General features: G+C 38.4%; 45 protein-coding genes, 3 pseudogenes and 1 riboswitch (2 of these 49 running past the window's edge). Of the genes and pseudogenes, 15 read left to right on the top strand and 33 right to left on the bottom strand.

The genetic code is table 11. From position 1 onward, the window contains the following. Positions 1-205, top strand: a pseudogene (locus GO593_RS13825) (ATP-dependent nuclease) (it extends 1,666 nt beyond the left edge of the window). A 7-nt stretch (positions 206-212) separates the two neighbouring features. Here GO593_RS13825 and GO593_RS13820 read toward each other — a convergent pair. After that, positions 213-569, bottom strand: a complete 357-nt coding sequence (locus GO593_RS13820) for a winged helix-turn-helix transcriptional regulator (RefSeq protein ID WP_001140302.1) — start codon at positions 567-569, stop codon at positions 213-215. A gap of 93 nt (positions 570-662) precedes the next feature. Between GO593_RS13820 and GO593_RS13815 the strand changes: the two genes are divergently transcribed. Then, entirely contained in the window at positions 663-1,199 is a 537-nt protein-coding gene (locus GO593_RS13815) for an NAD(P)H-dependent oxidoreductase (protein ID WP_001196273.1), read from the top strand. A 39-nt stretch (positions 1,200-1,238) separates the two neighbouring features. Here the strand turns inward: GO593_RS13815 and uca are convergent, their stop codons facing one another. The 4 genes from uca to GO593_RS13795 form a co-directional block, all read right to left on the bottom strand. Then, on the bottom strand, positions 1,239-4,844 hold the full coding sequence (gene uca, locus GO593_RS13810) for an urea carboxylase (RefSeq protein WP_000475262.1): 3,606 nt from the start codon (positions 4,842-4,844) through the stop codon (positions 1,239-1,241). Positions 4,845-4,846: 2 nt separating this feature from the next. Further along, positions 4,847-5,500 (bottom strand): urea amidolyase associated protein UAAP2, encoded by a 654-nt coding sequence (locus GO593_RS13805; protein ID WP_000217385.1) that lies wholly within the window; start codon positions 5,498-5,500, stop codon positions 4,847-4,849. Between the two features lie 15 nt (positions 5,501-5,515). After that, complete coding sequence (locus tag GO593_RS13800; protein ID WP_001090544.1) at positions 5,516-6,256, bottom strand: urea amidolyase associated protein UAAP1; 741 nt, start codon at positions 6,254-6,256, stop codon at positions 5,516-5,518. Between the two features lie 28 nt (positions 6,257-6,284). Beyond that, a riboswitch (guanidine-I (ykkC/yxkD leader) is annotated at positions 6,285-6,380 on the bottom strand. A gap of 192 nt (positions 6,381-6,572) precedes the next feature. Further along, positions 6,573-7,736, bottom strand: coding sequence for a zinc-dependent alcohol dehydrogenase (locus tag GO593_RS13795; RefSeq protein ID WP_001202401.1), 1,164 nt, complete (start codon positions 7,734-7,736; stop codon positions 6,573-6,575). Positions 7,737-7,988: 252 nt separating this feature from the next. Between GO593_RS13795 and GO593_RS13790 the strand changes: the two genes are divergently transcribed. Then, the gene (locus tag GO593_RS13790; RefSeq protein ID WP_000921218.1) at positions 7,989-8,420 is read left to right on the top strand and encodes an SRPBCC family protein; all 432 of its coding nucleotides are present in this window, start codon (positions 7,989-7,991) and stop codon (positions 8,418-8,420) included. A gap of 56 nt (positions 8,421-8,476) precedes the next feature. Here GO593_RS13790 and GO593_RS13785 read toward each other — a convergent pair whose 3' ends face one another. The 13 genes from GO593_RS13785 to GO593_RS13725 form a co-directional block, all read right to left on the bottom strand. Continuing rightward, positions 8,477-9,037 (bottom strand): TetR/AcrR family transcriptional regulator, encoded by a 561-nt coding sequence (locus GO593_RS13785; RefSeq protein ID WP_001133099.1) that lies wholly within the window; start codon positions 9,035-9,037, stop codon positions 8,477-8,479. A gap of 869 nt (positions 9,038-9,906) precedes the next feature. Further along, positions 9,907-11,250 (bottom strand): hypothetical protein, encoded by a 1,344-nt coding sequence (locus GO593_RS13780; RefSeq protein ID WP_000966620.1) that lies wholly within the window; start codon positions 11,248-11,250, stop codon positions 9,907-9,909. A gap of 77 nt (positions 11,251-11,327) precedes the next feature. Continuing rightward, the gene (locus GO593_RS13775) at positions 11,328-11,852 is read right to left on the bottom strand and encodes an SMI1/KNR4 family protein (RefSeq protein WP_000771520.1); all 525 of its coding nucleotides are present in this window, start codon (positions 11,850-11,852) and stop codon (positions 11,328-11,330) included. Next, complete coding sequence (locus tag GO593_RS13770; protein WP_001039033.1) at positions 11,853-17,549, bottom strand: two-partner secretion domain-containing protein; 5,697 nt, start codon at positions 17,547-17,549, stop codon at positions 11,853-11,855. A 46-nt stretch (positions 17,550-17,595) separates the two neighbouring features. Beyond that, positions 17,596-19,335 carry a ShlB/FhaC/HecB family hemolysin secretion/activation protein gene (locus tag GO593_RS13765; RefSeq protein WP_001179932.1) on the bottom strand — a complete coding sequence of 580 codons (1,740 nt, stop codon included), beginning with the start codon at positions 19,333-19,335 and terminating at the stop codon, positions 17,596-17,598. A gap of 347 nt (positions 19,336-19,682) precedes the next feature. Then, positions 19,683-20,903: a chloride channel protein gene (locus tag GO593_RS13760; protein ID WP_000698629.1), complete on the bottom strand. Its 1,221-nt coding sequence runs from the start codon at positions 20,901-20,903 to the stop codon at positions 19,683-19,685. A gap of 302 nt (positions 20,904-21,205) precedes the next feature. After that, complete coding sequence (locus GO593_RS13755; protein ID WP_001090999.1) at positions 21,206-22,924, bottom strand: acetyl/propionyl/methylcrotonyl-CoA carboxylase subunit alpha; 1,719 nt, start codon at positions 22,922-22,924, stop codon at positions 21,206-21,208. Continuing rightward, positions 22,924-24,513: a 5-oxoprolinase subunit B/C family protein gene (locus GO593_RS13750; protein ID WP_001211809.1), complete on the bottom strand. Its 1,590-nt coding sequence runs from the start codon at positions 24,511-24,513 to the stop codon at positions 22,924-22,926. The genes GO593_RS13755 and GO593_RS13750 overlap by 1 nt, the downstream gene beginning before the upstream one ends. A 32-nt stretch (positions 24,514-24,545) precedes the next feature. Continuing rightward, a complete protein-coding gene (locus tag GO593_RS13745) occupies positions 24,546-25,352 on the bottom strand; it encodes a putative hydro-lyase (protein WP_000276209.1) in 807 nt (268 codons plus the stop codon). 11 nt (positions 25,353-25,363) lie between these two features. After that, positions 25,364-26,128 carry a LamB/YcsF family protein gene (locus GO593_RS13740; RefSeq protein ID WP_000496072.1) on the bottom strand — a complete coding sequence of 255 codons (765 nt, stop codon included), beginning with the start codon at positions 26,126-26,128 and terminating at the stop codon, positions 25,364-25,366. A gap of 34 nt (positions 26,129-26,162) precedes the next feature. Next, positions 26,163-27,416, bottom strand: coding sequence for an NRAMP family divalent metal transporter (locus tag GO593_RS13735; RefSeq protein ID WP_001984095.1), 1,254 nt, complete (start codon positions 27,414-27,416; stop codon positions 26,163-26,165). 345 nt (positions 27,417-27,761) lie between these two features. Continuing rightward, positions 27,762-28,673, bottom strand: coding sequence for a LysR family transcriptional regulator MumR (gene mumR, locus GO593_RS13730; RefSeq protein ID WP_001049897.1), 912 nt, complete (start codon positions 28,671-28,673; stop codon positions 27,762-27,764). Between the two features lie 283 nt (positions 28,674-28,956). Next, positions 28,957-29,274 (bottom strand): hypothetical protein, encoded by a 318-nt coding sequence (locus tag GO593_RS13725; protein ID WP_001038426.1) that lies wholly within the window; start codon positions 29,272-29,274, stop codon positions 28,957-28,959. Between the two features lie 354 nt (positions 29,275-29,628). Here GO593_RS13725 and GO593_RS13720 point away from each other — a divergent pair, with 354 nt between their 5' ends. The 3 genes from GO593_RS13720 (at position 29,629) to GO593_RS13710 (ending at position 32,272) form a co-directional block, all read left to right on the top strand. Beyond that, positions 29,629-30,876, top strand: coding sequence for a serine hydrolase (locus GO593_RS13720; RefSeq protein WP_001984096.1), 1,248 nt, complete (start codon positions 29,629-29,631; stop codon positions 30,874-30,876). Positions 30,877-31,034: 158 nt separating this feature from the next. Continuing rightward, positions 31,035-31,712 carry an HAD family hydrolase gene (locus GO593_RS13715; RefSeq protein ID WP_000756788.1) on the top strand — a complete coding sequence of 226 codons (678 nt, stop codon included), beginning with the start codon at positions 31,035-31,037 and terminating at the stop codon, positions 31,710-31,712. A 131-nt stretch (positions 31,713-31,843) separates the two neighbouring features. Next, positions 31,844-32,272, top strand: coding sequence for a GNAT family N-acetyltransferase (locus GO593_RS13710; RefSeq protein WP_000406272.1), 429 nt, complete (start codon positions 31,844-31,846; stop codon positions 32,270-32,272). Positions 32,273-32,366: 94 nt separating this feature from the next. Here the strand turns inward: GO593_RS13710 and GO593_RS13705 are convergent. The 3 genes and pseudogenes from GO593_RS13705 to GO593_RS13695 form a co-directional block, all read right to left on the bottom strand. After that, positions 32,367-32,826, bottom strand: a pseudogene (locus GO593_RS13705) (hypothetical protein). Positions 32,827-33,078: 252 nt separating this feature from the next. Further along, positions 33,079-33,273: a hypothetical protein gene (locus tag GO593_RS13700; RefSeq protein WP_001984101.1), complete on the bottom strand. Its 195-nt coding sequence runs from the start codon at positions 33,271-33,273 to the stop codon at positions 33,079-33,081. Positions 33,274-33,430: 157 nt separating this feature from the next. Next, complete coding sequence (locus GO593_RS13695; protein WP_000398514.1) at positions 33,431-34,381, bottom strand: 3-hydroxyacyl-CoA dehydrogenase NAD-binding domain-containing protein; 951 nt, start codon at positions 34,379-34,381, stop codon at positions 33,431-33,433. Positions 34,382-34,632: 251 nt separating this feature from the next. Between GO593_RS13695 and GO593_RS13690 the strand changes: the two genes are divergently transcribed. The 3 genes from GO593_RS13690 (at position 34,633) to GO593_RS13680 (ending at position 37,344) form a co-directional block, all read left to right on the top strand. Then, positions 34,633-35,331 (top strand): DUF1826 domain-containing protein, encoded by a 699-nt coding sequence (locus tag GO593_RS13690; RefSeq protein WP_005144154.1) that lies wholly within the window; start codon positions 34,633-34,635, stop codon positions 35,329-35,331. 209 nt (positions 35,332-35,540) lie between these two features. Continuing rightward, positions 35,541-36,569: a MerR family transcriptional regulator gene (locus tag GO593_RS13685; protein ID WP_000925259.1), complete on the top strand. Its 1,029-nt coding sequence runs from the start codon at positions 35,541-35,543 to the stop codon at positions 36,567-36,569. A 337-nt stretch (positions 36,570-36,906) separates the two neighbouring features. Then, a complete protein-coding gene (locus GO593_RS13680) occupies positions 36,907-37,344 on the top strand; it encodes a DUF2147 domain-containing protein (RefSeq protein WP_000760388.1) in 438 nt (145 codons plus the stop codon). Positions 37,345-37,438: 94 nt separating this feature from the next. On the opposite strand, the gene GO593_RS13675 is transcribed toward GO593_RS13680, so the two are convergent. The 5 genes from GO593_RS13675 to GO593_RS13655 all read right to left on the bottom strand — a co-directional run bounded on the left by GO593_RS13675 (position 37,439) and on the right by GO593_RS13655 (position 44,023). Continuing rightward, a complete protein-coding gene (locus tag GO593_RS13675; protein ID WP_000659368.1) occupies positions 37,439-38,752 on the bottom strand; it encodes an MFS transporter in 1,314 nt (437 codons plus the stop codon). Positions 38,753-39,021: 269 nt separating this feature from the next. Continuing rightward, positions 39,022-39,576 (bottom strand): TetR/AcrR family transcriptional regulator, encoded by a 555-nt coding sequence (locus GO593_RS13670; RefSeq protein WP_002135219.1) that lies wholly within the window; start codon positions 39,574-39,576, stop codon positions 39,022-39,024. A gap of 667 nt (positions 39,577-40,243) precedes the next feature. After that, positions 40,244-41,176, bottom strand: coding sequence for an LpxL/LpxP family acyltransferase (locus tag GO593_RS13665; RefSeq protein ID WP_000165396.1), 933 nt, complete (start codon positions 41,174-41,176; stop codon positions 40,244-40,246). Positions 41,177-41,306: 130 nt separating this feature from the next. After that, complete coding sequence (locus tag GO593_RS13660) at positions 41,307-42,656, bottom strand: EAL domain-containing protein (RefSeq protein ID WP_074162200.1); 1,350 nt, start codon at positions 42,654-42,656, stop codon at positions 41,307-41,309. A 506-nt stretch (positions 42,657-43,162) separates the two neighbouring features. Continuing rightward, positions 43,163-44,023: an EamA family transporter gene (locus tag GO593_RS13655; RefSeq protein ID WP_001984113.1), complete on the bottom strand. Its 861-nt coding sequence runs from the start codon at positions 44,021-44,023 to the stop codon at positions 43,163-43,165. A 119-nt stretch (positions 44,024-44,142) separates the two neighbouring features. Here GO593_RS13655 and GO593_RS13650 point away from each other — a divergent pair, with 119 nt between their 5' ends. The 6 genes from GO593_RS13650 to GO593_RS13625 all read left to right on the top strand — a co-directional run bounded on the left by GO593_RS13650 (position 44,143) and on the right by GO593_RS13625 (position 50,453). After that, positions 44,143-44,610: an Lrp/AsnC family transcriptional regulator gene (locus tag GO593_RS13650; protein ID WP_001290077.1), complete on the top strand. Its 468-nt coding sequence runs from the start codon at positions 44,143-44,145 to the stop codon at positions 44,608-44,610. 274 nt (positions 44,611-44,884) lie between these two features. After that, complete coding sequence (gene mutS / locus GO593_RS13645; RefSeq protein ID WP_001083265.1) at positions 44,885-47,530, top strand: DNA mismatch repair protein MutS; 2,646 nt, start codon at positions 44,885-44,887, stop codon at positions 47,528-47,530. A 64-nt stretch (positions 47,531-47,594) separates the two neighbouring features. Continuing rightward, on the top strand, positions 47,595-48,125 hold the full coding sequence (locus GO593_RS13640; RefSeq protein WP_086241995.1) for a GNAT family N-acetyltransferase: 531 nt from the start codon (positions 47,595-47,597) through the stop codon (positions 48,123-48,125). Positions 48,126-48,469: 344 nt separating this feature from the next. Next, entirely contained in the window at positions 48,470-48,793 is a 324-nt protein-coding gene (fdxA, locus tag GO593_RS13635) for a ferredoxin FdxA (protein WP_000144889.1), read from the top strand. Positions 48,794-48,922: 129 nt separating this feature from the next. Then, positions 48,923-49,645 carry a D-Ala-D-Ala carboxypeptidase family metallohydrolase gene (locus GO593_RS13630; protein WP_001984116.1) on the top strand — a complete coding sequence of 241 codons (723 nt, stop codon included), beginning with the start codon at positions 48,923-48,925 and terminating at the stop codon, positions 49,643-49,645. Positions 49,646-49,784: 139 nt separating this feature from the next. Next, positions 49,785-50,453 (top strand): O-methyltransferase, encoded by a 669-nt coding sequence (locus GO593_RS13625; protein WP_001186837.1) that lies wholly within the window; start codon positions 49,785-49,787, stop codon positions 50,451-50,453. Positions 50,454-50,569: 116 nt separating this feature from the next. On the opposite strand, the gene GO593_RS13620 is transcribed toward GO593_RS13625, so the two are convergent. From GO593_RS13620 to GO593_RS13590, 7 genes and pseudogenes are all read right to left on the bottom strand, one after another. Then, a complete protein-coding gene (locus GO593_RS13620) occupies positions 50,570-51,412 on the bottom strand; it encodes a universal stress protein (protein WP_001082436.1) in 843 nt (280 codons plus the stop codon). A gap of 155 nt (positions 51,413-51,567) precedes the next feature. Next, on the bottom strand, positions 51,568-52,179 hold the full coding sequence (locus tag GO593_RS13615) for a chloramphenicol acetyltransferase CAT (protein ID WP_000132357.1): 612 nt from the start codon (positions 52,177-52,179) through the stop codon (positions 51,568-51,570). Further along, the gene (locus GO593_RS13610; protein WP_001116933.1) at positions 52,172-52,771 is read right to left on the bottom strand and encodes an IMPACT family protein; all 600 of its coding nucleotides are present in this window, start codon (positions 52,769-52,771) and stop codon (positions 52,172-52,174) included. The genes GO593_RS13615 and GO593_RS13610 overlap by 8 nt, the downstream gene beginning before the upstream one ends. 92 nt (positions 52,772-52,863) lie before the next feature. Continuing rightward, positions 52,864-54,054: an HlyD family type I secretion periplasmic adaptor subunit gene (locus GO593_RS13605; RefSeq protein ID WP_000003555.1), complete on the bottom strand. Its 1,191-nt coding sequence runs from the start codon at positions 54,052-54,054 to the stop codon at positions 52,864-52,866. Further along, positions 54,051-56,192 (bottom strand): type I secretion system permease/ATPase, encoded by a 2,142-nt coding sequence (locus GO593_RS13600; RefSeq protein WP_000988402.1) that lies wholly within the window; start codon positions 56,190-56,192, stop codon positions 54,051-54,053. Before GO593_RS13600 ends, GO593_RS13605 begins: the two co-directional genes overlap by 4 nt. Beyond that, a pseudogene (locus GO593_RS13595) lies at positions 56,189-57,202 on the bottom strand (TolC family protein); the annotation flags it as partial. The pseudogene GO593_RS13595 and the gene GO593_RS13600, both read right to left, overlap by 4 nt. Positions 57,203-57,459: 257 nt before the next feature. Next, positions 57,460-57,671 carry the 3' end of an AAA family ATPase gene (locus tag GO593_RS13590; RefSeq protein ID WP_000955310.1) on the bottom strand. Its footprint extends 2,002 nt past the window's final position, so the window shows 212 of its 2,214 coding nt (coding positions 2,003-2,214); the start codon falls outside the window, past its right edge; the stop codon is at positions 57,460-57,462.

Below are 57,671 nucleotides of genomic sequence, written 5' to 3'. Positions count from 1 at the left end.
TTGATTCAAAAATAAAGAAACCGTCTTCTACTACAAAAAAACTGCATTTGCAGATGGTAATGGTGTGGGGACTATAAAATATAAGTTAGATTTTTGCCGCGAAATAATTAAAGATTTTGATGAAAACCCTGACTGGCAGCTTACCCCTAAGGCAAAGGCACTTTGTGAAAGAATTTTTAAGCATATAGAAAAATGTAATCAATAAGCTAACCCTATGGTGACTGATTAATCATCGTATGTGCCCATACCGATAAAGACTCTAAAACAGGCTTAAAAGATTGGCCTAATTCGGTCATTTCATAAACCACTTTAATCGGTGCTTTTTCACCATAAACGGTTCGAGAGATTAAGCCACTTTGCTCTAATTGTTTAAGTTGAAGGCTTAAGGTCATTTCTGTGATGGTTGGCATTAATTGATTGATTTCATTAAAGCGTTTTGGCCCATCTTTTAGATAATACAAAATCACGCATTTCCATTTTCCACCCACCAAATCCATAGCCATACTGATATGACATGGATAGGTTTTTCCATTCATGCTGATTTCACATTTATTTTCAGTTTTTGCCATTTTTAAACGCTACCTATCAATTTTGATAGTTATTGTACGCCCATACTATAAAAATTATAGTGACTATTATTTTTATAGTTAAAAGGTATGATTATGGCTTTACTCATTTTGGCTCATCCCTACTACGCTCAATCAATTGCAAATAAAACGATTGTGAGTGAACTCGTAAAAACCTATCCGGACCTTGAAGTGCGAGATATTTTCCAGCTTTATCCGGACTATAAAATTGACGTAAGTGCTGAACAAAAAGCGTTGTTACGCCACGACACGATTATTCTGCAATATCCAATGTTCTGGTTTAATATGCCCGCAATTTTGAAGCTATGGTTTGATGAAGTTTTTACTTATCAGTTTGCTTATGGCTCTCAAGGCGACAAATTAAAAGATAAGAAAGTCATTATTAGTATGACAGTCGGGCAAAAAGAAGCCGATATGGTGAACGACCGAGAAAACTTAGCGGATAGTTTTTTAAAAGCGGTTCAATATTCAATTCAATATACACAAATGCAATTAAGCGCTACTTACTTGCTTTATCACGTATCGCCTTTATCGGGTAACCCAGAGTCGAAAATTAAATTAGAAGCTGTTGAACATGGCCATAAAGTATTAAAACATTTGACCGAAGCATAATAAAAAAAGAGAGCATCAATATCGATGCTCTCTTTTGGTTTAAGCGACTGGTGCCAAAGTAAATAGCACTTGTCCTGTTTTTACGGTTTGCCCTTTTTCAATGGTAATGGTTTCTACTTTCATGCGTTCCGGCGCAATAATCGGAATTTCAATTTTCATTGCTTCAATTACTGCAAGGGTTGCACCTTCTTCAACAATATCTCCTGATGCACATTCAATTTTCCAGATTGAACCCGGCATGTGTGATTCGACTGCACAGCCTCCTTCAGGAATAACCACGGTTTCACCTTCATCAACAGCATCTAGGCTTTCAGAAATATATTCTTGCAAACCTGCTTCGTGCCAACGGCGGCGCTCAGCCTCAAAGTTAGCTTGTTGCATGTCTTTAAAGGCTTGAATGCTGTCTTGATGTGTTTTTAAAAACTCGTTGTATTCTTTTAAGTTAAGCACACCATCTTCAATACGAAGTTGTAGACGCCCCGCCTTAAAGTCTTCACGCATTTGCAGAAGTTCAGTCTCAGAAACTTCATAAAACTTAACTTGGTCAAAAAAGCGCAGTAACCATGGTTTGCCTTCTTCGAAGTTGGCATTTTTACGGTAAGGGCTCCACATTTGGGTCGTGCGACCGACAAACTGGTAGCCACCCGGCCCTTCCATACCGTACACACACATATACGCCCCGCCAATGCCGACCGCATTTTCAGGTGTCCAAGTTCGCGCAGGGTTATATTTTGTGGTCACTAAACGTTGGCGTGGATCGAGTGGCGTTGCAACGGGTGCACCTAAATACACATCGCCTAAACCCATCACCAAATAGTTTGCGCTATAAACCACATCTTTAACTGCTTGCTTAGAAGCTAAGCCATTAATACGACGAATAAACTCGACGTTATCTGGGCACCACGGTGCATCTGGACGAACAATTTGTGTATAGCGCTCGGTGGCAAGTTGAGTCTGCGAATCTTCCCAAGCCAAAGGCAAATAGACAGTCCGTGAAGGCACCTGCATATTTTGAATGTCGGGTAATTCGGCTTCTGCTTGTTGAAGTTTCTGTAAAAGCTCAAGTTGATCAAGCTGGATTGAATCAAAATGAATTTGCAGTGAACGAATGCCCGGTGTTAAGTCGATAATACCCTGAATGTTTTGATCTTTGACCCATTGCATGAGTGCATGAATACGGAAGCGTAAATTTAGGTCAAGTACTAACTCGCCATATTCCACCAACAAATAGCTATTTCCTGCTGGTCGATAGGTCACGCTTGGTAAGTCAGCTTTACCGTCTAAAGTGGCTAAAACTGCATCTTTTAAAGTGTCGGGTTCTGATTGAATGGTTGGGTTGAAATCGATTTGTGTTGTATCAGTCGAGGTTAAACTTTGATGATATTTTTGATCGAGTGCTTTTGCTTGCGCATAACTCACGGGTACAAATTTGACCTTGTCGCCTGCTTTTAGCTGCCCGATTTTCCAAAGTTCGGAATGAATGACTACCGCAGGGCAAACAAAGCCACCTAAGCTCGGACCATCTGGACCCAGAATAATTGGCATATCGCCCGTAAAATCAATTGCGCCAATGGCATAAGCATTGTCGTGAATATTGGAAGGATGTAAGCCTGCCTCACCACCGTCTTCACGTGCCCACTCTGGTTTTGGGCCAATTAAACGAATGCCTGTGCGGCTTGAGTTATAGTGAATTTCAAACTCATTGGCAAAGAAGGTATCAATATCTTGTTTAGTGAAAAAATCTGGTGCGCCATGTGGCCCATACATGACGGCAATTTCCCAGTTTTGGGTAAAGCTAGGAATTTGCGCTTGAGCTAAAGCTGTAGTCGATTGAGCGGAATATTCAGTAATTGGCAACATATCGCCAATTAATAAATTACGGCCTGCATGTCCACCAAACTGCCCTAAAGTGAAAGTCGCCTGTGACCCTAAATACTCAGGAACATCGAAACCACCTTTCACGCCTATATAGCTACGGCAACCTGAACGGATAATCCCACATTTTAAAACTTGACCTTTTTTTACATTGATGGTTTGCCACATCGGCACCAGTTGGCCATCAAGTTTTGAAGGCATATCACCGCCCGTAATCACAATTTGGCTGTCGCAGTGAAACTTTAAAGTTGGCCCTTGCAAGGTACATTCAAGCCCTGCCGTATTTGGCTCATTGGCTAGAAGCTGGTTTGCCACAGTTAAACTGAGTGGATCGATGGCACCTGATGGCGGCACCCCAACATCCCAATAACCTAGTCGACCTGTTACATCCTGAATGGCGGTTTGAATGCCAGCCTGCAACACCTCAATTTTTTGAGTTTTCCATTCAAAGGTATTTAAAAATCGAGTGGTTTGAGTACCTAAAGCAAACACATCACAAGCAATAATGTTTTGTAAATATTCTAAATTGGTTTCGATGCCAGCCACCTGCGTGTTGGCAAGACTAGCACTCATTGCCTGTATGGCTTGGTCCCGTGTTGCAGCAGTCACAATGATTTTGGCAATCATTGGGTCATAAAAAGACGATACCGTTGAACCTGTTTCAACCCATGTTTCGACTCGGGCTTGCGGGTCAAATTTAACGTGTGTAAGCAGGCCTGCACTCGGCTGGAACTGTTTAATTGGGTCTTCGGCATAAAGACGAACTTGAATGGAATATCCTGTTGGCTCTAATTTTTCTGTTGGTGCTAACCAGTCACCGCTTGCCAAAGTAACCATCCATTCAACTAAGTCGACACTAAACACTTGCTCAGTCACGCCGTGCTCGACTTGCAAACGCGTGTTGACCTCTAAGAAATAAAATTCTTGGGTTTCGGTGTCCATGACAAACTCAACCGTGCCTGCCGAGCGGTAGTTCACCGACTGCATGAGTTGAATCGCAACTTTTTGAAGGTAGTCACGTTGCTGTTCATTTAAGTGTGGCGCGGGTGTTTCTTCAATGACTTTCTGATTACGGCGTTGTACCGAACAATCACGCTCACCTAACGCTAAAACTTGCCCTTTCCCATCACCAAAAATTTGTACTTCGATATGGCGTGCGTGTTGTACAAATTTTTCTAAATACAAACCTGCATCTTTAAAATTGACCTGAGCTAAATAAGACACGGTTTGATAAGCATCTTTTAACTCGGTTTCATTCCAGACCAGACGCATGCCAATACCCCCACCGCCCGCGGTACTTTTCAGCATGACTGGATAGCCAATACGGGCCGCCTCGGTTAAGGCCTCGGCTTCATCGGCAAGTAGTGAGCTGCCCGGAAGTAGAGGTACATTACTTTTAATAGCAAGTTCACGTGCAGTATGTTTTAAACCAAAGTCGAGCATTTGGCTTGAAGTTGGCCCAATAAACGCAATGCCTTGGCTTTCGCACAAATCACAAAACTCAGCATTTTCAGACAAAAAACCATAACCGGGATGAATGGCTTCTGCTCCCGACTGTTTTGCTACTTCAAGGATTTTTTCAATATTTAAATAACTTTGATGTGCAGGTGCAGGGCCAATCAGAAAAGCTTCATCGGCCAAAGTCACGTGTAACGAGTCACGGTCAGCTTCGGAGTAAACTGCAACCGAAGCGATCCCGAGTTTTTTAAGGGTACGAATTACACGACAGGCAATTGCACCGCGGTTGGCAATCAGAACTTTTTTAAACATGCTTACACCCCTTCCGCTTCACGGACAACCAATTGAATTTTGGTTGGGTTATATGCATTACATGGGTTATTGAGCTGCGGACAATTTGAAATTAAAACAATCAAATCCATTTCCGCCCGAACTTCGACGTATTTCCCCGGTCCTGAAATTCCATCATCAAATTTAAGCTGGCCGTCTGGTGTAACAGGCACATTCATAAAGAAGTTAATGTTTGGGCCGATGTGACGGACATTTAAGCCATGCTTTTTTGCAATCGGGTGTTTTGCCAAGGCATACATAAAGTTGTTACGGCAACTATGCATTGGGTAGGTTTCATGTGCATAGCGAACTGTATTACTTTCACATGAGCAAGCACCGCCAATGGTGTCATGGCGCCCACAGTTATCATCATGAATAACGGCAATTGGACGGCCCAAGTTACTGTAGAGTTTGGTGCCCTTTTCTAAATAGATTTGTTGGTTGATAGCCAAGGTATCCATTGCGCTATAACGCTCAGTCGGGTTTTCTGCACTCATAAATAAAGTATCGACTGCTTGGTTTCCCTCAAGGTCAATAATTCGAAAATATTGGCCTTTTTTAACCTCACACATCCAGGCTTCGCCAGCAGGACAAACTTCATTTAAAACTGCTTTTTCAAATGATTGTAAAACTGTCATGATGCTTCTCCTGATTTAAATATTGCTAAGTGCGTAGTAGCGGGCTGTGTTTTGAAACGCGCGCTGATTTTGCGAACATGCATCACGACAAATATCGCTGTCTGTTAGTGAATTGGCTTTAAATAAACTGAGTTGAATATCGGCAGGTTGATAGCTTGGGCTAGTGTCTAAACCATGCGGCGCAGCAGATAAAAATACTAAGCAGTCCATTTCAAAGCGCAGTTCAATGCTTTGATTGGTGTTATCAGAACTGACATAAGACAAAGCACCGTTTTCATCTGGTGCAACTTTAGAAAATAGGTTAACCGTGGCACTCAGGTCTTGGCTGGCAAGTCCGTATTTACACATTTCAATCAATAAGCTGTCTAAGCCGTTTTGGTACATATCATTGCGGGCATCTTGAAATGTACGAGTACCGAATTGCTTTTCAATTTGTTCTGGTCGGCTTGGGCCACAAAGTGCATCATTCCAACCATGATCATCACGAACAATGGAAGCCATGACACGGCCAAGGTCTGAGTACAATACATTGGAAGCTTTTAAATAGGCGGTGTGTTGCCCTTTTAAACTGTCGGGCATGTTAAAACGTTCAAGCACATCGGCAGCATTTACACAAAACAACGAAACATTTGCCTGAGCGCCAAGCGAAGTAAATCTAAGAATAGTTCCCTTTTGAATACGACCCGACCAGTGATGTCCTCCGGGTAAAAGTTCGGTCCAAATCGCCTGATTGTTATGATAACTTGCAGTGTTCATAGCTACTCCTGTCGGATAGTTTTAGACTTCCTCCCGGGCTTTTATCCCTCCGTGTAGTTCGCTAGGAACCGTGAACTCTCGGTCCAGACATACTGTAAGTATCGGAACCCTAGATCACTTTTGATTGTTTAAGACTATGCAAAGGACATGCCAGCTTAGTATTACGTTTTTGATTAAAAGTAATACTCTATTTGAGCAAATTGGGTGCGCTTTAGAATGGAAAATAAAAAAGCTGCACTAAAAATTGTGCATCTTGAAAATAAAAAAAGCCCCTTTTATTAAGAGGCTCTAGAGTGAAATTATAAGGCTGAGATTTTTAAGGAAGCAGAATCACCTTACGGCAGTCCTCTTCTCTTTCATTAAAAATGCGATAACCTTCTGCGGCATCTTCTAATTTCATTCGGTGGGTAATAATCGTTTCAGGTGTTAATTCACCACGCTCAATCAATTCTAAGAGTTGCGGTAAATATTGATGCACATGAGTTTGGCCCATTTTAAAAGTTAAGCCTTTATCAAAAGCATCACCAAATAAGAAACCATGAATTGGACCTGCATATACGCCCGGTACACTCACCACACCACCACGGCGAACCGCGGCTATACATTGACGAAGCGCTGCGCCACTTGAACCTTCAAGTTTTAAATTGGTCAGGACTGTTTCAATAACACTGCCCTTTGCCTCAAAACCAATCGCATCAATCACCGCGTCGACCCCACGGTAATTGTCCGTATTTTGAATAATAAATTCGGCTGCATCGACTTCATCAAAATTAACCGGAATAGCGTCATAGGTTGCCGCCGCATAGTTCAATCGATATTCATTGTGATCGACCATAAATATTTTTTCAGCCCCAAGCATCTTGGCACAAGCAGCACTTAATAGCCCGACCGGACCAGCACCATAAATTGCAACGGTTGAGCCACGTTTCACTTGGGCATTGGTCACGGCTTGCCAAGCCGTAGGCAAAATATCGGTCAAGAAAAGTACTTTTTCATCTGACAGTGAGCCGGGTACTTTAAAAGGTCCTTTATTGGCTTTTGGCACACGCACATATTCTGCTTGCCCGCCCGGTACACCGCCGTAAAGATGACTATAGCCAAATAAAGCTGCACCCGGTGGAATCTGCTTTTTATTGATAATCGCGCCGCGCCCTGTATTGGTGGTCTCACATGCAGCGGTTAAGTCGAGTTGGCAAAAGAAACATTCACCACAGGCAATCACAAATGGTACAATCACACGGTCGCCCTTTTTTACTTGAGTGACGGCTGGACCGACCTCTTCAACAATGCCCATGAACTCATGCCCAAAGATATCGCCATGTTCAGTCTTTGGGATTTTGCCTCGATATAAATGTAAGTCGGACCCACATATCGCTGTGGCAGTCACACGTAAAATAATGTCATCTGGTTCTTGTATAATCGGGTCTGCAACCGTTTCTACTCGAACGTCTTCTGCACCGTGGTAAGTAAGAGCGCGCATTTGTTATTCCTCTATTTCCTATAATTGTCATTTGATTATGAGGAGGCTTTCTTTACGGTTTGCAACGATTGTTATTTTTCACGTAAGGCATATTGCTCAAATGCAAATGAGTTAAGGCTCCACTTCTAACAAAAAACGTGCAATATAGAGATGAAATCACGCCGACAAACTAGAATTCCACCCTAGTGAAAAGCATGCTAATATCCAAATTCTGACAATTACTCATGTCAAATTTACTTTAGAGGGAACAAGATGTTAAAAACTCAAAAAATCAACATCATACAAGAATTTGATGCACCCGTAGACAAGGTCTTTGCAGCCTTAAGTGAACACGAAAACCTAAGTAAACTTTTTGCCCCTGCTAAAGTCACTCGCATTAGTAATGGAAAGGATGCACGTAATGGGGTTGGCTCTGCACGCAAGATGTCTATTCCGTTTACACCTTCATTTGTTGAAACAAATTTAGTCTACAAAGAAAATGAACTGATCGAGTACGCAATTACAAGCGGCATTAGCCCAATTAAGGCACACCGTGGTGTGATGCAATTTACTGACTTGGGAAATAACCGAACTCGTTTAAATTACACCATTAGCTTTAAAGGTCGCGTTCCTTTTATTGGCCCAATTATTAAAGCGGCTTTACAAAATGGCGTGAGCCGTGGCCTTAAAAAACTTAAGTTTTAATAGTCCCATACCCACTAAAAAAGCCCAGTGATGGGCTTTTTTTAGTGTTTCTAGATTTAACACTCAGACAGCTTTCTTAAAAAATAATCTAATAATTTATCTCGTTCATCTGTTTCCTCTTTACTTAAAAGCTGAACCATTGCCCCATCAATCACAAACAAAAACATGTGAGCATCTTCCATTAAAGCTGTGGGTTTGACGGTTAAAAGTAGGCCATGTATTTGGGTCACTAACCAGTTTCTATAATCAACCACTACTTTGTAGGCAGTGGGATAAAACTTTTCAATTTCAAAAATGGCCTTAAAAGGCAAACGGTACAGCCCTTCGAGGTTGGCATGGAGATAAAATATTTTTCTCAGCTTATCAAACACCATAAGTTCACGATAAGAATGAATAATAGAAAATACCTCTTCTTTTAATCCATCTTTTTGAAAGGTTAAGCACATTTCAATGAGCCTTTCTTTTGAATGAAAATGGTTATAAAACGTGGCTTTGGTCACCTTAGATTCGGCAATAATTCGGTCAATACCGACTTTATGAAATCCATATTGGTTAAATAAATCTTTTGCTGTATGAAGCACTCTGAGTGCTCTAAATGAAGCTTCTAAATTTGGCATAGTTATACCGTTTAAAATAATTTTTTGTTGTATATAAAAGAGATAAACATACCGTCACTCTTAAATTGAGTGCTAAATACAGGCATGCAAAAGCCGCACAATAAAGATGTGCTCGCCTATCTCGGGTTTATTGTTGCTATGATTTTTTAGTCGTAACGATGTTTAGGTGTAAAAACCTAGAGTCGGTTAAACCAATTTATAGAGTATTTAAACGGTATAAATAGAGAGATTTTGGCAAAGGCCAAAAATTGAGAAGAATTAGTACGCATAGCGGACTCCTAGATGAAATAGAAGTTCTACCAGATCACTGCTAAATGATTATGGTGGCAGAACGAAGAAGGGTTAGCAGACCAGTCATCTAGGAACTGGCACGCCCGAAGGCGTCCCTCCTCCGTCCTACCGCTACGAAGGGGGACGAACGAGTTCACCACCAAAAAATTACTTTTTTGATGTTCTAGATGAAAACGGTCTGCTAAAACCGACTGGCAATGTAGGCCAGCAGGCAAAGGATAGTATTCGCTATTGTTGGCGTCAAGCGTAGGAAATGACATTTGTTTTAAAATAGATCATTAAAAAGTAAGGGGAAATAATTCAGCTTTTCCCGTTAAAAATTAGTTTATAAAACACAGAAATTAACTATCGAAAATGGGCCAATATATTCATAGAAAAATAAGAATATACCTTTCATGCTTTATTAATTTGATAGCTATCTAGCAAACTATAGATTAGCTTTAGATATGAATTATGTATTTGAATTATTTTTAATATATGTCTTTTTAACGTAACGAGAATAGTAAAATGGAATATACTTAAAAAAAACTAGCCCTTATTAGGGCTAGCTTTTCAATCTTCACACAAATAAAAACTTATCAGCCTACCAGATCATTTACCCCTAGATGGGCAAATTTACCATTTATGATACGACCATCATCTAACTGCACATTTTTAAATTCAATGGTTCCTTCTGACTCATTGACAGTTACACCAGTACAATGATCATTTGTCAATTTACAATTCCATTTCAAATGAATATTTACATTCAATTGATCTTTTTTAGGTCTTTGATACGCTACATTTGCTTTTTTAGTAATAGTATCGTATTTCACCGTAAACTCGAGATCAGACTTATGATCTCTACTCATAAAACGAAAATATTTACTTTCATTTTCTGCATATGCAGCTGCCGCAACTGTCTCATCAATTTTAAAAACTTCACTTCCTGCTGTAACTTGCCCATAAGGAATTTTTTTCTCGAAACCACCTGAGACCTTTAACTGCGGAGATGCAACATATTCAATAGGGTTAGTAAATGAATTATTGATAAATTTAAAGGTAGTTAGACCATTTTCATAATCTGTATTTAATATAAAATCCTGATTAAAATATCCTTTGTATATATAAACTTCTTTTGGCTGTTCATTACTAAAATAATTTCCCTCAGTTAATATGAACCTATCATGTTCAGGATCCAGAGGATTAGAAAAGTTAAAATAATATTCTTTATCTGTGTTAAAAGTTAAGACAGAACTGGTTGTCCAATTCATAAATCTTTGTATTGTCGCCAGCTTACCATTAACGACTAAATCTGATTTAGCTGGATATTCATTAAAACGTTTCGTGTTCCATACTGGCCAATCAGAATTTACTTCGAATTTAATAGAGCCTTTAATTTTGGCAGTCGAAGCAAAGTCAATATTATTTAAACGCCCTGATACAGCACCATTTGCGCTTATAATAAAGTAAGTTTTACCATCACTTTGTTTTTCGAATTTATAAGAGAATGTATCACTACATGAGTTTCGGCATTGGACAGCCAAATGGCCTTTATCATTCTCTGAATAGCTCAAAACCCCAACCTTATCACTTTTGGGATAAAAATAAAGACCAGCCAAATTGTTAATATGCGCAGATAAATCATTACCTGGAGTAAGAATCTCTAAATCCCACATACTATTATTTGAAGCGGATACCTCAATTACACTGTTTGTATGAAATGGTGAGAACTTAATAGTTGAGTTATTAGTAACTCCTGAATTTTCAATTTCAAAATAGCCATGTGCCAAATCTGGGCTTAATACAGACGCTTCTACAATAGGCTTCGGTACAGGTGTATCTGATGTCGCTGAATCATCCCCACTACCTCCACCACCACATGCAGCTAAAAGAATAGAAAAAAGTGCTAAGGGTAATAGTTTTATGTGATTATAAAGCATAAAAAATATTCACTTTTATTAAAGATTTAAATTAAACTCAAAGAGTCTTTTGAACGATTCATTGAGCTTCTATAAAATTATTTTTTTGTTTGTATCTCCCAAAATTTATCGCCCTCAGAATTAACATAGTCAGTTATAAAATTTTCAAAATTGACTGAACAATACCAATCTGAGCGATTATCAAAAGGTAAAGCGATAAGTACAGCGCCATAATCCTTACTTTCAGGATCACACCTTAACAGTAACAAATCTGAATCACCATAAAACTCACCAATTATCAAATCCCCCTTAGTGAAGTCTTTAGGTCTTAACTCTCTATAATATTTATTAGATGACTGTAACTCATCAATACTAAATATTCTCGCTCCCCATTGCCCATATTCCTCATCCTTGAATAAATCAGCCCCATTACTAACTAAAAGGAACTCCTTAAACTCTGTTGGTAATTGCAAATCGATATCACCAAATCTATCTGGTGAAATACCATTATTCAAAATACAACGAAACTGAAAAAAAGTTTTTTCTCCTCTATGAACAGCATGCTTTGGCTCTTTACTCCAAAGAGTCTCTATTTTTCTTAATGCTTCATTTAACAGCTTCATTTACATATTTCTCCAAAAAGAATTAAACTCCTGTTGATGTGTTTTTCTTTGCACAGGTGTTAAATTCCAGAATTCATTTGTTCCACCAAACTCTCTAGGTTTAATATGATGAATATCATATTCAGACCAACCACCACGCGGAGTTTCATAACCTCGTTTATACCACTCCTGAATAAACTTACCACGTTCTTGCGCTCCCCAAGAAACACGACTTAATTCAGGTACTTTTTTTAAGTCACCAACTGGAAATGATATAGTTCTTCCTGTTCTTAAATCGGGTACATTCGGATAAAAATCACCTGCCTTATTTAAAATTTCACGATTTAGCCCAGCAGAATAATTTTTTCCAATTATATTCTTTTCGGATTTCAGAATATCAACATTCTTGCCTGCTTTTAAATCAATACCTATTAGCAAATCAATTGCTGCAAATGCTCTATCCCCAGGTGTGGATGTAGGGCTAATCAAAGTTTTGATATTGTCCCCAATATCAATTACTCCCTGAACACCTTCTTCCTTAAAAATCTTAATAACATCGTCGGGTTTAAGATTTGCTCTTACTGAGGCTGGCATATCAGTAATTCTTTTAGCTACTCTATATGCCGCTTTTCCTGCGGTTGTTGCAAGCTTACCCAATGTGTTGTTTTCAACAGCTATATTCGCACTATTTGCCGCAGTATTAACATCGTATCCAGCAAAAGCAGCTGTCGTACCCGCAATAAGTTTACTTGTATCCTTAATTTTTGTTCTTTCTGCATCTGTTAGGTCGAGTGCAGTTTTACCCGCTGGAATCATAAGCTCTGCAACTATTTCACCAACCCCTGCTCCAATTGCACCCGCTTCACAACTCTGTTTTGTAGCTGCCGCCGTAGCACACCCCACAACAGCATGGGCAATTTTATGAATTGTATATTCAAATATGTTCGGATCGACTTTATCTAAACTCGTTCCAATCTGACTAGCCAACTCTCCTTGTAATGCCCCTGCTAGACCTGCAAGTAAGGCAACCTGTAAATTATCTCCCAGATCTCCACCATTAATTGCAGTTTGTACTAAAGTTGATCCTACTGAAGATGCAAAATTGTTTGCCAATCTGTCTGACAGAAGAGTACTGTCTGGTTTTAAATTTAGAGCAGTACCAACTTGACTTAATAAACCTGCTGTTACCACAGATGCAGCCAGATTTTTAATGGAGTCTTTACTTCCCATCTCTTTTAGGGTCTTACCAATATCCCCACCGTTATTAATCAGACCAATACTTGCCTGAGCAGCTAGACTCGTAACTGCTGCATTTGCCATTGCCCCTAATGTTGATGGAACGATTGCTCCTGCTGCTGTAGTCGTCACTCCAGCAGTTCCAAGCATACTTGCACCCAGTCCTACAGTTGTACCACTTGCTGCGGTTCCCCCCGCTGCTCCAGCCGCTGCAGCAGTACCTGAACCCATCGTAGCAATTGTCACAATGATAACAATAATGGCAGCTCCAGCCGCTGTGAGACCTTGTGATTTATAATCCCAATCCTTTTGGGTTAATAAAACTGTTTGCCAATCTATATCTTTACGGTTTACTAAATCTTTAAGATAGGCGCTTCCCGGTTGATTTGCTAATTTTAAAATTGCATCACGTAATTCGACTTTATTAACATCTTTTTCACTAATAGGAACTTGTACACTTAAACCACCTGCTGCATTAAAAACTGGGGGTTGTGGTCCATTAAAATTAGGGAGCTGTGCAGTTTCAGTAATTGATCCTTTGTCCTGCATAGACTGCCAGACAACAGAGTTCTTTTTTCTATTTAGGCTTTCTTCAACTAGATTCTTTGCAGGAACTAAAGTAATCGTTCCCCCTGCCTCAATTGTAGCACTTTTGAGATACGTAAACTCGGTCCCTTCAAGTCTTGTGTCATATCCTGATTTTGTACCAATATAATCAGCTTTTAATTTTGCAGGTATTTCTGTAGTTTGATTTCTGGTTGCATTGGTTTTTGACGTACCAAGATTAATCCCTAACCATGAAGATTTTTTAACCTGATTTACGTTTGAGTTATTCACAGCAGCTACAGTTAAAAAATTCAGGTCTCCGCCAGATCGAATTGAAATTTTTCCGCCATTAGCATTAAATCGGGCAGAATAAATATCTACAGATGTATTCAAAGCAGGATCTCTTGTACCATCTGCCCGTAACGGGTTTTTAAATTGGCTGATAACGTTAATATTCTTACCATAAATATCAACAGAAGCAGGTGTTACAACATCTCCAATCGTTGTTGTGGTGGTAGTTTTTTTCTTACCATACCAAGATCTTTTCGTTTCTGTTTTTGTACTACGGTCATATAAAGTTTCAAGTGCCGTATCAAACAATATACTTTTATCTGCTTCAATATTTACATCACCTTGAGCAGAATTAATCCCTACACCTTGCAGTACTAAATTGTCATTAACAGTTTTCCCTATAGCACGTATGTTTACCCCTTTATTTCCGTTTATATTCGTTGGATTTACATACTCTCTATAACTGTAATTCTGGTCAGTCTCGTTACCCTTTTCGTATACATCCAAATTACCGTCAATAATAATACTTGCACTTAGTTCTTTTGCAGTGGTCCCTTCTTTTTTTGCAGTAGCTCGATATTTCCCATTTAAAACACCCTGAGCTTGAATATTAACTATTCCTTGTTTTGCATCAATATTTGCGCCAGTAATTGAAACTCCTTTTTTAGAAGATATATTAATATTTCCAGTATTCGTAGATAACTCGCTATTAAAGTTTTCCACCCCAGTGATTGTGTTAGCGATAAAATTTTTCTTTTCCTGATCATCCTGACTGTTGATTAAATCTTTCTTCTTGGATACGCCATTGACTTTATCAGCAATCCCATCAATCACAAGGTCTCCCTTTGTTGAAACGATATTGATATCTTTTTGAACATTTATTTTTGTTCCTTTAATATCGACGCTTGTACCTTCTAAACTAAGACCACCTTTCCTAGAGATGATGCCAACAAAACCTGCTTCATTTAGATTAGGTGCAAAATTTTCACCTTCAATCCTTATGGCTCCTTGTTTAGACCGAACATCAATATCATTTTCTGCAACTAATGTGATTGTGTCATGCCCATGAGTTGGTTTAATGACAAAGTCTTTATTAAGCTGAATCGACAAGTTACCGTTTATATTTTTTAGTTTAGTATCTAATTGAAGTAACTCACTTCCAGTTGCTCTAAAATCTATTCCGTTATTCGATAGCTGGTTTGCCTCAACAATAACTGCTCCACCATACCCTTGCCCATCAATACTTCCGTTACTAATTGCAGATAAAACACCTTTAGCATCTAAAATATAATTTTGATAAGCATTGATATTCCCCTTCGAGCTTAGGGCAATATGTTGATTTGCTCTGGTATTTGTGCGTTCTAATATAAGATCTTTATCGGAGTTTATTTCAATATTTTTTGTGGAGTTTAAATCAATATCATGTACTTGAGCATTGTTTCCTGCCCGAATTGATATTCCACCATTCGATGCATTAATTACACCGCTGCTTATATCTAAAACTCCGGTTTTACTCCACAAAGTTACGTCTTTTGCATTAATAAAACCTGATGCAACTGCAGCTTTCATACCCGTGGTATAGCCATTATTGCCATCTAGTGTTAGATCCCCGCCAGAAAGAAGTAATACATTTCCATCTGTAGACTTAAGATCCACCGTATTTATTTTTGTAATAGCATTTTCGCCTTTTGACCCTAGGATAATTCCATTTTTTGCATTTATTCTATTTTTTAGGGTATACCATCCATCATTTTGAGTCTCAAGATTTACATTCCCATTCCCCAAAATTGAAACTTTACCTTCAGATGAGCTTACATTGAGACTTTTTGCATACAGGTTACCGATGTCAGTTTGCACATCAATATCTTTTTTTGTCAGTAAGCTTGTATCGGTGCGAAGGATAAGATTATTTTTTGCAGCTATATTTATCGTACCTTGTGTTTTTAAGCTCACAGGACTGACATCATTACCGATCTCAATATCATTACCAGCGTATAGATTTATATTATTAGAATTTTCCTGAACAATAGAGCTATTTAGTTTTATATTTTTTGCACCCTTAATATTAAAATCTTTTCCAGCATAAAGTTTGGTATTATTAATACCTAACAAAGAACTTGCAGTATTACCCAAACTTATTAAATTTACATTTCCAGCTTTAGACTCAATGCTGGAGTTAGCAATATTTAAATTATTTTTTGATTGGATGCTAAGATCATTATTACTAGTGATCCCTTTTCCATTTTGTATATCAATATTATTGTTTGCTAATAGAGAAATATCACCTTGACTTAAGATGTTGCTGTCCTTTCCTAAGTTGAAATTCAATGAGTCACTATAGATGCCCCCTCCAACTCCAGCATTTTGAATATTTACATCATTTTGTAAGCTAACATCTCCTTTAGCCGATAAGAAAATAGAGCTTAACGTTGTTCCTAATTTATCTATTTTCCCTCCATTCAATGCCAAGTTTCTATCTGAACTTATAAATATATTGCCATTTGATTGGATTGCCCCCGAAGAGGTAAAATCTCCATTATTTTGACTAGATAAATTTAATACAGAATTTTGGCTACCTGTAGTTTTGATGGTTCCGTTATTTTCAATTTTCCCTGCACTTGTAATTACCAGATTGTTGACTGCCTGAATGGTCCCTGCGTTAGTCACGCCCAAACCTTTTTCAGTTCCCATCAAATAGATGTTGTTGGCATACATCCCACCCAGCGCTTTAACATCCACAGCCAATGCCGGTGCAGTTCCAGTACCTGTTTTAGCTGTAACCTCCTGTAAATCTGCACTGACATTATTTGCCCCTGCAATCACCTGAATATCATTTTTGGCACGTAGCTCAGCACTAAGTTCTAATGCACGAGCATAGAGGTCAACATAGTTTGCATCATTATTATTTCCCCCTAATCCAAACTTAGAGTTAGGATTTGCTGAAACCGTAATTCTTCCTTGATCAACTGTGAACTGTTTAATACTACCATCGGCATTTAATTGAGGTTTACCTGTGGTAAAAATTGCCTTATTGGCATTAATAAAACCACCACCTTTAATGTTAATTCCAGATGGGTTGGCAATAATGACATCTGCCATTTGCCCTGCAACTTCCAAGTTCCCCTCAAAACGTGAAGCGGCTGATGAATTTACTTCATTGAGGATGACACGCGCTTCACCAGTCGCTAAAAATGGGTTTGCCGCCACTGCTCCTACGGTTTTAGTGGTAGCCCCTTGGCGGCTGTTATTTAAAACAGCACCTTCAGCCAATACATCAAACTGTTTATAGATATTGTGGGAAATACCATTTTTAGGAGTCTGAATGTTAACCACTGGAACAGTTTTACCTGCTGAGTTCTTACCAGCAGCTATGATAGCTCGGTTTGCAGCATTCGCTGCACTATCTGCAACGATATCAGCATAGACTGGAGCAAAAGGCACCAATAAGCTCATACTTGTCACTAATGCCTTGACATGCCACAGTTGATGAAATGATTTTTCTTGTCCCGATGATTGCCCATAACTCACTATTTCTGAGGAACTAGATTGCCCTGCCGCCTTGCTCTGGCTTCTGACATTCTCGGCAACTGCCATAAACATGTTACGGGCTTTGTTAAAAATGATTCGATAAAGATTTTTATTCATAAGTCAGTTTTCTCTAATTAAAATGAATCTCAAGTTATTAATAAAATTAATAAAAAGCATTTAGACTAAATCCCAAAATCCAGTCTTTTTTTATACTCTTTGGTGCGATTAGGCCTCGCCCTGTAAAGGCATCAATATAAAAATGGTTCAGATAACTTCGTAGTCCTACGACACTCCCCATCAGATGGCGCTGTCCGGCAATACTGTTCTCACCGTTCACCCAGCCCTGATCTACAGCCATGTAAAATTGAGTATTAGGAAGTTGTGTATTTACGCTGATTTCCTGTTGTAAATACTGTCCGTTATCGCCTGATAGCATCAATTCACCATCGAAACCTCGGACGCTATAACGACCACCGATATAAAAACGATCATTAGGCACTAAAACTCGTGGAGCATATTGTCCACGCCAGTTCAGACGGTATTGGGCTGGCGTATCCAAAAGCTGAAATGGCATTTGAAAACGTAAATCGGCACTCCAGATCGGAGCACGGGAATACCCTTCTGGCGGTAATGGATTTTTATCAACATCCTTAATTTGTTCTTCTGGTGCTAATAATGCATCAAAGGCACCTGTACCATGCCGATAATCCAAGCCTGCATCTAATACAGCAACCCCCAGATATTGCCGATGTTGTATTCCTGCATTCCAGCCTGACGTTCTTCTACGTTGAACTTCAATTTCAATATCATCAATAAAGTTTGAGTTTTGCTTATGGTAGAGCTTGCCATAGAGACTGGTTTTATGTTGCCCACTTCGGCTAAGGACTCGAGATACATTCAAGTTACCCTGCTCACTTAAGCCGTGATAACGTAGTACACTATTTGCACCCAATACATTTTGCTCGTATTGATAACGGCTATAGCTAGTACTGAAATCATAGTTTCCTAACGGAAGCTGATAACTTACAAAGTAGTTTTTATTTAAGTCTCGATGTAAGTTATCTAATGAATGACTAAAATTAAAGGAAAGAGAATCGCTTAAGTAGAATGGATTGTTAATATTGACTCCTAAGCTACCGATGTATTTACCAGTATCTTTACTACCTGAATTATCCAAGCCTAAATTTAAACTGATCTTTGAATGTGCCTGTAACTTAATAACCAGATCGCTATAACCTTGAGTTTCCTGAACAGACTCGTTTGACGGCAAAATTTGTATATCTACCGTATAAGCTCGTTTTAAGTTTTCTAGCCCCTGATCAAGTTGTTGTAAATTCAGGAAATCACCTTCTTTAAAGGGTAAAGCTGCTTTAAGTTGTAATAAGGAGAGTTGCTCACCTTCTACGATGATTTTACGTAAGCGCCCAATCTGCACACCAAGTCGCAAAGAACCTTGCTGGATATCTTGAGGGTCAACAGTAACCTGACTGGTAATAAATCCTTTTTTAATCAACTCATTTTGGGCAAAATTAACGAGGTTATGTAAGCTTTGCGTACCGATACATTCGCCAATGATCTTCTGGGGATGGTTCCAGATTGCCCGAAGCATAAAGTGAAATTTATAATATTCAGGGTCCTGTAACGTTTTGCTATCAAAATTAATATTCTTGACCTGAACACATGGCTCTTCCGGAACAACTATAGTTTTAAAATCCTGCAATTGGGTAGTGACAGGTTTAGGTGGAAGTTGAGTGATTTGCGCTTCTAATTGTTGATTAAGCTCTTTTAAACGTTGTTCCTGACGTATACGATCTGGTAAAGAAATATCATCGATAGCATAAGCATGCGTAGCTAACCCATATAAAAGAAAAAAAGCGTGAGTAAAAAAAATTTTGTTTTGCATAAAATATTATTTTTAATTTACCAAATAGATAAAAAATCAAACAAAAACTACATGAATCATTCATAATCAACAATAAATGTCATAAAAAATTCATAATTGAAACATTTTGGAAATTTTTTAAATATTTTTAATTTTTATTAATGTATACCCATGATTTAAATATTTAGAAAACAATAATTGTTCATTAAAATTAATTTCCATCTTCTTTTATAAAATATAAATTCAATTCTTTTCATATTTTTAGAAGTATTTTACTTACTAGGCTAATTTTTATCATTATTATTAAAAAAGAAGATTTAATAGGAATTAAGCAACCTAAAACCACTCAACTCCTTACAAAGCCTTAATCAATCCATCAACTTTTTACGGCGATACAACCCACAATCCCCTGAAAATAGCGCTGCCAACAAACAAGTAATAATCGCATAAGTGGCAACATTCATTCCAAATAGCTCAACAGCTAAAATAATAGAGGTTAACGGTGCCTTACTCGCGCCTGAAAAAAGACTGACCAACCCTAAGCCTGCAAGCAATGAAATAGGCAGGTTTAAAACCGCCCCTAAAGCATTACCTAATGTCGCACCCACATAAAAGAGTGGTGTAATTTCACCACCTTTAAAACCCGAACCTAAAGTAATGGCAGTAAAAATGGTCTTGTTAAAAAAGTCGTAAAACTCAATCGGCACATAAAAAGATGAAATGATTTTATCTGTACCCAAACCATTGTATTGCTGATGCGCAGTGAACAAAGTGAGTAGCATAATGACGATACCACCCACCATCGTTCTTAAAGGCAAATACCGAACATATTTATAAAAGACATCACTCGCAAAATGAATAGCTGCAATAAAGAAACGCGCAACTAAACCAAAGATCAACCCTGCCGCAATCAGGCTCATGAGCGTTCCAAAATGAATGGCTGGAAATTCACTAATCACATAAAAAACATGCGGATGAACAATTTCGAATAGCTCAGGTATGGCCGAAGCAATCAGCGCCGACACAAAACATGGAAAAATGGCTGAGTATCTTAAATTACCTAAGGCAGTAATTTCTAAACCATAGATTGCACCCGCCAGAGGCAAGCCAAACACCCCAGCAAAGCCCGCGCCGATACTGGCGATTAAGCAAATTTTTCGGTTATCTTCCGAGATTTTTAAAATATGGCTCAGGTGGTCAATTAAAGCACCCGAAAGCTGAACCGCTGGCGCCTCTCGCCCTGCCGAACCACCAAACAACTGCGTTAAAATTGAGGTAATAAAAATGATGGGACTCATTCGTTTTGGAATAAACGACTTGGGTTGATGAATTTCATCTATGAGTAAATGAGTTCCACGTTCAATCGGTGATCCATATTTTTTAATGAGATAACCAATACCAAACCCCACGAAAGGCAAAAAGTAGATGAGCCAGTGATGCAGGCTTCTCACTTTATTTGAAATATCAAAAGCCACAAAAATTAAAGTCGATGCCAACCCTGCAACGACTCCAATCACAATCGAAATGACGAGCCAGTAGACACTGTATTTTAGAATTTGATCATATTCAGATGAAGGTAGAATTTTCATTCGCTTTCTTCAATTCGCCTTTGAGTGAGTGCCAAATTCTCAAATTGTTTTTATGCTGCCAGCTCATTAAGTGAGAAATGCTTAAACTGGGCTAAAAATTAAAGCCCGCATATGCGAGCTTTCAATACAGTGATTAATTTTTAGTATCACCAAACTGTGACAAATATCTCATAATTACTGTGTTTTTTCAAGACGAAATTCGTTAACGACAACGTTGAAAAAATTCCTCACTGATTTGATAGATAAAGGTTATGTTGAGTCTTAGCGAACTAAGACTCAATCAATTTAAAACAGTTCATAGCTTAGTGAATACTCGCAATGGCAGTTTCTGCATGGCAGGTCGTGCCTTTTTCGGCACCAATCTGAATAACACCACTTCGATGTGCCAGTACCTGCACTTCCATTTTCATGGCTTCCATAATGGCAACCACTTGCCCCTCGGTGACCTGCTCACCATTTTCAACTTTCCAAGCACTAATCACACCATTGATGGGTGCCAGTAAATGCTCGGCACTGACTTCTGGCTCGGCTGTTTGGGCTTGAACGGCGGTTGCTGGCCCTTGTGCAAACATGCCCGCAGGTAAACCTAGACGGTGTAACTTGCCATCAATTTCAATGTAGCTGAGCAGCATTGGTTGTTGATGGTTTGGAATGCCGCGTTTGGTTGGCTTTAACTCTTGTTTAAAGTCATTTTCGATCCAGCGTGTATGTACATTAAATTCATCGGTAAAGTCAGGTTCATTGAGTACCGCACGGTGGAAGTCTAAAACCGACGCCACGCCTTCAATTTTGAATTGTTTCAAAGCACGTTTCGCACGGGCAATTGCAACTTCGCGGGTTGGACCACTGACAATCAGTTTTGCCATGAGTGAGTCAAAGTGGCTAGATACTAATGAACCCGTGCGAACGCCAGTGTCCATGCGTACCCCGTTACCAAACGGCGCTTCAAACAAACTCAACACACCAAAGGCCGGAATAAACCCACGGGCTGGGTCTTCGGCATTAATACGGAACTCTATCGCATGACCTTGTGCTTTTGGAGTTTCTTTAATAGAAAGCACTTCACCTTGAGCCACGCGAATTTGTTCAACGACCAAATCGACTTTTGAGGTTTCTTCGGTCACTGGGTGCTCAACTTGCAAACGTGTGTTTACTTCTAAGAATGAAAGCTTGCCGTCACGACTCAGTAAATATTCAACTGTACCCGCACCCACATAGTTTGCAGCCTGACAAATGTTTTTTGCCGAGCTTAAAATTTGCTGATAAATCTCATCGCTAATAAATGGCGCTGGTGCTTCTTCAACTAACTTCTGGTTACGGCGTTGCAACGAGCAATCGCGTGTACCCAGTACCACAATATTGCCATGTTGGTCGGCTATTACTTGCGCTTCTACATGGCGCGGTTTATCTAAATATTGCTCGACAAAACATTCACCACGACCAAAGGCAGCTTTTGCCTCTCGTACTGCCGACTCATAAAGCTCTTTCACTTCTTCGAGTTTCCACGCGACTTTTAAGCCACGGCCACCACCACCGAATGCGGCTTTAATGGCAATTGGTAAACCATATTGTTTGGCAAACTCTAAAGCTTCATCTGCATTATTAAGTGGGTCTTGTGTACCCTGAACCAACGGCGCACCAACCGAAGCTGCAATTTTACGTGCTTCGATTTTATCACCTAGTTTTTCAATGGCACTTGGAGATGGCCCTACCCATTTTAAGCCCGCATCAATCACAGCTTGGGCAAATTCAGCACGTTCAGATAAAAAGCCATAACCCGGATGGACCATGGTCGCTTTTGATTTTTTTGCAACTTCAATAATGGCTGGAATATTTAGGTAGGTTTCACTGGCAGTTGCACCAGCCAAGCCCCATGCTTCATCCGCAAGTTCAACATGCATGCTACCAATATCGTCATCTGCATATAACGCGACTGAAGAAATTCCCATATCACGACAAGCATGAATAATACGAACAGCAATTTCACCACGGTTAGCAATCAATAATTTTTCTGTATTCATCATTCATTCTCAAAATCTGTAAATTCGGCAATTTTTTTAAATTTGATGCGGCAACCTGCCGGAATCTGTGCCACCAAATCCCAATGGTGTTTAGCAACTGAGGCAATGACCGGATATCCGCCCGTTAAAGGGTGATCATTCATAAACAAAACGGGCTGACCACTCGGTGGAATTTGCAAAGCGCCAATGCATGTGCCTTCACTTTCCAGTTCATGGGTGATTTTGCGAGATAAAGGCTGTGCACCTGAAAGTCTTAGCCCGACGCGGTTGCTTTCATTGGTTACCAACCATTCTTGCTGACAGAGCAGTTCAATACTGTCTTGTTCAAACCAGTCTGTACGTGGGCCCATCACAATATCTAGCTCAACGACTTCGCCAGCTTTTGGCAAATCACTTTTACCCACTTCATTTACACTAATGTTGGTTGCCTTTACCTGTCCCTGATAAATGGTATCTCCAAGCTTTAAAGGCTCTGGCCCTAACACTGCCAAGCTATCAAACGAAGCACTATTGAGCACTGGTTCAACGTCGATACCACCGCGAACTGCCAGATAGTTTCTTAAGCCTGCTGTCGGCGGCAGAATTTGAAATTCATCGCCTTCGTCCAAATCAATCGGTTGATAGCTTGCAAAGTCTGCGGTTTGACCATCGGCAAATTTCACACGAATGTTTGAGATCGCGCCTGCCACCGCAATAACGCCTGCATGCTGCATTTTGGCTTTTAGGCCGCCATTTAAAACTTCAATGACAGGTGTATCGGTTGGGTTACCCACAATACGGTTGGCACTATGCATGGCAGATAAATCCATTGCACCAGCCACGCCAACACCAATATTGGTCTGGTTTAAACGCCCTTCGTCTTGAATAAGCATTTGTAGACTTGGCGCCGTGATCGTAAAAAGTGGCACAGACTTAGACTGTTTAGACTCAACCTTAAGCGTGATTTGTTGCGGTACAGTCACAGTAGTTGGTCGATGCGTGACATCTTCAAAATGTACGGTCATACCCGGTAACAGCAATGCAGGATTTTTACGCTCTAAATCCCACATTTTTTCTGTTGTTGTACCAATCAGCTGCCAACCACCCGGACTGTCTTTTGGGTAAATACCAGAGTATTTTCCAGCCAACCCCAAAGAGCCTGACGGTATTTTTTTACGGGGAACCGTTAAGCGTGGAATATCGGTAAAAGGCTTATCGGGACTGCTCATATACGCAAAGCCCGGCGCAAACCCAATAAAAGCCACATTCCACACGCTTTGGTGATGTTTTCTAATCACATCAGCAACAGTCAGCCCTTGTAACTCGGCAACTTGCGCAAGGTCTTCGCCGTTATAGCAAATCGGCACAATCACTTCTTGGCCGCTACGCTCAAATCCAGAATCAATTTTGAGGCTCTGAATTGAAGCAACCAGCGTTTTAAAACTGGTTTCGATCTCATTAAAAAAAACCAAAATTGTTTTTGCAGCGGGGACTAAGTCTTTAATTCCATTCAATTGCGTATTTTGCAATTTATTGTACAACGCCAATGTTTCTTCTAAGCTCGCAAGCTCAATAAGAAAACAATCGGCGTTTACCGATAAAAAACGCATTTGCTTATCCTTTTTAATTCTTCTTTAGCTATTTAGCCCATCCAAGCACGGTCAGGAATATCGGTAATAAACATGTAACCCGGTGCATGACTAATCGCAAAAGGAATTTTCGAGTTCATGACTGCTGCTTGCGGTGTTACCCCACATGCCCAAAATACTGGAATTTCACCCGCTTCAATACGGGAAGCATCACCAAAGTCAGGCTTATTTACATCCTTAATACCTAAGCTTTCAGGGTGCCCGATATGTACAGGTGCCCCATGTACACTTGGCATACGCGCTGTAATTTTTACTGCTTCACTAATTTGATGAGATGGAATTGGTCGCATGGAAACCACCATATTTCCTGAAATACGCCCTGCCGGTTCGCACTTTATATTGCTCAGATACATCGGCACATTGGTGTCATCATGAATGTGGCGAACTTCAATCCCCGCTTCTTGCAAAGCTGTTTCAAACGAAAAACTACAGCCAATTAAGAAAGTCACTAAATCAGGATGAGCATTATAAATCTCTCTCGCATCGGTCACTTCATCGACCATTTCGCCATCTTTCCAAATGCGATAACGTGGAAAGTCAGTTCGAATGTCTGAATCTGCTGCAAGCTTAGTTGCATAGATGCCTTCTTCGAGCACATCAAGCACTGGGCAGCTTTGCGGGTTACGGTGTGCATAGAGTAAAAAGTCATATGCCCAATCTCTTGGCACTGAAATCATGTTGACCTGCGTCATACCCGCAGCCATGCCCGCCGTTGGTTTATCGAAACCTGCACGGATTTTTAAACGTGCATGTAATGCGGCTTCAAGCTGAGCTGGGTCGACTTTAATATCCTTATACATTGCGCTCTTCCTTATGCTTTATTTACAAATGGTCGAATTTCAATATTATTTTTTACAAGCTCGGCTTTAATGGCAGCCGACATTTCTAGTGCACCGTCGGTATCGCCGTGTAAGCAAATCGTGTCAGCCTGAATTGGGGTAAATACACCATCAATTGACTCAACCCCACCATTTTTAAGCATAGACACCACACGGCTCGCAACAAATGCCGAGTCGTGTAAAACCGCACCTTCTAAACGGCGAGACACCAATGAACCATCGCTGTTATAAGCACGGTCTGCAAATGCTTCGGACACAACTTTTAAACCAGCAGCTCGTGCTTGCTCTACCAAGTTAGACCCCGCCAAAGCAACTAAAACCAGTTCAGGGTTATACATTTTAATGGCATCAATTACGGCTGCTGCCTGAGCTTGGTCATGGGCAATGGTGTTGTAGAGTGCACCGTGTGGTTTAACGTACTGCACTTTTGAGCCAGCTACTTTCGCTAAACCATCGAGTGCAGAAATTTGGTAAAGCACGTCGGCAATGAGTTCGTCACGTGACAAATCCATATTACGACGGCCAAATCCAACAAGGTCTGGATAAGACACGTGAGCGCCAATAGTCACGCCAAGTTCAACCGCTTTACGAACTGTTTTTAAAATGCCGAGCGGGTCACCAGCATGAAAACCACAAGCAATGTTGGCACTGGTCACAACAGGTAAAATCTGGTCATCATTACCCATTTTCCATGAGCCAAAGCTTTCGCCCAAATCACTATTTAAATCTACAAACATGGCATTATTCCTTTATCAATTCATGTCGTCTGGCTTAAAGTTTGGTCAAATAATTAAATACTGTCGTAAATGACATATAGCCCATCCACCACGTCAACAAACATGTTAATCCACCTAAAATAAGCAACCACTTTGGATAGTTATAATTACCCATTAAATCTTTACGGCATGCAGCCACATACACAAAAATTGTAAGGCCAATTGGCAACACCAATCCGTTAAAACCACCTACGAAAATGAGTAGGCCTGCCGGAGTTGCACCCAATAACACATAGAGCAATAACGCTAATGCGATAAAGGTAATGGTCGTATAGTTGGTCTGTTTTGGTGTTAAGTTCTTTTTAAATGCAGTAAAGAATGAAACTGAGGTATATGCTGCGCCGATCGTGCTACTAATACCAGCTGCCCAGAAAATTAAACCAAATAATTTAAAACCAAATGTGCCTGCCGCATATTGGAATGCTTGGGCTGCCGGATTGGCATCGTGACTGGCTAAATCAATATGAGCACCGCTTACCACCACACCTAAGAATGCTAAGAACAACACATAACGCATGATGCCGACTACAATAATGCCCTTGGTCGCAGCTTTGGCAACTTCATTAATATTTTCAGGTCCAATAGCGCCTTTATCGAGTAAGCGATGCGCACCTGCGTAACAGATATAACCACCAACTGTACCGCCAACAATAGTGGTAATAATGGCAAAGTCGATTTGGTCTGGAGCAAAGGTTTGCTGAACTGCTTGCCCAACAGGAGGCATTACAATGACGGCCACAATAATAATCAGCAAGATTTTAAGCAATCCCAACACGATCATGCTTTTATCCATGGCAAGCGTGGCTTTTTTAGAGGCAAAAATCAAAATGGCTAAGGCGCCACTTAAAATACCGCCCCACTTTGTATCTAGGCCAAAAAGTGCATTTAAACCTAAAGCTGCACCTGCAATATTACCGACACTAAAGAAAAACCCACCCAATATCACCAGAAACGCCAGTAAATAACCACTACCCAGTAAGGCTTTATTGGCAATGTCTGATGCACGCATCTGGGTAAGTGTCACTACTCGCCAGATATTTTGTTGGACGACATAATCAATCAAAATAGAAATTAAAATTGCAAAGCCAAATGCAGCACCTAACTTAACTGTAAATACAGCAGTTTGGGTTAAAAATCCTGGCCCCATTGCAGAGGTCGCCATCATAAAAATTGAGGCAACAATGGCCCATTGGCGATCTGATAAAAAAGAAGATTTCAGTAAAGACATATTAATGCGTTCCTCATCCATTTGAGCTTAACAACGCTATTTTCAAATTGAATCAAGAACATCATTTTTTGTCCCAAACGATATTCTTTAATCCTTTTAAATGACAAAGATTCCCTGTTCCCCAATCAACACAATCGGTGATCAAATCTTGTGTTTAAAATAAGAACATAGCTAATCCCTACGAACAATAAGACTTTTTACAGAAATTTAAAATTTTAAGATTTTGATTTTTATAAATTTATACTCAAAATAAAGAGTGAGATAAATTTTACTTATTGAAGTACATAAGCTGCTTTTATCGTTTTACCTACAAAACAGCTTTTTTTAATAAGAAAAAACAGGAGTAAAAAGCATCCAAGAAACATCTTATTTTTTAATTTGTTCATTGAGTCTTTTCATGGCACTTTCTGAAACCTGAACCGCTACTTCAGTTAATTTTTCTTTCAAAGCAACGTCATTACCATGAATATAAATAGACGTGAAATGAAAGGTTTTTAAACGGATGGGCGTATTTAATATTTCCAATCGTCCGTCGGTAATTTCCTTTAATGCCGTTAAGGTCGGCACGACCGCAATACCCAAACCTTGCTCGGCTAGACGCAATAACGTCGCTAAAGAATAACTAGTAATAGAAAGTGGTTCATCAATCCCCTTTTCTTTCATTTTTGCCTTTAATTCTTTATAGGGATAGGTAATTTTTGGATAGGTTAAAATGGTATGCGACATTAAGGTTTTAAAAGACATTTGCCCAATTCCACCTTTAAAAGATGGCGCCGCCAAGAAACTCAGTTCAAAGTTACAAAGCGACTGCTCAATACATTCAAAAGCCAAAGTTGGCCCAAGCAAAAAGGCCATGTCCAAGTCGCCTGTACGTACCCCTTCTTGCAAGTTAGGGGTCAGATCTACCACAATTTCAACCGAAACTTTTGGGAATTCCTGTTGAACTTTTTCGATATATTCAACCAACCATGTATACACAATGGTTTCGGAAACGCCTAAACGTATGGTTCCGGTCAGGTGCTGATTTTCGGTAAGCTCTGCAACCAGATCAGTTTCTAAACGCATAAACTTTTCAGCATACTTAAATAATGTCATGCCTTTATGGGTCAGTTTAAACTGCCGCAAGCTCCGGTCTAAAACTTTAAAACCTAATTCATTTTCAAGAGATGTGATTTTTTGAGATACCGCAGGCTGCGTGGTTTGTAATTTAGTTGCTGCCTTATTGAAGCTATTTAAAGTCACCACCCAGTAAAATGCTTCAAGATTCTTTAAATTCACGTTTCGTCCTGTCTTAAAAATTCCTTTACTTTTATAGTATGTAAGCTTTTAGCTGAGTTAGGCTACCCATTTATTCGTTTTTAGTTAAATTTGATTTATTTCACTTAAAAAATAACGTTGAGCTTTTGATAGAAACTTACTTAAAGCTAAATGTATTCAATGTTTTCATTCTTCTAAAATCTACAAATATAAAATACTATAAATTGCATCAACCGCCCTTAAGGACGGTTGATCGTTATAAATTAAAAGTAATTGAAGGTAATTTTTATAACATCACACGTGGTTACTGTGCTGCATTCACACCAACAATAAACTGGCTACAATTAGAACCTTCAGAGGCATTACCTAATTGATTTTCAGAAAACTTAAACTTTGATGCCACAGAAGCATAATCTTTCTTAAGGGTTTGGCCTGTAAGCTCACCTAACTCTTTTACTTGTTCAGGCTTCAAGATTTCATGTTCAACTGCCTGATTCACCATTACACATGCGGTGGTCATCGCATCATAACGTGCGGCCGTTTTAGAGTAACCTATCGCACCGACTACAACACCAATAATTAAACCAACCACTACAGCCAAAGTTACATGCATTTTATTCATTTTAAATACCTAAAAAATCAAACTAAAAAGGAGCACTTTAAGAGTTTGTGCTCAAGCCTGATTAAGATAACTACTTTTTCTTGATCATAAAAGTTAGAATCTTTCAGATTTATTGATAGTTAATGTAATCATTTTACATTTTAATTCTTTGAATATTTACTTAAATACTCTCAAAAAAGATTAAATATTTTTCTGTTTCTTCTGCCTTTTTAAAATAATTAAGTTTTAAAAACTGGTTTATAAAACTTATGAAATTTATATAGATATATTAGGTTTGATAGGCCAAAATGAATGAGTACTTTAAAACTATTTTATAAAAAACTGTAAATAAGTCTGAATATAAGAGGACATTTAATGAAGAACTTTCTCACCAAGAAAATGTACGCAACTAGAGCTTTATTTTTTGCTGTAGGTGTTACGGCTTTGAATGTTTCCCCTATTGTTATTTCTACTACTCATGCAGCGACAGAACAAAAAATGGATAATTTATCGACTACACTTTCATTAATTTTTGCAGATAAACCCATAGAAGCTTCTTTATTTAGCCCTCAATTTTTAGGACAAGTTCCCATCACACAAATTCAAAAAATTGTTGATGATTTAAAAGTCTCTTTAGGTGCTCTTAAAAGTATTAATGTTTCAAATGGCTCTGGGACTATTAATTTCGAAAAGGGAGAATTACCCGTTTCAATTAGCTTAAATGAGCAAGGACAAATTAGTACTCTTTGGTTTAGCGCGCCTCATTTTAAGACAATAAGCCTAGACGAAATGGTTAAAGATCTACATGAAAATGCAATCGGTAAAACATCTCTTTTAGTTATTGTAGATAACAAGCCTGTGGTTGTAGAAAACGATAAAACTCCTATGGCTGTCGGTTCGACTTTTAAGTTACTGGTTTTAAAAACTTATGAAGATGCGATAAAAAAAGGCGAATTAAAAAGAGAAACTATTGTTTCTTTAAAAGAAAAGAATCGCTCATTGCCAACTGGAGTTTTACAAAACTTGCCTGCTGGTACGCCTGTAAATCTCGAACTTCTTGCACAGTTAATGATACAAATTAGCGATAATACAGCAACCGATAGCTTGATAGAGGTATTAAAGAAACCTCGTATAGAAGCGTTGTCACCTAGAAATTCTCCTCTGCTGACGACACGAGAGCTATTTCAACTGATTGACCCAAGTAATGAAAAGCTCAGAAATAAGTTTAAAACAGGAACAAAGTCGGCTCGTCTAGAAGCACTCGCTGAGCTAGACAAACTACCGCTACCAAGTGTGAGTAGCATTGGAAAATCGGCTACTTGGCAAGATGCTGAATGGTATATGTCAGCCCATGAGATTTGTCCTCTTCTTGAAAGTGTTCAAGATGCTCCGGCTCTGAACAGTTCTTTAAATCCACTTTTTAAAAATTTAAATTGGCAAAAGATTGGTTTCAAAGGTGGATCCGAATACGGCGTCATCAACTTTTCTGTAATTGGAAAAACTCAAAAAGGCCATAAAGTGTGTGCCGTATTTACCGCAAATGGAAATGAGCCACAACCCGAATCAAAACTAGCAATATTATTTACAGGCATGCTTCAAGCTGTTGATTCTATAAATCCTTAAGTACAAAAGCCCATCATGAGTGGCTTTTAGCAATTCCTTATGATGGGCTATTTTGATTTAGAGTTATTCAAAGAATAATCGTAAAAGTATTTTAATTAAACTGAACAATAGATAGAAATTCGCTATAAATATTAATCTATTTATAAAAGATGCTAAAAATGAAAAAAGTTCTCTTGTTTGACCTAGATCAAACTATTCTTAACCGAAATGAATCACTTTTAAAATTTCTTAACTGGCAAGTAAGCTACTTAAACTTGGTACCCCATGAGCTAAAAAAATCTTTTATTAACCGATTCATAGAGCTAGACAATAACGGAAGCGTTTGGAAAGATATTGTTTACAGTCAATTAATTAAAGATTTTAATATCAAAAAATATGATACATCTGAATTGCTGCAATCTTACATTAATGATTTTAATAAATTCTCTACAGCATTTGAAAATGCTCCAAAAACTATTCAAAATCTTCATGCTCAAGGGTACACATTAGGCTTAGTATCCAATGGAAAAACACCTTTTCAGGAGAAAAATTTTTATGCTTTAGAATTAACGGACTATTTTTCGATTATCGTGATTTCTGAAGCTATAGGTTTAAGAAAACCAGATCCTGAAATCTATTTATACACTTGCAATCAACTAGATTGTAAGCCATCAGATTGTATTTTTATTGGAGACAATCCCAAAGCAGATATAGAAGGTGCCAAAAAAATTGGTATGAAAACAATATATTTTCATCCAACTCTTACCCTTCATCCTTCTCTTTCAGATGCAAGTATTCATCATTACGATGAACTCGAAGAAACGGTTAGAAGGTTAATTAATCCGCATCATTTTTAATCTAATACGCACTATATGAAAAAGGCTAATTTAAATAATTAGCTAAATTATTTATCTTGTTTTATATCGTATGAATATTTTTGAAAAAACGAAGTCTTGAATATTATAGATAATACTTGCAGGAAAAAATGATGGAAATTTCATTAAGATTCGCGACCCCTGCCGATCTAAAAGCTATAAACGAACGCTATGCCGAAATTGATTTTGTACCATCACATGATGATGAATTTATTGTACTAGCTTCTATTAGTGAGAAAACTGTTGGGCAAGGTAGAGTTGTAGGTATTGATGCTAACAGCGGCGAGCTTGGTGGAATTTATGTTTTTCCGGGCAATGAAGGGTTAGGAATCGCCCGTAAGGTAGTTGATTTCTTAATTAAAAATTCAGATTTTTCTATGCTTTACTGTTTACCCTTTGCCGAGTTAGAGGGCTTTTATGGCTCTCTGGGTTTTGCTGCTGTGAAAGACATAGCTCAAGTTCCAGAAGCTATACTAAAAAAACATGAGTGGTGTAACAGTAATTACGACAAACCGGTTTTACTTTTAGAAAGAAGTAAATAAAGGAATACCTATAAAAAAACCGCCCCAGAAGGCGGTGGCTGAATTTAAACCAGCAATATATAGAAGTATGGTGGACGAATACTTCTATATTCTTTTACGAAGGAGTTTTATTGGTTTTCATAAAATCTTCCGATTTAAAATATTTAATAATCATATCTGCATGCTCTTCTTTAGGAGGAGCAACAGTCACAGGAAATGATTCTTTAGAAATTTTAAATCCGTGCGGAATTAATTGTGAAATTGGTGGAAATTTAGGTTTTCCACCATCGGTAATTCGCTCGATAAAACTTGCTAACCAGAGCAAATACTCTCCTTCGTTTTCAAACTTCGGCATTACACTTAGATCAACTTTGACTTTACATTCACTAAGAGGCTTCGTGAGCTGCTCGTCAAAATCAATATAATTGAACTTAAGTTTAAACTCAGTCCCTTTAATGGCCTTACGTATCTGACTGATTAAACAATTCAGATTTTGTGTAAGGTCATTGGTGAATAAGTCGTCTTTTTTTAATATTCTTATAAACCTTTTCAGCCACGGCTAAATACTTTAGCATTTTTACCCTCCTCAATCTCAATTGTTATAAAGTTTTGATCTTAAAATGTTTTATGGTTCTGATTATGATTAAACAAATGTAAAGGAGTGAAACAATATTATACTCAAACGTAAGTAGTTAAAGCTTTATGTAAAGACTATTGAACAATCACCTAAAAAAATTATGGTTTTGATAACTCATCCGCAATTTTTTTAAAAATATTATTATCTTTTGAAATATTTATTTTCAATTAAAATTTACCATTTGGTAAAATTAATATGGTCTCATTTGCTGATCTCGTCTTACGAGTCCTAAAACTGATCTACGAACTCTTATTTCATCTTCAGAAAATGGTAAATGCTCTTTTAGCTCATCTATAGAAAGTGAATTATTTTCTATTAAAAAACAGTCTTGTTCGGTCGTCCAACGTGAAGCTATTGATTCGGTTTGTTTCCAGTAACGTTTCATATGCCCTAGTAAATTAATCAGTCTAAAAGCTTACGATGAGTGCAAGCTTTTTATAGATTTTGTGCGGAAAGAAGAATAGGAATAGTACCGAAATACTCAAAAATAAAAAAGCCAAACACCTCAATAAAGCACTGTTTGGCCTTTCATAAAAACTGGTTTAATCCAACTCTAATTGTTGTCTCAATTTTAAAATATCGACTAGTCCTTTATCCCTTTTTTGAGATAAATCGATATCTTTATAATGTGTTAAAAGCTCTTTAGTTTGTTCTTCTAGCAACTCAGTAGTTTCTTCAGAGTGCTGAAAATTTTGCATATCATTCCACCATTCGGTCATAGGTGGTCCTAAATGGTGAATTGCCTCTTTAAACCCCTTCTGATTGGCAAGTTCCATATTTATATAGGGGCCAAATAAAGCCCATCTCAGCCCGGGCCCACTGGTGATTGCGATATCAACATCTTCTGCCGAACACACCCCTTCTTTAACCAGTGAAAATGCCTCTCGCCACAAAGCAGCTTGTAAACGATTTGCTACATGCCCTTTAACTTCTTTATTTAAAACAATCGGATGCTTACCCAAACTTTGATAAAACTCGGAAGCTTTCTTTAAAATTTGCGGATCTGTTAATTTTCCACCCACAATTTCAACCAAAGGTAATAGATGAGGTGGGTTAAATGGATGACCTAAAAAAATACGCTCGGGATGAGTTGCATCTTTTTGAAAGTCAGAAACTTTTAAGCCTGAAGAACTTGAAGCAATTAATGTTTTTTCAGGGCAATATGAAGTGATTTCTTGATATAAATTTTGCTTTAAATCTAACCTCTCCGGTGCATTTTCTTGAATAAAATCGGCATCAATCACCGCATCTTTTAAGTTGTTGTAAAGCCCTAAATTTAGGAAAATATCTTGTAAATGATGACTTGAATCTGTTTGCTGATCTAAAGCGAGCAAATCACTAAGATTTGCCTGTATTCTCTTTTTAAATAATTCTTCGTCTATTGGATAAGGGTCATACACCTTTACCTTAAAGCCTTTATATAAAAATAATGCTGTCCAGCTTGCACCAATGACACCGACACCAACCACACCGATTGTTTTAATTCCTTCCATATCTTCCTCGTGACCTTATTACTTCAAAACTTTTCTTATTCCCTTTCATGACTATAAAAATAGTCGACTTCTTACCTTTTCTCAGTTATTCAAAGCCAATTTATAATAAACACGCCTAACCAAAACTTCATACCATTATTGTACTTTTCTTGCATTACCTTCATTTTTTAAGCAAATTTTAGCTACTGCTTGCAGCCCTATAAGCACTAAGGGTGTATGATTGGCAAGATTTTGAGCCATGTAACTTTAATATGACAAATACATTTTCTGACCACAAGCAAGTTGAAGTGGTATCTACTTTTGCTGAACTTGTGAATACACATTTTCAGGGAAATAAGAATGCTATTTGTTGGCATAGAAATTTGGTGGGCGACTTTAAAGAAATTGTGGCTAAACTTGAGTTAAAAGAAAATATTACCGAAATTTCTACAGAAGACCTGTTGGCACTTGAGCTTTCAGAACAAGGTGATTTGGCTCGAGATATTATTTTAAAAGACATGCAGTTCTTAACTGATATGGGTGCATCACCTGTACTTAATTTACTTAAGCATTATGAACGTGATGAAGAGCTCGATTTTATTTCAACAGATGTCTATTCATTTCATGTTGATCGTTCCCCTATTGAAACCAACACATTCTTATGTACTTATCACGGTGCGGCTAGTGACATTGTTCTCAATGATCAGGTTGAACAAAAAGTTTTAATTCCAGAAATTAGAGAAAAGCTCAAAGCTTTACATGACGGCCCAGAAGCCGAATTTGAAAGCTTTTTAGCAGAGTATTTTTTTGATTTACATTATCAGCCTAAAGCCCATGCCCAACCTATAAATTTGGGTACAGGACACTTATGGCGCTTAGCAGTAGATCATCCAACTCAAAAGGTTTTACCGTGTGTGCATAGAGCACCTGTTGAAAAAGATGGTGAATATCGATTGCTACTGATTTGTTAGGTATTTCAATACTTTATATAAAAAAAGTCAAAAACCAAAAATTACTTTTAGAATCGTGAATAATTTCTGGTCGTTAAACCACAGTAAAAAGATAAATCTGAACATTTATCAAAAATAAAATAATAAAAAATTATGATTTAAAGTAGTTGACCCTCACGTAACGTAAGCCCCTAGCATAAAACACGCCTAAGGAAGAAGGAGCTAAAAAGATGCTGTTAAAAGTTGGTGAATTGGCTAAGCAAACAGGACTTACTGTCCGTGCTCTTCATCACTATGACGATATCGGTTTACTTCAGCCTTCGGCCCGTTCCGATGCTGGTTATCGACTATATACCCCTAAAGACATTACTCGTTTGCATCAAATTCAAGCATTACGAGGGCTGGGTATGTCGCTAGCCGAAATCTATACGGTTCTTGAAGATCCCAATCTAGCACTTTTACCGATTATTGATCGGCAGATTCAAGCAATTGATCAAAGACTGGCAGAGCAGAAGAAATTGCGAAATCAGCTAGGACAATTGAAATCTCAGCTCATCAATGGTGAAGAACTTGATTTGGAGGATTGGCTAAATATGCTGGAGCTTATAGCAATGTACGAGAAATACTTTACGCAAGAAGAACTTGAAAAGCTTACATTTTTACAATCAGGTACTAAAAGCCACCAAGAATGGCAAGAGTTAACTCAGACTGTAAATACGGTATTTAATGCTGGAGAATCATCTAGCAGTGAAACCGTTCAAAAGCTCGCCCATAAGTGGATGAGAACACTTGAGCAGAATACGCGCACCAATCCAGAATGGCTTGTTAAATTAAATAACATCAATTCTGCAGAACCTGAATTTCAGGAAAAATTAGGAGTAATGCCAGAAGTTGTTGAGTTTTTACTTAAGGCCTTTTCAGAGAGTAAGCTGAGTATTTTTGCTCGTTATTTATCTGATAATGAGTTTGCTTTTTTAAAGGAAAATTATGTTCGCGAAATGAAAAAATGGCCTCAACTATTAGTCGATATTGAGAAATTGATTGACGCTGAGGTTAAACCGAATAGTGAAGGAGCAAAACGTTTGGCACAGCAATGGCTCTCTATGCTACAAGGTTATACTGGCGAAAATCCAAGCACTCAAGAAAAGATCCGTTCAGCAATGCAAAATGAACCAAGCCTTGCTGACGGTACTTGGCTTAAACCGGTTACCCTACAATTTCTAGAAAAAGCAGTAGCAGCATTCAAGCATAGTGCTTAGTTCTATCTATCAATTTAAATGGCTCTTTTTCAGGAAGAGCCATTTACCCGTAAATATGATTAAAGTAAAGAAACAGTTTCAGGATTTTTAGTCATAAAATTTAATATTGCAGACTGTGATTTAATACTAACTAAATGACTTCGAAATTCATTTTATAATTCTGTCCATTCTCGCAATTGCATAAGTAATGTATTCAAAATAATATTCAGACAAATAGATTATAACTTTACATATTGTTTAGCTTATAGATCAATACTAAGAAGACTGTGAAGTTAAATTTAAAATGAATCATTTTGGCAGTTAAAGCCATCCATATTTAATTAGAGAAACATTTGATATGAAAAAATATTTATTATTAATTTTATTCAGCTTTTATTCGGTTCATTCATTTGCTTCGGACAAACTACATGGCAGTGTTTGGAAAACTATTGATGATGCCACCAATCAACCGAGAGCACTGGTAAAATTTAGCCAAGACAAAAACGGAGTTCTATCCGCAAATATTGAAAAAATCCTTGTTCCAAGTGAAGCCAATAAATGTACGATGTGTGAAGGGACTTATAAAAATAAATCTTTAATTGGTTTAACCATTGTCAAAAATTTAAAAAACGTAGGTCAAAATAAATATGACAAAGGATCTATTCTCGATCCTCAGTCAGACAAGACTTATCGCTTTAGCGTAACCGTATCACCAGATGGGGAAAAACTTACCGCTCGCGGCTACATTGGTATTTCTGCAATTGGCCGAAACCAAACATGGTATCGAGTTAAATAATCCATGAGTAGCTTGTGACCAACTCTCTGAAGCTACTCACCGATCATAATTACGGTCTATATGTGCACTATATAAATTCTGTATGTAGACCGTATTATGACCGATACTTGGCCTGAATCATCAGCATGATAATGACGAATAGCGAAGGTATGGCAGCAATCACAAATAAATGGGTAATGACCAGAAATTGAGAGAGATAACCGCCAAATAACGGCCCAATGACAGAACCCAAACGAGCAATTCCAATACTCCAGCCCACCCCTGTAGTACGAAGTGAAACTGGGTAATAACTGGCCGACAAAGCATTAATGGCAGGTTGCCCACCAACAATGGCAAAGCCAGCAATAAAAATGATAATAAACAATAAAACGATATGACTAACAGAATAGCCAATTAAAGCAACACTAATCACTGCAACCAGAAAAACAGGAATTAATACTTTATAAAATCCTGTCTTATCAATTTTAAGGCCCATCACCACACTACCAATCGTACCGCCTAATTGTAGAGTGGAGCCGATCAACAATGCCTGATTTAATGAAAGCCCTGACTCTTTGGCCAAAGTCGGTAGCCAATTTGCCAGAAAATATAAACTGATCATATTTAAAATACTGATGGTCCAGATGGAATAGGTAAAAAACGCACGCTGATTTTTAAATAACTCAAGCGGTGACTTTTTAACCTGAACCTCAGTATTATTGATGATTTTTATCTCTGCATTGAATGTTAATGCTGGATAAAACTTCTTTAACCAAAACAAAATTTTGGAGCTATTTTTGCTATTTTTGCTATTTTCACTTAAAAAATATAAAGATTCTGGTAACTTAAAGAATGTGATAAAGAAAATAATTAAAGGGATAATACCGCCAAAATAAAAAATCGCCTGCCATCCTCCCCAAGGAACTAGTAAGGCTGATATTCCGCCCCCCAACATTGCCCCTACCGTATAGCCACAAGAAATGACCATCATGGTAAAAATACGAGATTTATATGGAACAATTTCGGAACTATAAGCCATCACATTTGGCATGATACCGCCTAAAAAAATTCCTGTAACAAAGCGGATTACAGTCAATTGCTCAATATTGCCCACATGTGGCGTCAACAGCATCAATATGGAGAATATAAAGGTCGAGATCAGTAGTATCGGACGGCGACCAAAACGATCAGAAAGTGAACTTAATAAAAATGATCCAACAAACAAACCAAACAAACTTGCACTAAACACAACTCCCAACATCGATTTTTGAACACCCCATTCTTCTATAATCAGTGGGGCTGCGTAAGCCATGGACTGAATGTCATACCCATCCATAATCATTAGTAATAAGCAGGTAACCAAAATAAATTTTTGATAAGGTCCAACTTTCTGCTGATTGATCAAATCACTTAATACAATTTCTTTCATGGTATTCCTTTCTCCATGACTCGCTTTAAATTAATTCCATTTTAATTACGATATACGTAATCTATTTACGATTAGCGTAAAAATAAAATAGCAATATTATCGCCACAAAGTCAAAAATATTAATTTTTATAATATAAACAGAATGTTATACCTAATTATTTAATCTAACCTGAGTAATGAGCTCACATCATCGCATGGTGTATATGGTCTGCTCATCTAATAAAAATCAAGCAAACCATACATCCTTTTATTTAAATAACTCATTTACCTCAAACAAGTTGGCTTAAAAAATACTCCACCACCACCTCCCTTTCACCCAAACTATTTGTACTTAAAAACTCGAACATCAAGCCATCTATTAAGTTTAAAACCATATTGGCATCGGGTTTTAACGCACGTATTTCTAAACTAAAAATCAGTTCAAAAATTTCACGAGTCAGCCATTTTCTATACTCTATTGCCATACGGTAAGCCTGCTGGTAAGCCACTTTAATTTCAAAAAAGGCTTTAAGTAGCAAGTGATACAGACTGTTAGAGTTAACATGTAAAACTACTATTTCCTTGAGCTTATCGGTTGGCGTGCAATAACGGCTTGAATAGATAATCGCAAGCACGTCTTCTTTAAGTAGACTTTTTTGGAAAGCTATACACATTTCAATAAGTCGTTCTTTTGAGTGAAAATAGTTATACAAGGTGGCTTTCGGTATTTCTGATTCTTTGACAATCAGGTCTACGCCTGTTGTATGGAATCCATGTGTGGTAAACAAACGAATAGCGGTACGAATAATGTGTAATTTTTTAGAAGAGGTTTCTAAATTTGGCATAGTTTTACCGTTATAAATTCTTGTTGTATGTACAGAGATAGAAATGCCGTCACTCTTAAAATGAGTGCTAAATACAGGCATGCAAAAGCCGCACAAGTGGTGTGCTCGCCTATCTCAAGTTTTGTTGTTGATATGATTTTTTAGTCGTGACGATTCTTAAGGTGTAGAAAACCTAGAGCCGTTTTAAAGACTGTTCCGGTGGTATAAATAGAGAAAATTTGGCAAAGGCCAATAAATAAGAAATAGTACGCATGTGCGAACTCCTTTGGGTAAGAAAGAAGTTTCGCCACATCACTGCTAAATGATTATGGTGGCGAAACGAAAAGGGGTTAGCAGACTGATTTACCCAAAAATCAGCACATCCGAAGATGTCCCCCTCCCGTTCCGCCGCAGAGGGGGCACGTAGGGATGCCCACAAAAAAGAGAGACTTTTTCGTGTGCTTTGGGTAAATACGGCCTGCTAAAACCGACTGGCAATGTGGCCAGCAGGCAAAGGATAGTGCTCTGCCCTATTACAGTCAAGCACACAAAATGACATTTGTTTTAAATTAGATCATTAAAAACTTAGGATAAATAATTAAAATTTATTGTTAATTTGGGATTTATAAAGTCTCGGTTTAAAGGCCTTTAAATCACTCGGTTGACTGTATAAAAAGGCATAACAAAATCAGTAAAACTTCGCTTCACCAGCAGGACGAGTTTTAAACCTTCTATGAAACCACATGTATTGTGTTGGGGCGATCCGAATCTGGTTTTCAATAATTTTATTGACGCGTTCAGCATCATTCACTTCGCATTCGCTAGGAAAATTTTCAAGTTTAGGTTCTACCAGTACATTGTATTGAGGATCTCGAATATCCCCGCTTCTGTAAAAATATAATGGTATTGCAACAGCGTTTGAAATATCCATGAGTCTTCGATGTGCCGTGACTGTTGCTGCTTGTATTCCAAAGAATGAAGCCATGACACCTTGCTTTAAACCAAAGTCCTGATCAGGGCTATACCAGATTGCATGACCATTTTTGAGTTTTTCAATTAAGCTACGCATGTTGTCTTTTGCAATTTGGTTTTTATAAACCCTAGCGCGACTACGATGAATGAGGAAATCCATGAAAGGATTATTTTGAGGTCTATACACCACATCCATATCAAAAAATAACGTACATGCAGCACCTCCGGCATCGAGTAATGTGCTATGCGTGCCTAACAGCAGAATGCCCCGATCCCGATTGTCATTTAGATGTTCCAAGCCTTCTATATGAACTCTTTTTTTAAACCATGCAGGACAATACCAAGCATTTAAGGCTTCAAATATACCAATCATCGTATCGGTAAAAACCGACTTAGCCTTGGCTTCAATTTGCTCAGGTGTTTTTTCAGGAAAACATGCACCTAAATTTCTTAAAGTCGTTTTCCTTCTAGAAGCCAATAGTGTCCAAGCAATTTTTGAAAATAGTTTTGCTAAGCGCCACTGGATTGCCCAAGGCAAGTACGCAAGAAACATTAGAATAAAAGCTGTGAACCAGATACCCCAATATTTTAATGATAGAAAGGAAAATTGAAATTGCCCTGATTGATACTGCGCTTCAGGTTTCGTCATATTGTAAATATCTAGAGGTATAGAAATTCATCCTAACACACTCGCACTCTACATACGTTTGTAAAGTGTGTCTTAATATTAGGCTCAATCTAGCAAACTACTGCTAAACAGTACTGGTGAGTGCTCCGATTCATTCTTTATCGGTCTTGATGGGCAATTGCTTGATAAAGTCATTTAAAGACATTGGACAACCCCATAAATAGCCCTGAAACTCGGTACAACCATTACTTTTAAAAGCACTAAACTGTTCAGCCGTTTCTATTCCTTCTACCAAAACGCGAAGGTTTAAATCTTGGCCAATTTTAATAATACCCGTCACTAATTTATTGCTGCGTTTATCATCTAAAGCTGCCTGTACAAAACTGCGATCAATTTTAATTTGTTTAATGGGCATTTTTTGTAAATAGCTTAACGATGAATACCCTGTACCAAAGTCATCAAGTGAAAGCTGAATACCATGCTTAGACAAGAAGTGCATTTTTTCGATCATGCTCGCACAATTATTTAAAGCAATATTTTCAGTAATTTCTAATATGAGCCGAGATGGATTGAAGTCATACCGCTGAACCAGACCAATCACCGTGTGCTCAAAGTTAGATTGCATAAAATGATCAGCACTAATATTGATTGAAAGCGTAAGATCTTTGGTCTCTTCTTTTTTACTCCAGTCCTGTAAAACTTTGCAGGCTTCGGCCAATACCCACTCTCCGATCTCTGGCATTAACCCAAAAGTTGCTGCTGCCGGAATAAACTCTTTTGTTGGAATATACCCTAAAACCGGATGATGCCATCTTAACAAGGCTTCCGCACCAATCAGTTTTTCTGACGAATTAACTTGGGGCTGATAAAAAAGCTCAAATTGTTGCTTAGTGAGTGCCAACCGTAGATTGTGCTCCATACTGCTTTCTATTTGTATTTCTAATTGCATGGTATAAATTGAAATACAAATCATAAGAGTAGCGACACAAGTGGCTATCCATCCACCATGATCACGAATATCTTCTGATAAAGGTATGGCACTATCGAGAGTAAAAGAGCTACCACTAAAAAATATAAAGCAGCCAATCGACAGTAAAATTAAAACAATTTGTAAGAAGCTTGGCTCTCTACGGTAATTCAAATACCCCAGTATCGCTCCGGCAGGTAAAAACAAATGGGCCACACGAGGGCGATCAGGCGTAGCAACATCGAAAAATAAGCAAAAAACGACTGGAAACACCAGCAGAACCGCTTGTGATAAAAGTATTCCTGCCGAAATACGGTTTATATAAATAAGAAAAAAGCTAAATATGGAAATTAGTGTGAAACAGATATCCATATAAACAATCACCCACATTTGGGCAAATGCAAAATATATAGTCCAAAACAAGCAAAAAATAATACAAATAAAGATATTTGCTTTGGCTGCGATTGTAAGCTGCTGGTCCTTTAGGGAGCGGTAATTTTTCTTGTGTTTTTTAAAGTAAGACGAAGTTATCATAAATAAACCAACCGTAAATATTTCTTTAAAGGACCCCAGCCAGCTTGGTCATTGATACTCCATTTCAATATTTACCAATAAAACGTAATCATTTCTCCCATTGTGATTTGTACTTATTATTTTGAGATCAAGTTTTAACCACCTTAATGGTATAGCCCGATTAGGTCACTTGAACGATACTGCTTTTTAAACACTCTATAATTTTAAAGTATCATGACTTAACGATACATGCCTATGACTCTCAGGTACAGCCTTTAAGTGCAGAAAAATTAGTGAATTACAATTTTTGCGTTAAATATTTTTATTATTTAGATTCATCAATAGGACCATTTAAAATAATGCACATGTGTGCTTAATTATGCTGCTAATGACCAAGTTGTGAGCTTTGTTGTTCTGAGGTTGGAGCTAAAAGCTAAAGAAGCCATGAGATATCCATCTCATATTTTTGATCGGTCTATCTCATGTTTACCAGAAATATTTATTTTTAATAATATAGAAGTCTCAGCTTATACCTTATTGCGTTTGTAAGAAAAATAAGAGCAACCTGCACACGATGCCATAATAATTGTTATGCCTAGAACCTGAAAACTATTTAATCGTTCATCTAAAATCAGCCATCCAGCCAAAGCGCTCACTGCGGGTGATGCACTTAGTAAAATCCCAAAAACTCGAGGATGCAGTTTTTTCATGGCAATCATATCTAATATAAATGGAATAGCACTCGCGAGCATCGCCATAAGTAAACATGTAAAAAGAATCTTATAACTATCAAAAATATGGATAATGTGAGATGCACCTAAAGGTGTTGCAAGTAAAGCCGCTATAAACATTCCGGTCGCAACAGAGCTGCCACCACCTTGTGCAACTTTTGAGCCATAAATCACATACAGCCCCCAACCCACTGCGGCTAATAAAGCATACGTCATGCCAATAAAACTAAAGTTATTATTTGCATTGCCCATAGGTAAAAGAAGCAAACCAATAATAGATAATCCTCCCCAAAAATAATCTAATTTATTTTTAGACATTAAAATAGCAACCGTAAGTGGTCCTAACACTTCGATGGAAATCGCAATCCCAACAGACATGTAAGAAAATGCTTTATAAACCAAAGTATTCATTAAAGTGAGGATTGATCCATAAATAATTAGATTTTTCCAATTGGTCTGTTTATTCCACTGTCGCCATGGTTTAAAGACTATCCATAAGAAACAGGCCGATAAGGCAAGTCGAGTTAAGGTAACTCCTTCAGCAGTAAGAATCGGAAAAAGGACTTTTGCTATTGCTGCGCCGATCTGTACAGAAACTAAAGATAAAAATGCAGCTGCAAATGCCATGCCTTGTTTGGAGTTTTTCTCAATCATCATCTTTACTATTGGGGGGAATGATTGAAATTTTAATTATCTATAATCAATATATTTCTTCTATTTTTCACGGTAAAACGATTAAATAACTCTATATTTAACCTTTAATGAGAGATTTACTCATGTCAGAGATTTCTTTAGATAATTTTGATTATGCGATCTTAAGAATACTGCAAAAAGACAATAAAACTTCCCATCGAGAAATTTCTGAAAAAATCGGTCTATCCGCGGCATCTGTACAAAGGCGTATAACTCGGATGGAAGAAAAACAAATCATCCTAAAAAATTGCGCTATCTTAAATCCTCTCAAATTTGGTGAAAAAATTACTTCTATTATTGAGGTCCGCCTTAGCGAAGATCGTTCAGTAGTTATGGACAGAGCGAAGCTATACTTTGCTTCTGTTGAAGAAATTCAACAGTGCTACTTCGTGAATGGAGGAGTCTCATTTATAATTATCATGCTGAGCAATAACTTATCTCATTTTGAAAGTTTAGTTAGAAAACATTTCGCTGATAATGAAGACGTGAAAACTTATAGAACACTCATTGTTTTAGATCGCGTAAAAGTAAACTTTGAGTTGAATATTTAAATTTTTCAATACTTGGCTTAAAAGACCCAATTGTTCTATTTTTATGTCTTGCTACATTCAACCTCTATTTCAATGCTTGATCACTTTTTTTCGATAACTCAAATTTGTTACCATTGCACCACTGGAATGGTCTGAAGTCACTTTATACTAGGGATGCTGATTCTAAAGTTCATCCAGTTGTTGTACTTTTCTTGAATTACATTCATTTTTAAAGACTTGAAATTGGTTAATAAACCAAAAGTAGATTTTTCGTTTTTTTAAGGGTTTATTACGCATGAATAGCGCTGAAATCATGGCTGATCTCTCCAACCACACTCCAATGATGCAGCAATATCTCAAAGTCAAAAAAGACTATCAACATGCGTTGCTGTTTTATCGTATGGGCGACTTTTATGAATTGTTCTTTGAAGACGCGCATTTAGCAGCCAAACTTTTAGGTATTACCTTAACCCATCGGGGTAAAGCAAATGGCAACCCGATTCCAATGGCAGGTGTTCCCTACCATTCAGCCGAAGGTTATTTGGCGCGTTTAGTAAAAGCCGGCCGAACTGTAGCTATTTGTGAGCAAGTCGGCGAAGTTACTGGCAAAGGCCCGGTTGAGCGCAAAGTTGTTCGTATTCTTACACCGGGTACTTTAACCGACGACGCACTACTTACAAGTTATCAGTCCTCTAACCTTGTTGCGCTATGTATCCATCAAAACCAGATCGGTTTTGCTTTACTCGACTTAAGTGCGGGTATTTTTAAAGTTCAACAACAAGACTACAAACCGGAACAACTTCCAATCGAACTGGCTCGCCTCATGCCAAGTGAAATTTTGATTGATGAAGATCTGGTTGACCCGAATATTATCGAACAAATTAAAAAGCATTTAGATTGCCCTGTAACCAAGCGCCCGAATGTCGATTTTAATTTAAACAATGCGCAAAAAACCTTATGTGACCAGTTCTCTGTATCAACACTCTCTGGTTTCGGACTAGACCCGTTACCTTTGGCTAAAGCCGCCGCGGCAGCACTTATTCACTATGCCAAAGAAACTCAAAAAACGGCGTTACCTCATATCCGTTCAATTCTTTTAGAACAAAGTACTGACTTTATTGCGCTCGACCCAATCACGCGCCGTAACTTGGAAATTATTGAACCTTTGTTTGAGCACGGAACTTCTTTATTTCAACTTGTGAACGATTGCCAAACCGCAATGGGTGGACGTTTACTTAGCCGCACACTCATGCAGCCTGTTCGTGATACAGCATTACTTGACGCACGTTTAGATGCGATTGAGCAATTGATTCAAGGCTACCATGAAAGCCCTGTTCGTCTGGTACTTAAAGAAATTGGGGATATTGAACGTGTGCTTAGTCGTGTGGCGCTGGGTAGTGCGCGACCACGTGATTTAGTTCAGCTTCGTCATGCTTGCGCGCAAATTCCATTTTTACGAAATGCTTTAGCACCTGTTGTACAAGCAAAGAAAACTAAGTTATTAGGACAGCTCGATCAGGAATTGGGTGACTTTAAATCGCTTCATCAACATTTAATGGCTGCGATTGTTGAAAATCCGCCTGTATTACTTCGTGATGGCAATGTAATTGCAGAAGGCTATGATGCTGAACTTGATGAATTACGCCAAATTCGTGATCATGCAGGTCAATTCCTCATTGATTTAGAAATAAAAGAGCGTGAACGTACTGGCATTAGCACCTTAAAAATCGGTTATAACCGTGTGAGTGGTTACTACATTGAGCTGACTCGTGCTCAAGCCGAACAAGCCCCTGCCGATTATATCCGCCGTCAAACCTTAAAGAATGCTGAGCGCTACATTACCCCTGAACTAAAAAGTTTTGAAGATAAAGTTTTATCCAGTGAGTCGCGTGCATTAGCTCGTGAAAAAGCATTATTCGAAGCTTTACTTGAAAACCTTCGTGAAAATATTGCTCACCTACAAATGATGAGTTCAGCAATCGCGCAAATTGATGTAATTGCAAACTTTGCTCATCAAGCGCGTTTAAACAACTGGGCACGCCCTGAATTTACACCAGAAACCGGTATTAAGATTCAAGGTGGCCGTCATCCTGTAGTTGAAGCGTTAAGTAAAGCGCCATTTACACCAAATGATACTTTCCTTGATGTGCAGCACCGTATGGCAATTATTACCGGTCCAAACATGGGCGGTAAGTCTACCTTTATGCGCCAAACAGCATTAATTAGTTTGCTTGCTTACTGCGGTAGTTACGTTCCGGCACGAGCTGCCAAACTTGGCCCGATTGACCGTATTTTTACCCGTATTGGTTCAGCCGATGACTTATCGACAGGCAAATCGACCTTTATGGTTGAGATGACTGAAACTTCACAAATCTTGCACCATGCGACGAATCAATCGCTTGTGTTAATGGATGAAGTTGGTCGCGGAACCAGTACCTATGATGGTCTTTCTTTAGCGTGGGCTTGTGTGGTTGATTTAACTAAACGCGTTAAATGTCTTTGCTTGTTTGCGACTCACTATTTCGAATTAACAGAGTTAGGTAGCGAACCTGGTATTGATAACTACCATGTCACTGCTCAAGAGTTAAACGGTAATCTCATTTTATTGCATAAAGTCCAACAAGGACCAGCAAGCCAAAGTCATGGTTTACAGGTTGCAAAATTAGCCGGTATTCCAGCTAATGTGATTAAAGAAGCTCAGAAGCGTTTACGTATTTTAGAGAAGCAACAACAGCAGCACTTACAAATTAGTGTTCAAAGTGATTTGTTTGCAACTTTAGATTCAGAAGTTACCCCAAGCACTCAAGTCATAGAGAAAGTGATAGAAGTTGAAGCCTCTTCACCTGCCCTCGATTTACTTAAGCAAATCGAAGTAGACAACCTGACTCCTCGTCAGGCACTTGAACAGCTTTATGAGCTAAAAGCAGCGCTTAATTCATAATCACTCATTGAGCAAACATGTGTATAGGCATGTTTGCTCTTACTTTAAGGAGAATAAAATTTCTATTTTCTTAAGGCCACTACAATACACAGAGATCGATTTAATTTGGCAACAGATTAATCGTCGTGAACTGATTACCCAACTCTACTTACAAAAGCAAGAACACTTAGAATTAACAGATTGTTTTTATGATGTTAAACATTGGGATGCTTATCATTTAGAAAATGATCCGCCCAAATTAAAAGAACTCTATGAACAAGGGGCTTTATTTATCGGTGCTTTTGATGCGTCTGAACAGTTGGCTGGCATTAGTGTAGTCTCGAATCAGACTATTACTGATTATCCCAATGCAAAATTACTGCAATATTTTTACGTCGATGCCGATCAACAAGGCAAAGGTATTGGTGCAAAGCTGATGCAAGCGGCAAAAGAATCGGCCAAGCAATTGGAAGCCAATCAACTTTATATTTCAGCCACTCCAAGTAAGCGTACAGTAGATTTCTATATAAAGCATGGCGCGGACGTATTAAAGCACCCAGATCGTCAATTATGGGAACTTGAACCAGAAGACATCCATTTACTTTGTACACTTTAAGCTCATTACTTAAAGATTTTTTGTCTATCGATTCAGCATAGAGGCAAAATTTAAAAGTAAATGTTGTGGTTGAGGTGTCTGCCTAAACAGATACCTTGACCCAAATGACATTAAAACTCATGACAAAAAAATTATTTAAACTATTGTTTTATAAAACTTATTATTATCCTGATTTTATAATTTAGCTCTTATTTAAGCTGAAACATTCTTTTGAATATCAATGTATTAACTTATCTTCATATGTATAAATAAACAATATCAATAAAAGCAATTGTTTGTTTACCCCTTTTTTGCCTAAAATAAGCTATTCGAAATGAAACCATATTTTTTAGGTAGCTGTCGCCATGACCTTTGTTGTCACTGAAAATTGTATTAAATGTAAATACCAAGATTGCGTAGAAGTTTGTCCTGTAGACTGTTTTTACGAAGGTCCGAATTTCCTAGTGATTAATCCGGATGAATGTATTGACTGTGCATTGTGTGAACCAGAATGCCCTGCAAATGCAATTTTCTCTGAAGATGAGCTACCAGAAGGTCAAGAAGTATTTATTGAATTAAATGCTGAACTTTCTCAAAAGTGGCCTAACATTACTCAAATTGGTGAACAACCTGCTGACCGCGAAGAATGGAACGGCAAACCAGATAAGTTACAGTATCTAGAAAAATAATTTCAAAAAGATCAGCAACCGCTGATCTTTTTTATACCCTATTCAAACATTTCATTGCAAATTCCTCGTAATTTGTGCACTGTTTTGCATTAAAATAGGCGCAATATTTATAAGCTTTTGATTTTTCTTATGCGGAAGTTTTTGCAGAGCATGCTGCCCCTATGCATAATCCCTGCGATTATGGTGGGTTGCGCCAGCTCTCCTCAACACACAACAACAGGCAAAACCTCTCCAAGCGGTAAGCGCATCTTTATTCCTCAAGAGCGCGTTATTATCGAACGTCCAATTCCACCTAAAGTTGAACCTGCTTCCTATCGCGCTTGGTTAAATACAGGCGATCATTATGAACGTGTACGCGAATATGAAAAATTTCTGGCGCGTCATGATGTGGCAGGTATCGTACCAAGTTTTGAATTATTAAGATCCGCTCGTGATTGGCAGAAGTGTGGCCGTTCAGAATATGCGGTACCTAACCGTGAACTTTGGAATAATTCTTTATCGACCTTACGTGTCTTTAAATATCTTATTGCCGCAAAAGTTTTAACCGACTTTGAGGTAACTTCAGTTTACCGAGACTTACCTTTAAATGAATGTGCAGGCGGCGCAAGTTCTTCTAAGCATTTATTTAACTCTGCCATCGATTTCCGTATTGGGCCAGAAGTTCCACAGCCACAAGACTATGCGTTTATTGAAAATACGAAGTTTAAATTGTGTCAGTTCTGGACTCAGCACGGCCAAAGTTTAAATTTAGGTATTGGATTATATAGTTCAGGACAAATCCATATTGATACTCAAGGCTATCGTACTTGGGGACCTGACTTAACCCGCAATACATCAATGTGTAATTTCTAAAATATAAATCCCCTTATGCGCTTCAGTTTAAGGGGATTTGCTCATTCTATAATCAACCAAAATTTCTTGAATCGAAGATTTTTGCACTCTAGTCATAAACGTTTAAAATACGCCTATCAACATACAGGTAAATTTGACTATGCAGCAGATGTGGACAGACATTGACGAATATATCGATTCACATTTAATTCCCGAAGATCCTCGACTCGACTTTGCATTAAAAAATACCGACGAACACGGCTTTTCAAATCATCTTGCAGTTGCTCCAAATCAAGGAATGTTCTTGCAAATGCTCATTCAGATGAATAAGTGCAAGCGTGTTTTAGAAATTGGGACCTTTGCTGCCTACAGTACAATCTGGTTAGGACGTGCACTGCCTGAAGATGGCTATTTGCTTACCATTGAAGGTCGTGATACTCATGCAGAAATGGCTCAAAAGAATATCGATCATGCCAACCTGCCTGTAAAAGTTGAGCTTAAATTAGGCCGTGCTGCCGATGTACTTTCCGCAATTGACCCTCAATCGATTGAGCCTTTTGATTTTATCTTTATCGATGCCGATAAACAGGGCTATCCGGAATATTTAGAACTCAGTCTCAAATTTTCAAAATCTGGCACTATTATTGTGCTAGATAATGTCATTCGTGCCGGTGATATTTTGAATCCTGAAAACAAAAAACCAAGTATTGAAGGCATTCGTGAAACCTTTAAAGCCCTAGAAAATCATCCGCAAATTTTGTCTTGCACAGCTTTACAAACGGTTGGCTCAAAAGGTCATGATGGTTTTGCAATTGCAATTGTGAAATAATGGTTAAAAAATCATCTTTTTCATTTTATTATTTATAATCAACAAATTACTTTTATTACCCCTGCTTTTCCATATAGTTATCCACAAGATTTGCGGATAACTATATGCAAATCTCATCATTTAGCCACAAGTAATGGTACAGTCGCGTTACGGAAAATCGTGGTTGCAATACTTCCCAAGAAGAACTGATGTATTTTGCTATGGCTAAATGCGCCGAGCACAATAATTTGAATGCCGTGTTCTTGTTGGTACTCTAGAATATTTTGCGCCACATCACCGTATCTATAAACAGTCACTACATCTAGCCCCGCTTGTTTCAAGTAATGCTCTGGTTCATTCAATATTTCAGGATGGTCACCGACATAAACTAAATGGCACTGTAAAGTCCGTAATAAGTCACTTTGCGCAATACGGCGCATCATCTTTTGACATGTCGGAGAGTATTCATAAGCAAAAATAAAACGTGTCGGTACTTTGAAGTTTTCACCAATGGTCAAAACCGTACAATTTGCACCACGGATAAAGTTTTCAACATTGCTACCAATCGGTTTATGTTTTTCGGCGGCTCTTTCACCTACGCGACCTAAAATCACGATATCATTTTCATGTAAGAGATTAAAACTTTGCTCTAGAAAATCCCCTTTTTCCTGAATTTTTGAGCAAGTAATTCCGTGTTTTTCTTTAATTAAGTCAGAGATATGTCTGAGTAAATTATTGCTGTAATCTAAAGCGAGTTCACTTTGTTTTTGCTCTAATTCAGCTAACTCTTTAAGCAACATTGCATTGCTTTCAAAGCCGATTACGCCACTAATTTCACCAAGGTGATAACTTGCCGGGTAGTAATCTAGAATTTGTAATAATACAAGCTCTCGTCCAGTTGCTTTCGCAACCCAAGCCGCTGCATCTGCAATAGCATTAATACAAGGTGATGAGTCAATACACGCAATAACACGGTTCATTTTTGCCTCTCTTCTTCAGGTCTATTTGCCTTGGAGATTTTTCTATAACTTAGCTTTAACTTAACATAGATAAAAATCCGTATGTTAAGGTTTATGTATTAAAATCCACTTTTTTGTTTAAAGATCAAACATTTTATTACATTCTTGAGACTGCATTATTTTCTTAAACGGATAAATTTTGCTGGGTTTCCACCCACAATATGGTACGGCTCCACATCTTTTGTCACCATACTATTCATGCCAACTACAGCATGTTTTCCAATTTTAATCCCGTCTTTAATCCCCACATGCGCACCTAACCAAACATCTTTTTCAATTTCGATACCCTGTGAGCGAACCGGCTGTTGGTAAAGTGGACGGTCGAGTTGCATGCCATGATCAAATGCATAGAGATGACAATAAGCAGCAATACGAACTTGATCATGCAGTTTTATGCCTGCTCGACCGCCATCTAAGATACAGTGGTGGTTAATTGCAACCTCATTACCAATCTCAAGCGGTCCATGCAAACTACAATCTGCCGCAATAAAACAATTATCACCAATCTTAATTTTCCGACCCGGCTCGGCAAAAATATGAGCTAACGGTGAAATAAAACAGTTCTCCCCGATCTCGACCGTTTCCATATCCATTAAATAAGCCTGATATTCTTTTTGCCATTCTTCCGCCCAAACACGGTGTTTGGGTTTCAATGTCCAATATAGCCATGGCATATAATTTAAACGGTGTTTATGTTGCTCGCGGTACTTGAGTAAAGAATCAGTCATCAGTCAATTCCTCCTCAACTTTTAATTCTTCGCGACCACGAGTTACATCTCGCAGTTTTAGAGCGAGTGGTTCAATTTGGTGAACCTGTAGCCTCGCTTCAATATCGACACCTGTTGCAGTATAACTTTCCTGATATTCAATTTGCTGCTGTGTCAGCTCATACTGAAAGATGGCCCATTCATTAAAATGACAAGAAAAATGAATCGTTTTCTTGGCAATCAGTTCAATACGTTCAGCTAACAATAACGATTGTCCGGCACAACCACCATATGCCCGAACAAGCCCCCCAGTTCCCAGTTTTATACCGCCATACCAGCGGTTCACCATGACAATAATATTAGTCAGGTCATTTCCTTCAATAGTTGCCAGAATTGGACGTCCCGCTGTACCAGATGGTTCGCCATCATCATTAAAGCGAACGTTATGTCCAATTTTCCATGCCCAACATTGATGTGTGGTCGAGATATCTTTATTTAATTCTAAAAACTCTTTCACTTGTTGTTCATTTTCTACTGGCGCAGCAATCGCCTGAAATCTACTTTTTTTAATTTCTTCTTCAAAAGTAACGGGTGATGCAATCGTAAAAGGCATAAATAAAATAAAGCATAATAAAAATCAAATTATAACGTGAATTTAATAGAAGCAAACCTATAAAAAAGCCCCGAATTTCGGGGCTTTTTTTCTTATCTTTCTCTTAATGCTTCTTTGGCTTTATTAAATGGTTTCAGTAAGTAATCCAGTACAGTCTTCTCACCCGTACGAATATCTACAGTTGCCACCATACCCGGTGTAATACCGAATGCTTTACCTTCTTTATTGTAAAGCTTATCGGAGTCAGTTCGGATATAAACACGATAATAGAATTGATCCTGTTTCACTTCATCGCGAATGGTATCTGGAGAAATAACCGTAACCTTACCTTTTAAACCACCATAAATTGAGTAGTCATAGGCCGTGATCTTAACCAAAGCTTCTTGACCAGGACGAATGAACGCAATGTCACGAGGCAAAATACGGGCTTCAATTAATAACTGTTCATCAATTGGAACGATGGTCATTAACTTACCGTTTTGTGGAATCACACCGCCATGCGTTGTCACTGTGATTTCTTTTACCACACCGCGCACAGGGGCTTTAAATACGGCACGCTGTAAACTGTCATTACGGCCCATGACCACTTGTTGTTGAGTTTGCGTGTCAGTATTTGCTTTAGATAACTCTTCACGTGCTTTAACGTAGTATTGGTTACGTGCATCGTTCATCTTGTTTTGCAAATCATTTGCTTCACGGCGTAAGCGTAAAACCTCAACCTCACTAGCAGCACCTTTAGCAACCAAAGGCTCTGTCATGGCCAATTCTTGCTGAACCAGTTGTAAAGCCTGTCTTAATCCTGAAAGCGTTTGTTCAAGATCGGCTCTGCGTGATTCATACAAAGCAGTCTCTTCATGAACAAGCTTCGGATCTTGTGCAACTATTTCAGGGAAAACCAGTGGTGTACCGTTCACTTCCGCACGTAAACGTGCTGCTGTGGCTTGAGCTGCAATTAATAAAGATCTCGACTCGCCCACATTTGAAGCAAAACGGGTTGGGTCGAGCTGAGCAAGAATTTGCCCTTTTTGGACAATATCGCCTTCTTGTACATTTAGCTTAGTTAAAATACCACCTTCTAAAGACTGGATGACTTGTTCTTTAGAGGATGGAATAACTTTACCTGTACCGGTTGAAACTTCTTCGAGCTTAAAAAACCATGCCCAGATAAAGAAAATCACTAAACCAATGCCCACGATCCAGATGACTAAACTGGCACGTGGTAATGGTGGTTCACTATAAGATACATTCATTGAACGGGTAAGTTCTTGTTGTTGTTCGCTCATGAATTGCCCCCTTGGCTCACTTGTTTTTGTTGGGCTGTAGATTGATTAAGTACCTGATCTCGTGGTCCATCCATCACAATTTTGCCTTCATTGACGACAATAATTCGATCGACCAGTTCAAGAACAGCTCGGCGGTGGGTCGCCACGACCAACGTTCGGTGTGCTAACCATCCTTTGAGATGATCAATTAATTGTTTCTCTGCAACATCATCAATGGCTGCTGTCGGCTCATCAAGCAATAAAATATTCGGTTGACGAATCAATAAACGAGCCAATAATAACGCTTGTTTCTGGCCACCAGAGAAACCAACGCCTCCCTCTAAAACCAAGTAATCCAAGCCTTCTTTTTTCTCTTGAACAAAAGATAAAGCGCCTGTTACCACCAATGCACGAAGAATATCTTCATCTGTTGCAAGCGGTGCACCTAAAGTCAGGTTTTCACGGATTGTTCCATAGAATAAATGTGCATTCTGGTTGAGTAGCCCCATATCTCGGCGCACATCTGATGGATCAATTAAGGAAAGATCGAGTCCATCTAAATGCACAGCTCCCTGAGTTGGAACCTGCATACCGGATAAAAGCTGAAGTAATGTCGACTTACCAGCACCATTACGACCCAAAATCGCAATTTTTTCTCCGGCACGAATTTTTAAATGGCGGATCGCAAGACTTGGTCTCGGATCTTCTTCCCCATATTGGAACAAGATATTTTTTAATTCATAGTCGCCATTTAAAACAGCTTTGTGTACCAGATGTGAACGGTCGGCCTGATCAATCGGACGTTGCATAAGTTCATCTAAACTTTGCTTAGCAACTTTTGCCTGTTGTAGACGACCTAATACGCCCGTAATCTGGGCAATTGGCCCTAACATACGCGAAGATAAAATTGAACATGCGACTAACGCACCTGTGGTCATTTCACCGTCCATTACCGCAAAACAGCCCACTAACACCACAATGGCATAAGTTAAACCCTGAACCATTTGGGTCCAAGCCATTAAGGTACCCACAATTTTACGCTGTCTCATACCAATGTCGGCTGAGACTTCATTCATATGGTTCCATTGGTTTTGGAAACGTGATTCAGCACGTAAGAGCTTAATGTCTTCAATACCTTGTACCGCTTCTACCAAAATTGCGTTACGAATTGAAGATTCTCTCATGCCTTCTTGTGCCAGTTGAGCCAGCTTCTTCTGTACCAAAATACCTGGCAAGATCATAAGCGGCACAACAAGTAGCATTACCCAGAACAGTTTTCCACCAATAATGGCAAAAATTACTAAGAATAGGAAAAAGAACGGAAAATCGGCAATCGCACTAATTGTAGTTGAGGTGACCAGTTCACGAACGCCTTCGAGTTCACGAATCTGGGAAATAAAACTACCTGTAGATTTCGAGCGATCTTTATTTTTAATTCTTAAGGCATGGCCAAATACACGATCCGACACACGTAAATCAGCACGTTTACCAATAATATCGGATAAATATACTCGTGAAACGCGTAAGGTAAACTCAAAAAGAGCGGCAATCAGTACACCACCTGCCAAAACCCATAAAGTTGGAATTGACTGGGATGGAACCACGCGGTCATACACTTGCATCGAGAAAATAATGGTTGCCAGTGCCAGCACATTGGCAATCAGCGAGGCAAACATAATATCAACGTAGCGTTTCCAGTCTCTTAAAACGATTGACCAGAACCAGTTGGCTTCATAAGGTTTGATATATTCGTCAATACGTGCATCTGGGATAGACGTTTCAGGACGCAAGATATAGACATTTTTAAGTGTAGTTTTTAAAGCGTCTAAAGATAAACTTTGTGAAAGGCCCTGATCTCCACTGAACTGGATACTCACATTTCCTTGGGTATCAGCCTTATCGATTACACCGACTTGACCATCATTAAACTCCACCATGACAGGTAAACGCCATGGGTTGAGTAAGTCTAAGGAAAATGGTGCCTTACGAAGATTCAGACCGACTTGACGTGTCATTAACTGCAAGACGTTATCTAAATTCTGATTTTGGTTCCAATCAAGTTGTAAACGAATTCTTTCTTCTGAAGGCTCTATTCGATAATGTTTAGCAATAGTTAAGACCGCCTGTAGCCAAGGCTGGTAATTTATTTTTGTCATCATGGTTGTACTTCGAACCCCTGAATTGAAATATTATTTAAGCCATAGGCTTGGCGGGAACGTCCTGTTGCTTCAATGTACTGAACAATGCTGCTATAAATGTCATAACGTGCTGATTCAAGTTCTGAGTTGGCACTATGAATAGCTTGTTCAGCATTTAATAAATCGACCAATGAACGCGTACCGAGCTTGTACTGCTCTTGATAGAGTTCACGTGTACGAACCGTTGTTGCTTGGCGACTTGCCAAAACCTGCATTTGACGCTGTTTATTTTCAATCTGTTCGCGACTTGTTCTAATTTGGTCCAGAACATCCATATACACCGAATTCACTTTGGCTTTTGCAGCTTCTTCGGCATAACTTGCCATTTTTACTTGTGAAGCGGTAGCACCGCCTTGGTAAAACTGACTGGTTGCTTCAAGCATGACTGAACTATACAAACCGTCATCTTTGTCGTTATTCGGGTTTTTACCATTAATCGCCTGACTTACCGAACCTTTCACAGCCAAGGTCGGATATCGGGTTAAACGGGTTTGTTGTTTTTGAGCTTTTGCAACCTCAACACCTGCCTGCGCGGCAATCATTTTTGGAATAGTATTAAACTCAGGTTCACCATAAAGATCAGATTGCTTCACGAGATCATCGGAAATAATCCATCCGGTATGACTAACATCTGCACCTAATAAGGTTCTTAAATGCTGTTGGTATTGACGTAATAATGATTGCTGAGCAATCAAAGCAGACTGCGCTGCCTGTAAGTATGACTGCGCCTGAATTGGGTCGGCTTGACTCGCGACACCAGCGTTTGCACGCAGGTTAGCAATTTCCTGAATACGTCGAATACCGGCGATTTGCTGCTCAGCAATTTTATTAAGCTGTAGATAACGCTGAATATTCACAATGGTCTGTGCAACATCCAAAGCTAGAGTATCAACACTAACCAAAACATTGGCTTGTTCGACCTGAACTTTCGCTTCTTCAACATCAACACCTGATTTGACTTTACCGAAGTCAGAACGGATATACATACTAAAAAAAAATAAATATTTAAATTACAATAAATTAAATAAATATGTTAAATAGTCTGTTAAATTAATTTCTTTATATTTAACATTTTTAAGTATTTCATATACAGAATAGCTGAATGTAATTTTTGATATTAATAAAATAGATTAAATTTTAAATGCATATTGGACACGGTTTATACTCCTCAATGAAAGAGTGGTTGCCATACTCAGTATTTTGCATAAAAAACTATAACCATTTCTAATCAAGATGTACTATCTGTTAAACTACCTGTCATCATTTGATAATGACCTATTTGACCAGACTTATTAAAAATCTCTTTAAAAACAGTTAAATATGATTCATTAGTTTGCTGTCCGTGGTTAATATACAAATCATCATGGATTGAGTGTGAACCATCATTGACCCATGCAAATAACGACTGACAAATTAGCTTCTCATTCCCTTCAAAAAGAT

This window comes from Acinetobacter baumannii, from assembly GCF_009759685.1.
Classification (GTDB): domain Bacteria; phylum Pseudomonadota; class Gammaproteobacteria; order Pseudomonadales; family Moraxellaceae; genus Acinetobacter; species Acinetobacter baumannii.
This window is presented reverse-complemented; position numbering and strand designations above follow the sequence as displayed.

Coding starts and splice junctions, on each gene's coding strand:
- GO593_RS13710 (WP_000406272.1), top strand. CDS start 31,844: ATGGAAATTTCATTAAGATTCGCGACCCCTGCCGATCTAAAAGCTATA.
- GO593_RS13605 (WP_000003555.1), bottom strand. CDS start 54,054: ATGAGCGAACAACAACAAGAACTTACCCGTTCAATGAATGTATCTTAT.
- GO593_RS13765 (WP_001179932.1), bottom strand. CDS start 19,335: ATGCAAAACAAAATTTTTTTTACTCACGCTTTTTTTCTTTTATATGGG.
- GO593_RS13610 (WP_001116933.1), bottom strand. CDS start 52,771: ATGCCTTTTACGATTGCATCACCCGTTACTTTTGAAGAAGAAATTAAA.
- GO593_RS13650 (WP_001290077.1), top strand. CDS start 44,143: ATGTCAGAGATTTCTTTAGATAATTTTGATTATGCGATCTTAAGAATA.
- GO593_RS13750 (WP_001211809.1), bottom strand. CDS start 24,513: ATGCGTTTTTTATCGGTAAACGCCGATTGTTTTCTTATTGAGCTTGCG.
- GO593_RS13630 (WP_001984116.1), top strand. CDS start 48,923: ATGCGGAAGTTTTTGCAGAGCATGCTGCCCCTATGCATAATCCCTGCG.
- GO593_RS13785 (WP_001133099.1), bottom strand. CDS start 9,037: ATGCCAAATTTAGAAGCTTCATTTAGAGCACTCAGAGTGCTTCATACA.
- uca (WP_000475262.1), bottom strand. CDS start 4,844: ATGTTTAAAAAAGTTCTGATTGCCAACCGCGGTGCAATTGCCTGTCGT.
- GO593_RS13790 (WP_000921218.1), top strand. CDS start 7,989: ATGTTAAAAACTCAAAAAATCAACATCATACAAGAATTTGATGCACCC.
- GO593_RS13615 (WP_000132357.1), bottom strand. CDS start 52,179: ATGACTGATTCTTTACTCAAGTACCGCGAGCAACATAAACACCGTTTA.
- GO593_RS13655 (WP_001984113.1), bottom strand. CDS start 44,023: ATGATGATTGAGAAAAACTCCAAACAAGGCATGGCATTTGCAGCTGCA.
- GO593_RS13815 (WP_001196273.1), top strand. CDS start 663: ATGGCTTTACTCATTTTGGCTCATCCCTACTACGCTCAATCAATTGCA.
- GO593_RS13770 (WP_001039033.1), bottom strand. CDS start 17,549: ATGAATAAAAATCTTTATCGAATCATTTTTAACAAAGCCCGTAACATG.
- GO593_RS13690 (WP_005144154.1), top strand. CDS start 34,633: ATGACAAATACATTTTCTGACCACAAGCAAGTTGAAGTGGTATCTACT.
- GO593_RS13660 (WP_074162200.1), bottom strand. CDS start 42,656: ATGATAACTTCGTCTTACTTTAAAAAACACAAGAAAAATTACCGCTCC.
- GO593_RS13800 (WP_001090544.1), bottom strand. CDS start 6,256: ATGAACACTGCAAGTTATCATAACAATCAGGCGATTTGGACCGAACTT.
- GO593_RS13720 (WP_001984096.1), top strand. CDS start 29,629: ATGAAGAACTTTCTCACCAAGAAAATGTACGCAACTAGAGCTTTATTT.
- GO593_RS13760 (WP_000698629.1), bottom strand. CDS start 20,903: ATGAAAATTCTACCTTCATCTGAATATGATCAAATTCTAAAATACAGT.
- GO593_RS13745 (WP_000276209.1), bottom strand. CDS start 25,352: ATGTATAAGGATATTAAAGTCGACCCAGCTCAGCTTGAAGCCGCATTA.
- GO593_RS13820 (WP_001140302.1), bottom strand. CDS start 569: ATGGCAAAAACTGAAAATAAATGTGAAATCAGCATGAATGGAAAAACC.
- fdxA (WP_000144889.1), top strand. CDS start 48,470: ATGACCTTTGTTGTCACTGAAAATTGTATTAAATGTAAATACCAAGAT.
- GO593_RS13625 (WP_001186837.1), top strand. CDS start 49,785: ATGCAGCAGATGTGGACAGACATTGACGAATATATCGATTCACATTTA.
- GO593_RS13735 (WP_001984095.1), bottom strand. CDS start 27,416: ATGGATGAGGAACGCATTAATATGTCTTTACTGAAATCTTCTTTTTTA.
- GO593_RS13670 (WP_002135219.1), bottom strand. CDS start 39,576: ATGCCAAATTTAGAAACCTCTTCTAAAAAATTACACATTATTCGTACC.
- GO593_RS13805 (WP_000217385.1), bottom strand. CDS start 5,500: ATGACAGTTTTACAATCATTTGAAAAAGCAGTTTTAAATGAAGTTTGT.
- GO593_RS13725 (WP_001038426.1), bottom strand. CDS start 29,274: ATGAATAAAATGCATGTAACTTTGGCTGTAGTGGTTGGTTTAATTATT.
- mutS (WP_001083265.1), top strand. CDS start 44,885: ATGAATAGCGCTGAAATCATGGCTGATCTCTCCAACCACACTCCAATG.
- GO593_RS13695 (WP_000398514.1), bottom strand. CDS start 34,381: ATGGAAGGAATTAAAACAATCGGTGTGGTTGGTGTCGGTGTCATTGGT.
- GO593_RS13740 (WP_000496072.1), bottom strand. CDS start 26,128: ATGTTTGTAGATTTAAATAGTGATTTGGGCGAAAGCTTTGGCTCATGG.
- GO593_RS13675 (WP_000659368.1), bottom strand. CDS start 38,752: ATGAAAGAAATTGTATTAAGTGATTTGATCAATCAGCAGAAAGTTGGA.
- GO593_RS13755 (WP_001090999.1), bottom strand. CDS start 22,924: ATGAATACAGAAAAATTATTGATTGCTAACCGTGGTGAAATTGCTGTT.
- GO593_RS13680 (WP_000760388.1), top strand. CDS start 36,907: ATGAAAAAATATTTATTATTAATTTTATTCAGCTTTTATTCGGTTCAT.
- GO593_RS13665 (WP_000165396.1), bottom strand. CDS start 41,176: ATGACGAAACCTGAAGCGCAGTATCAATCAGGGCAATTTCAATTTTCC.
- GO593_RS13620 (WP_001082436.1), bottom strand. CDS start 51,412: ATGAACCGTGTTATTGCGTGTATTGACTCATCACCTTGTATTAATGCT.
- GO593_RS13715 (WP_000756788.1), top strand. CDS start 31,035: ATGAAAAAAGTTCTCTTGTTTGACCTAGATCAAACTATTCTTAACCGA.
- GO593_RS13780 (WP_000966620.1), bottom strand. CDS start 11,250: ATGCTTTATAATCACATAAAACTATTACCCTTAGCACTTTTTTCTATT.
- GO593_RS13775 (WP_000771520.1), bottom strand. CDS start 11,852: ATGAAGCTGTTAAATGAAGCATTAAGAAAAATAGAGACTCTTTGGAGT.
- GO593_RS13795 (WP_001202401.1), bottom strand. CDS start 7,736: ATGCGCGCTCTTACTTACCACGGTGCAGAAGACGTTCGAGTAGAAACG.
- GO593_RS13685 (WP_000925259.1), top strand. CDS start 35,541: ATGCTGTTAAAAGTTGGTGAATTGGCTAAGCAAACAGGACTTACTGTC.
- GO593_RS13700 (WP_001984101.1), bottom strand. CDS start 33,273: ATGAAACGTTACTGGAAACAAACCGAATCAATAGCTTCACGTTGGACG.
- GO593_RS13600 (WP_000988402.1), bottom strand. CDS start 56,192: ATGATGACAAAAATAAATTACCAGCCTTGGCTACAGGCGGTCTTAACT.